Below are 57,671 nucleotides of genomic sequence, written 5' to 3'. Positions count from 1 at the left end.
CCACCGTGCCATGAAGCGGTAACGGGGTCGACTCGCCTTGCCAGGCGGCGCCGCTGCTGGGAAGTTCGTCGTGGCTGAAAAGCGCTGGCGTCTCTGACCCGGCCAGACCGTCCAAGCGGTTCACTTCGGCCTTGGCAACGCCAAGTTCGGACGATCCGGAGGCCTCTAGAAGCGGGCTTGTCAGAACGCCGCGCGCGGCGGGCTCCAAGCTGCCTTCAACCACCTCGCAGGTGAACGAGACATCGGGCAGGAACCAAGGTGTTTCGATACGGAAGGTTGCGCGGAAGACGAAGAAGTCGGGCGTATGTGCAAGCCATTCGGCCAGAAGCGCCATGGAAATCCCAAAGCGCAGGAAGCCAAACAGCGTCAGGGCAAAGCCCGCCTCCAAAAGGATCCGCGCGACGAAATCCCCGGTACCCGAGGTCATCCAGCGCAGGATCGCCAGGAGCGACCCCCAACCTTCCAGCCGCACAACGCGAATGTCGCCCAGGATCTTCAGAGAGAAGATGAAGCCGACGCTGGTGTGTTCGCCATCAACCCACTCAAAACAGAAGGCAGCCCGGATCTTCAGCTCGAAGAGATCGGACAGTTTGATCTCGATCGTCGCGCCGAGCCAGGTGTCCTGCTTCTCGATCCGCCCGAACGCAACGATGCCGGGTTTGTTGCCGAAGGTGAGTTCACCGCCAAGCTTGATTTTCAATTCTTCCGGAAAGTTGTCGATCAGTTCCTTCAGGTCGATATCGACCTTGATCTGCAACACAAAGGCGTCGCGTTTGAAATCATACTCGAAGATTCCGAGCGCCAGAGGTTTCTTCGCCTTGAACAGGAAGAATTCGACCACGATAACAAGGCCCGCAGCCTCTTCGCTGTCAAAACCCAGCCCGAAGGCAACCAACTTGCAGTTGTCACCCACGCCCGGGAAGCCGATGCCAAAGCCCGCCCCAAAAGCCCAGGCGCCGCCTTCGGGTTTCCATTGGGTCAGGCCGCGGTTTTCGGCGACTTCTGTAGGCCGGGATTTCTTCAGCCAGGAATAATACTTCAACTCCCCGGCTTCGGTGTCCTCGGATTTCAGCTTGGGCGTCAGCGCGTCGGCATAAAGCGCCTCAATCTGTTGCAACTCCATCGGGCCCATGGGGATTGCGCCAAACAGCACCACCTGGAACAAAAGGAAGCTGATCGCGGGGTCATCGGGCGGAATCTGGTCGCCCCAATAGACGTCGCACGACAGTCCCCATTTGTTGCCGCCCGCATAGATGACGATCTTGCCGCCAAGCCCGTGCTCCTTGATCCGCGTACCGTCGGACAAAAGTTCGTTGCGGAACATGCCGTGGACCGAGACCTCAACCACGTCTTCGACCTTCAACTCCGCCCCAAAGCCGTCCAACTTGAAGTCAGGCGCGTCCGGATTACCCGCAAGCGGTCCGCGTAGCCGTGTAAACCAGACCTTGCCCTCAAAGGGCGAGGTGTCCTGGCGGATCCCGCCCGAGATGCTGAAATAGGTCGCGCCGTGTTCTGCGACGAGTCCCATCTCATAGATCTCTAGCGCGAAGGGGCCGACGGTCAGCGAGGCATTGTTCTGGCTGACGATATCACCGGAGAATTCACCGCGATCCCAACCAATGTCGGTCAGAGCCAGTTCAAAGGGCAGCCCGTCCTCGGTTTCAACTTCGACGGGGCTGTCCTCGCTTTCCTCATCGGGCTTTTCGCGTATCAGGATATCACCCAGGACCTGAACGGCCTTGCCCGCGTCGGGTTCGTCTTTGGCCAGTTCCTGCAACGAAACCCCGGCACGCAAGCGCATCACATCCAACACGACTTTCCAAAGATCGAGGTGAATCAATGGGATATCCTCGGACCCTGCAGGCGGCAGCGGGCGCGCGACGCTCACGCGCAAAACATCCCCGTCTATCAGGCCGATTTCGAACTCCCACCTGCTGTCTTCGTCGCTGCCGAATGCCACTGACAGCCCCGCTTCAAGGCTAAGGCCCTCGATCATATCTTTGCCAAGCTCCGGTGTCTTGAAATAGAGCTGGTTGAAGAACAGGCTTGCGCTGTCGCCAAGCGGGATGTTGATCGGCGCGCCTTCGAACGTCAGGTGATCTTCAAGCGGTTCGTCATCGTTGACCACCCGGCGCAGACCAATCGTCCCGTGCCGTGGGATTGGCGGGACGAAGAGCGCGGGCAGAACCACGTCTTCCAGCACCAGTTCCGCGTCGGAATCAAATTTCAGCGCTTCCGCAAGGCTTGCCATCGGGCTGTCTTCGGCGTCCCAGTCGACTTCGATACCACCCAAGCCAAGCGCCCCTCCGGCAACGGGCGGGAAGTCGCCCGCGTCCAAGGGACGGACGAGCCAGTCGTGAATGTTGTAGGCCCGGCCCGGCGAGGCGATCAGCGTAAGGTCGTGGACCGCCTTCATCTGGATCCCCATCAATCGGCAGGGCCCGATCGATATTGGTAAATGCGCTTCTAGGCGCAACGCGCCTTCGGGTTCTATGATAAGTCGGAAGGTGCGTTTGATGACCGTCCGATCGGCGCTTTCAGAGAGCTCAATTTCATCGTCCGTCTCGCGTAAGTCCTCATCGGGGTGCGCACCCAAAAGGTCGGCGGGCACCAGCACCTCTAGCGGTAATTCGTCAATATGAAGCGAAAATTCTCCCGTCGAGCGCAGCGCGAAATGGAACGTCGAAGACCAATCAATGTCACCGGCAAACGCAAAGCGGAAGGTGGGGAAGATGCCGCTTACGAACTCGGTCGGTGCGGGCATGGTTTCCAGTTTCATCTCGCCGGTCAGCGTGATGGTCCCATCCGGGCCGATATCCGTCGCGGCATCGTGGATGCGCACCGCGTTGTCGATCTGGGCCAATGTGACCCCGATGTCCCCGCCTCCGTCCGGAGGCCATTCGGTGTTTATGAACTCGCGCGGCCATGCGCTGCCAAAGCTAAGGAACAGATCCGAAAACCTCATGGCGCCACCTCACTTGAGGGGTCGATGAAGCTGTCGAAGATCGCGTCGGATTGCGTGCCCGCAACCATCAGGCCCATCCCGGCAGCGAGCTTGCCGATGAACAGGAGCCCCGAAAGCGCCGAGGTAGAGGCGGTGAAATCGGCCTGCACGGCGAATTCATTGGCGTAGGGTTGCGCCGCGAAGGGGGCGAAGCGGTTGCCGGTCACAAACTTGCGGTCGAAGATCCCGAGGTTGCGCGAAGGTTCGGCGAAGGCGGCAGCGCCATAGTCTTCTGAGACGCCTGCCAACTCGCTCCAGAGGCGTGTCCGAAGGTCACGGATCCAGTTGTCGCCATGGGTAAGGTCTTCGCGCAGCGCAAAAATGTTGCACTCACCATCCGAATAGAACCCGCGTCGGTTCAGATTGGCCGAGCCAATCGAGGCGAAGCAATCGTCGATCAACATGATCTTGGAATGTACATAGATGCCGGGGAAAATGCCGGCAGTGGCGGGTGTGTGTTTCTTGTGCTCGGCCGCCTTCGACCCCTTCCCGTCGTCAAACAGGTTCGTCATACTGCCCCGGTCAACGCGCAGCCGCACGCTTTCGTCCGTGGCCGTTGCAGCCGCCTTGCCGGTCACCCGCATCGCTTCGTCGTTGATTACCAGCCAAAATGGCGCACCCGGCACCCGGTCTGGTGGGCCAACGGAGATTTCGGTGTCGGTGTCGCCGATATCCTCCATCACCCAAAGCCGCCCTTTGGCCGTCGAGCGGTTCGTTTGCGTGCGCGAAAACTGCCCACGCATCGTGCCGACCTTCAGCCGGTCGCCCCAGGCAGCCTCTAGGTCTGCGATGAAGTCCTGGCGCGGGGCGAAACCGAAGGGCTGGTCAGGCGTCTCGGGCACAATGATGATCAGAGGGCCCGAGACCCAGGCCGCGGCCTCGATCAACGCCGAGCGGTATTCAAGCGGCGGGGTCAGGTACTGGTCTTCGATGTAGATATAGCGCCGTGCCCGCCTGATGGCGGCCAGCGAGGTGTCAATGATCGTCCGCTCACCGGAGGTGGCATAGGGCAGCGCGCGCGAAGCATCCGTGGTCGAGGGGCCGAAATAGGTGCGCGCGACCTGCACGATGTCAGGCCCATCCGTCGGCAAGCCCGAAAGCGCGCCTGCTGCGTCGACCGCAAGGGTTGTTGCCGCCCGGGCTGCCCATCTTTCCGAGAATGTCGTCGCAAGTTCACCCGCCGCCAGCCCGTCCACACGCGCATGCACGTCGTGGTAGGGTGCCCGTTTGCCGTGATCCCGGTCATCCAGCCTGTTCGGATTGAGGTCGATCCCGCCGCAATAGGCATGCAGCCCCGCGTCATTGCGCAAAACGGCGATCTTCTGATGGAAGGCGTTGAAGCGTTTCTGCGCGCCATGGGTCAGGGACACGAACTCATTGGAGGACACGCAGGCCGGGTTATCGGGGCATTCTGCCGGATACGGGTCCAGATGCGCCTCACTATTTGCAAGCGCGGCGAGGGCATCGATCGCGCCGCGGTTGATCTCAAGTTTCTCAAGGAAATCGCTGACGCTGCCAGCACCGAAGAACAGGGCAACGGCCAGCGCCTGGGTGTGCCCCCAGAAGCTGACCTGATCCCAGGAATTTGAATCCTGTGCGAATGTCGCGATGCTGCCTCCGACGGCCAGAAGCAATGCAGCGATCCGCGCGCCAAGTTCGACGTCGTCAACAAATCCGGGTTCAAGCTGCAGGAATTGGAGCGCCAGAAACCGCGCCTCGGCCCCGCCATCGCCCAGCATCGTCGCGGCATCGATCAGCGAGCGATTGGGAACACCGAGGTCGGCCGAGACCAGATTGGCGGAATGATCGATGGCGTATCCGGCAAGGTAGAAGAATGGGTTCGGACTGCCTGCAGGCGTCGGAAAAGTCGTCGCGTGAAGCTCGGTGAAGAGGTGGTCGAAAAACTCCGGCCCGTTGATGAATGGCGTGATCCGGCAGCCGCGGTTGTAGCGCTGGAGCGCCGTAGACCCTTGCGGCGCGAACCAGTCGTGAAGCGCAGCGACATCGACATGGGCTTCGTCTGCCGCGACCGGTACTGCCGCTGACACGGCCGTGCCGCCGCGCGTGCGTGCGGTGATATCTTCGCTCGTCCCGGCAACGGTCAGGGTCGCCGCAGTGCCAAGGGACGATCGCGCAACCCCGGTGGCGGCCAACACGTCGCCGCGATGTGATAACTCAAGCGTGGCCGTCGCCGTTCCACCGGAATGGGTCAGCGTGACCTCTCGCCCGGTTGCAGGCATTCCGCCCGGCTCCAATAGGCGCAAAGGCGCCTCCAGCCCGTCCATCATCGTCACGAGGTTGGCGAAGCTCGTGTCACCGATTCCGGCGGCAATCTGCTTGGCGCGCAGGTCCCGCAGGACCGCAAGCGTGTCCATCCCCGGCGCCAGCGGGTAACTCGCCACGATCGAGACCCAGTTGACCATGTGCTGGGTCCCCGCAACCAGTTCGAAGTTCTGGGTGGCCCTGCGTCCCTCGGACGGGATATCCTCGGCAAGCGGTGCAGCGGGGCCGTTGAACTGCAGTGCGATCAAGGCATTACCATGGGTCAGAAGCGGCAGTAGCGTCGGGTGGCGCACCGGATCAGCAGCGCGTCCCCAGACTGTATGAAGCGGCCCATCCTGATGATGGTGCAAGGGCCCGGTGAAGGGATAGTCAAGTCCCGTCATCGCAGTGGCGGCTCCGTTGACAGCAAGGGGCTGCACCACCGGCTCGGTCGCGCCCGCTGCCCCACGTGACAGCGGCGGGAAAGCCATCTTGAGTTCATCAGGCAAGGACGCCATCACGCCCAGATCCCAGGTCCAACCCGCAGTTGACGTAAGGGGACTTACCAGCATCAGCTTGCCTCCACCGGGTAACCGCGGAAAGCATGAAGCGGTCCTACAAGGCGTGAGGGTACGCCATCGGCGCTAACCGCATAGGCCCAGACGTGGAAATGCGCCCGTTCTGGCACGGCGAAGCTCTGGCTGACGGTACCGTCTGATGCGGGCGTGACCTCGGTCGTGTCCAAAAGGACGCCCTGATCGTCGCGCACGAAGAACCGGTCGCTGACGTCAATGTCTGGGCGATTGCGGATCACCGACATCTCGGCCTTTGCGACAGTTGAACGCGTGTCGTTGCTGGTCACCAGGAAGGTCCGCGCGCGCCTATCGCGGACCAGAAGATCGACAGTGGCGGTGCCCCCGGTCAATCCCAGGCCCGTCAGCTCTGGCAGTAACGCGCGCGCGGCCTGCGGGATTCGCGTCACCAGTTCCAGCACTTGACCTTCTTGTGAGGCACGCCCGCCCGCATCCAGCGCGCGAAGCCGATAGACCCAGCGCCCGGTAGAGTTCGGCAGCTTGTCGCGCAGCTGGGTTGCGGGGTTCGCGTCCGCAACGATCTGGAAGGCATCGCCAATGTCTGTGAGCCGCGCCGCAGCGTGCGCGAGGAAGCGATCCGAGATCGCGCGTGCGTCCGCCTCAGCCCGAAGCGCCGCTTCATCGGCCGGTGACAGCGCCCAGGGGGTGGCCGTACCGCCCGCATCGAGAAGCGAAATGCCGCCGCCTGTCTCGATCGCGATCCGCGGCAACACTGCGCTTGCCTTGGCGCGCTCGATCCGCATAGAGGGTTCCGCCGCGGGGGCCGAGGCTGGCAAAAAGGCCGCGGGGGTGAAATCTAGATGAACCTGGTTGGCCCCTGCCCGATCCAGGGTCAGCGTCGTCACAGGCCCCAAATCCGCAATCGCAAACATTGGGCGCCCGCGATAGCGCGCAACGACCTCGCCCCCGGAGACCGGGCTTTCGTTTCCCGTCCGCGGGGCAGACTCGACTGCGGCCCGCCGGTCGGCCACGTAGAATTCACGGTCCGCAGCGGTGACCCCAAAACTGCGTATCTGACGGCGGATTCCGGGTGTGACTCTGATCCAGGCGGCAGGTAGCGCGACCTCGTAGCTTTCAGTGGCTTCGGCATCCGTCAGAGGAGCGCGGGGCACGACCTGAAGACGCGTGTCCCAGGCCTCTGGATCTTCGGTATCTCCGTCGGTGCGGATCAGGGTCATCAGGCTACCGACGGGGCTTCGGCCCGGATCCGCCACCGCGGCGTCCAGATCGAAGATCGCAGAGCTGCCGCCCCCATGCGCCGAGATCCTGTAGGCAATCCCCAGAATCACCGTGGTCCCGACAAAGGCGTTCGGCTCTATGGGCCGCGACAGATCGCAGACCAACCGCCATCCTCCGGTTGCCGAGGGGGTTGGTGCGGCCGTGATTGTTGCCGTAATCTCGGCCAGACGCCCCTCTGCCTCATAAATGCGAAATTCCTCGACCTGCGGGTCAAGCTCGCGCTGATCCGGGCCCCACCCCCATTTCAGCACCACAAGATCGCCCTCTGCATCGACCCGCGCGCGCTCGGCGGGTGTCAAGTCCGGGTCGGTGGTCTGCAACATCCGCACCTGCACACCGGAGGGTGTCACCAAGGCGTCCGGCCCGGTATCCGCCGCCGCGGCCGACGATGTCGGCGGGGCGATCGGGATCGGCGGTCGACTCCGCTTTTCCAGCCGCGCAGGCGCCGACACTGCCCGCGTTGAAGGCCGTCCGATCGCGTCGATGCTCGAAATCCCGTAAGTGACCTCGGTCCCAAGGGGAGGCGGAACGTCATCGAAGGCATCGATTGCCCGCACGTCGGCCCCCTCGGCCAGCCCGGTCGCGTTTGCGGGCGGATAGACATCCAAGACGTCTGTGCCGGGCAGAAGGACATCCGTGCGCGGATCGCCGTTGCGCGACGGCATATGCAAGCCACCTGTCGAGTTTGATGGCGCGAAGGGCTGACCGTCCCATTCACGCTCCAACTGATAGCCCGCGACCTCGCTTGGGGGCGCGGTCTCGGCGTCCTCGGGCCACCAAGGCATCGCAGAGGAATCCACGCGCAGGGGCGGCAACCAAGAGACCTCGAACCCGATGGTGTCATCGCGCTGCTGACGGCGCGCGTTGCGAAGCGCGCTGCCTAGGTTCAACGCCGCAACATCGCTCGGCGGGTCGGGCGGGGCAGTCGGTTGGAACCGGATGCCTCTGATAACTTCGGACACCTCGACGGGTTCCTTGGGGTCCAGACCTGGTGCAAGGGGTCGGGGCATGAATGCTGTAAAGAACCCGGACCCGCGTACACGGATTTGTTGCACTGGCGTCCCAAAATCAAAGACCGTGCGTCCGTTTAGCGGCTCCACCACCGTCGAGACCGTCGCAAGCGCCAGCATCCCCATCAGCTCCAGCGACCCGTCAGAGCGTCCATCCATCACGATCCGCTCGGTCGGCTCGGGCAGAAACAGCCAGAAACCATCCGACCGGATGCCCTTCCAAAGCGGGTTCGGCGGGCCCGCGGCTTCCTCAACCTCAACGATCGCGTTGGACTGGTTCCAAATCCAAAGATCGCCTAGCCGAAAGCTGCGCGGCAGAACCTGCCCGCGCGGGACTGTGTGAAAATCAAGCCGCACTTCATCGCGGTCCGCGCGCGGTACGTGACCTGAAAGGCGATAGTCGTAAGCGACACCGTCGATCAGACCAAGGGTGTCCAGAAACCCGAACCCTAAGGCCCGCCGCCAGGCTGGATCGATCGCTGTTGCCGCAAGCACAAACCCAAGCGGTGTCGTGTCCCAACCCGACTGATTTGCGTCCGGATCATGGGTCGTCATATGGAAAGACGGTACATCGAACGCCCGTCCATAGGCCGCATTGCCATAGCGCGAGACCTCGTTGTAATCGCCATCCAATCCATCCGGTGCCGCCCGGGCATGGGCCAGCGCCTTCTCAGCGTCCACATCGGGCGTGGCGGGGTTCACCATATGGAAGGGCACTTGAACGTCGCGGGCGATAACTTCAGCACCTTCCCAGCCAACGTGGCCGGTTTCAGCCCCGCAGATCTGGATCGGCGCGCCTGGATTCGGCGTCACGATCCAAAGGATCGCTATATTCGGCCCCTGCAGGCGGCAGCCGGAAGAAACAAAAGACCGTCCCTCAACCACCGTTCCATCAGCGCGCGCGGCGAATGCCGCGATGGCATCTGTGCTGCTTAGCAACAGATCGTGATGGCTCTGGCGAAGCTCGATGCGATAGCTCCACGGCGCGCTGCCTGGCGCATCTGGGTCGGTTGGCGTCGCCCAGATGCGTGCTTCGACTATATCGGTGAAACCCTGATTGCGCGCCCGATCGAAATCCCCGGGCGAGATCACAAAGCACTTGAAGCGTTCCTGGTCCTCAAAGACGCGGCGTTCGATCGTGAAACCGTTTAGCGCATAGCCCGTCGGATGGGGCGGCGTCCAAATCAGATGGATTCCGTCTTGGTGTCCGCCGTCCTGGCGGGATATCGCATAAAACCCCAACACCTGGTCCAATGACCCTTGCAATAACTTGGTCGTCTAAATGGGCCGCACCGAGCTCTCTCGTGTCAAACTGGGATAAAATGCCCCACACCACCAAAATCAGAGTACCACATGATTGCGTATTGCGCCACTGATACAACCCTTGCGCGCTGAATCCGGCCGGATCGCGCAAGCCGAATGCGAGAAAATCATTGCAAATAATCGATGATCTCCGCCGATGGTTCCGGGATCGATTAAGAAAACACTTTTTTGTTCTGACGAACTTTGGCGCGCATGAATTGGATGCGCTGAGCGGCCCTATCCGGCGGGGCCAAATTTGATTGTTAGTGCATTGTCTGCCCTGTTCCCATTGGGAAAATGGTTTTGTGGGGCTGGCGGGCGGTAGCCCAATCCACTGTGTGGTCTCTTGGTATTGTAGCGTTTCCTCCATTCTTCGATGATGATTTGGGCTTCTTGGCGAGTATGCGTCCAAAACGAACCTCTGTTCCACCCTTCTCCCATACGCTTTCGAAAATGGCTTGAAATCAAGACGTCCTGGCGGTCCTTGGACTCTACCCGCGCACCGTCTGTTTCTGCCGAAGGGGCAATGATCTCTACGATGAATTACTGCGCAGCATCACGCACCTTTGCGGCGACTGAAGATCAAATCCGATTGCGCCGGGTGAACCAGCAGGGCGCATCAGCACATTCAGCATGCCGGTCTTTGACAAAGGCAGCTACGACGGTGGCGCATTGATCAAAATCGATCAAAATTGAAAGTGGCGCCTTTGCAAAGCGTCGTAGATTAGGGTGCGCGATCTATTCAATCGCAGTCAGTGTTGTGAGAGTAGCGCTCGAGATCGCAATGTCCTGCGCCACCGCCCTGACCTGCAACTCCTGGCGTCCCCAGATCAAAAAAGACAAGTGGCGGTCCGGAACCAGCTGCTGTAGACACTGCGCCTGATGGCGAGCCTGCAGGCCGGTTCCCACAATCAGGGCCTGATCGTACCCTGCAATTGCAAGCGCCTGCGTCGCCAGCGCCCCGCCAATCCCGGTTCGGATATCCGTCAGCCACCCCTCGTCCCGCAGAATCGACAGCGGCGCGCGGTCCGCATGATGTCCTGAAGCGAGACGTAGCTGCTGGGCAAAGTCATGCCAAAGCCCCCGCGTCCGAAAAACTGCGCTTCTCGGCCGCATATCCGGTTGTTTCAGGGCAATCCAAGCTCACACCTTCCACTTCAGCGCCTCCGGGACATATTTTTCGAAAGAATGGCAGGTGTGAGGTCTAAAAAAATAGGCTATTTTTGAAGTGAACTTCGGTGCCGCAAAATTAAGAAGTCCAAGCTTGGAATTCCGCCAGTGTTTTAAGGAAAAGATCCACGCGCTTGTCACCGTGCCCCTTACTGTTGACCAGCTTGATTTCTGTGTCATATGCGTAAGTTTCCGGAAAAAAGAGACTTCAGTTCCCCGCGTTCGATCCAGGGTTTGCAGGCGTGCTGGGGCAGATACCCCAGGTACAACCCACTCAGCACCATTCCCAGAATGGCCTCCATCGTGGCGGCCTTTGCGGCGCTGGAAAACAGCCCCTGCGCCTGATGCATGTCCCGGTCGTCAAAACTTCGTTCCGAGTATTTCGCCTTGGCCACCGCTTGTTCGACTTCGCGTCCTTCCTGAAGATCAAAGGCAGGGTGCGCAGGGCCGCAGCAAAGAAGCTGTCTTTCAACATAGACAGTTTCGGCCTTGGGCGCAGCAGACAGTTGCCGAAAGGTACCGATGGCAATATTCAACTCGTTGTTGAGCAGTGGCCGCTCCAACTGGGGGGGCTCATGATGGTGACATTCAGCGAAATCTCGTGGGCCTGTTCCGCGAATTTCTGAATGACCCTTTAGATCGGGCAACGCAGGTTGGTAAGGATTGCATCATCCATTGCGACGCTGAATTGCCCGTGCATGTCACCGCTAAAAGCCTCGATCGACCTCGTGAAGGTTCCAATCGCGTGGCTAAGCGGACGGAGCTCTTCGTAAACAAGTTTACCGCCTTCCGTCAGCTGTAATCCTCCGCGGCCCCGTTCGCACAGACGAAAGCCCATCCGTGTTTCCAGGTTCGAAATTGCGGCACTGATCGCCGAAAGGCTCATATTCTGACCGTATTGCGCCGGGGAAAGCCCGCCTGCTTCCGCTACGTGGGCAAAGACCTGCAACAGCTTGAGATCTGCATCGTGGAGGCGCAACTGGACTGATGCCTGTCTTTCCGAATTATCCGGCTGCAAAGTTGGCTGATCTTTCTGCAACAGACATGTCCCTCAATTTGACCATGCAGGAATTGTACCGGCATGCGCCACCCGTTGAAACAACGCAAAGAACGCTCCAAACCGAATAGAAATGAATAGCGGAACAATGAGTACTTTTGCGTTACCGGCCGTGGGCGGCGGCTTCAAGGTGAACGACCTGAGCCAGGAACAACGAAGTTTTGAAGGTTTCAATGTGGGGTATACATCCAAGACGGACCTCCGCGACCAATAGAGATATCTACAGCGTTGATTTAAAATCATATTCCAAACCAAACTCATCAATACCCAACATTTTAGCCAACAATATGGAATTGATGCTGGAACCAAAGTAGGTATCTGCGCTCTGTTGCAGGAATCGGCGCAACTGCCACCTGTTCTGAGCCACTGCGCCAATGAGTGACTTTCAGTTTGCTCGGTGTTTCTTGTGCAGCGCTGTATGCCTCGCGCGCGCCCAACAAAGAACGGGCACGCCCTGATGCGTGCCCGACTCCTTTGGGGAAACAATTGAACCGACGTCTTACTGACGTAACCACTTAACAATTCCAACATAATGCAAAACACTGCTGGCCATCAGTGAAGTAGTTCACGGTCGGGCAATAAAACTGTGCCCCTACTCCCCGAGCCACCCCCAAGGTTCTGGGCCCATTAACTTAGGTTCCGCCATCTCGGTTGCGTGATTCAAGCCCCAGGGTTTCAGGGGTGTATCCCGAACAAACTATTCTGGCTGAGCGAAGCACCCGGGCATCAACACGTCCCGTCGAGTAATCTTGTGATCAGCAATTCGATCGATCACGTCGGTGAGCCATGCCTGAGAATTGACTGAGTTTGGCTTGGCGGTTTCGATCAACGTATGGCGCCGACTCCGGCTCGGGCGGTCAAGCGTGAGTTTCGAGACCAAATTGATGTATAGTGGTACGATGCGATCAACGTCCAAGCAGACGTTGGATTGTATTGGTGTTGCACAACAGAAGTCATCGCCTTGACCTGACGAAGTTAGCGTGGCGGTGGCTACATTTCAGGAGGGGTGATGCAGGTTTCACGGCGACAGATGTTGGCAATGGCAGGTGCAGGATTGGTCTGCCCGTCGGCATCATCTGCGCAGTTGTTGCCTTCGTTTATTCCGATAACGGTGATTGATGCCGCGTTTGATATGACCCGCCGTAAGGGCATGATGGATATGCTGGTTGAGCGGAACGTACGGACTGTGTTCCGGTACTATGCTTACAAAGATCAACCCGAGCGGAACCTGCCACACAAAGTGCTGCGCAAACACGAGGCGCAAGCGTTGTGGGAGGCCGGAATAAACATCGGCGCGGTTTTTCAGTACAACAATGACAAGTTGGAAAGCATCACAGCTGAGCGTGGGAAAGCAGATGCCGAACATGCGTTGGAGTATGCGGAAAGTGTGATTGGGCAACCTAGAGGATCAGCCATTTATTTCGGGGTTGACGGCAGTTGGAATGGGGCAGCGCAAATAGCAGGGGTCATGGCCTATTTCACGTCTGTGCGTTCGGCGTTTCAACAGGGTGGCAGCCGCTACCGTGTTGGGGCTTACGGGTCCGGGCTGGTTTTGGGACGGTTGTTGGACGCAGGACTGGTTGATTTGAGTTGGCTGGCCTTGTCGCGCGGGTGGCCGGGCACGCGGGAATTTTATAATTCCGAGCGGTGGAACCTGTTCCAGTTTTCACATCATCTGTGGTTTGGAAAAAATCAGGTCGATGGGAATGTTGTCAATCCGATGGCCGCTGATATTGGCGACTTTGGGCGCAAAACTACGGCAGAGCCACAGGGTTTTGCGACGTCTTTTCTACTGAAGGATCAGTTCTATTTTTCGAATGTGCGTAAGGCGGAAGTTTTTGAGAAACCGAGCGACAAATCCAAAGTCGTGAAGACCCTGACACTGGCTTATAACCCAATCGTATTGCAATCGGCGGACGGGTGGCACGCGGTGTCGCTGGATGGCACTGATCGGATTGCCGGATATGTGAAATCGGAGGTTTTGGCACCGTCCGATCAGATGCCAACATATAAGTGATTTGCAATCGGTATCAGGGGCTTTTGTTGGCCAGAAAGACCAGAAGTTGCAAATTCGGACAGCGCGCCTCGAACGGCAGGAATGTCACATTCACACGATCCTGACTGACAATGGAATCCAGTTCGCCGAGCAGCTACGAAACAACAACATCACATTCAGGAAGATGCGGTTCGACTTGATCTATGAAGCAAAAGGCATTGTGCACCGGCTGACCAAGCCGAACCACCCATGGCCCAATGGCCTGGCCGAGCGCATGAACCGCGCCATCATGGGCGCAAAGCTCAAATTCCGCAAATATGACGGCCAAGATCAGCCCCGAGACCATCTCTCCACTATCTGCAGGTGCTCGACGGGCACACGCCCCAAACACATATCTGAAGAATCTGGACAGCGGAGCTAGATCTATTCATCCCAAATCCGATCCAGCAGAAACCGGAACTGAACAGCTAGAAGATGAAATCGCTTGCCTCCAATTCGGCAGATCCTACACCAAGAAGCGTCATAGAGTTCCCGGCGCCGTCGCTGATCAAAGCATCTATGGGGCCCGTCAGATGACTGGCTTGCAGATCGCTGAAGTCGGTGATGGACGAAACACCCGAAAGGTCGATCCGGTCACCCGGGCCAAAGTCAATCACCTGATCGACGCCGCCCGAGAAGATCACAACATCCGCACCTGCGCCGCCTTGTAGCGTGTCATTCCCAATGCCTCCGTTAAGCCAGTCTTCACCTGCGCCTCCCCAAAGCGAATCATCACCAGAGAATCCAAACAGCGTATCGTTGCCGACACCTCCAGAGACTGCATCATCGCCCCCGCCGGCCCATAACTGATCATTGCCATCGCCACCGCCGACAGTGTCGTTGCCATTGCCAGCATAGATCGTATCGTTACCGCCGCCTGCGTAAACTAAGTCGGCACCGTTGCCGCCAGTCAGTTCGTCACTTCCGACGTTGCCGTATACCGTGTCATTGCCATCGCCAGCCGAAACCGTGTCATCACCATCACCAGCGCGGATCTCGTCATTCTGCGACCCCGAGCCGACTTTGTCGTTACCGTTGCCACCGTAGACGGTGTCGTCACCCGAACCGCCCCAAAGTTCATCATCTCCATCACCGCCTCCGATTTCGTCAGAACCGAACCCGCCTCCAACCGTATCGTTGCCAACGCCTGCATAGAGTGTGTCGCTTCCCTCTCCACCGAGGATTACGTCATTTCCGTCAAGCCCGCTCACGTAGTCGTTGCCAGCACCGGCGTCGATGAAGTCGTCACTCGCGTCACCTTGCAGAACATCGTCGCCGTCGGTTCCTGATGCCTCCCCTGGGTTCGACCTGGCAGCAAGCAATTCCGAACTCTCCAGCTTTCGATCGAATATGGCAAAGTCGCTGATCGTGCCGTTGAAATGGCTGTAGACACGGTCGTTTTGTCCCGGAGTAGCACCCCAGCCATTTGCACCGACTACCAGATATTCCTGGTTGCCCGTAAGATTTAGGACGACGTCCGGATCGAAAGCCACCCTTTGCCCATCCATCAGGATTTCCACACCGGCTCCGTCGAAACTCAGCGCGAAATCGTAAGTCACGCCCGCCTCAACAGCTCCGCCAGCTTTGACATAATATGACCTTTCTGTGTCCTGGACTCGGACATGGATGCTGCCATTCTCATCGAGATACGCGGTCACATGGCCGCCGCCCGCATTTCCTGATGCATCCTTTGAAAACAGCACCTGATGCTCGATCAGCTTGTCTGCTGCGAAACGGAAGAGGATCGTTCCTTGGGATAACTCCATCGCTTGAGAATGTTCAAAAGACAGTGCCGCACGCGCCTCTTCACTGAACTGATGGCTATCCGTGATTCCGAAGACTGGTTTTGGGAGACCGTTGATATTGAGGTCGTCTCGGGAAGGGAGGTCGCCGGGCCGTGCGATGCGGCCGGTGTTAGTGCCGCTGGTGACCGGCTTCAGCGCCTCGTTCAGGTCGTCGATCGTGTGCACGATGCCGTAGGCGGGTTTCGCCGTGTGCTCGATATCGGATTCCTTGACAAGATCGCCATAGACTTTGATCTTGCCCAGCCAGTCATCGTTATGCGCGCCGCCATTCTTGCCCTGATCGGAGTAGAGCGCGATCACCGAGTGATCCATCACACCGTCGCCATTGGCGTCTCCATAGGTGATTGAGGCGATCTCGGTCGTGTGTCCTTCGATGACAATCCGGTCGCCCTCGTCGCGGTCGTAATCCAACACCACGTCATTGCCGATCGCATCGACCCAATGGTCATGCAGTTTGTCGTTCTCGCCCGCGACCCCATGCCAGTTGATCGAGCCATCGTCGCGCGTGTGCTTCTCGATATAGCGCTCCTTTGCGTTGATCAGGGTCTGGAAATAGAAGATATCGCTGCCCTCGCCGCCGTGCAGCACATCGTCGGCCGGAATCGGCTGATCGGGATAGAGCTTGCCATTGGTCAACTCGCCCAGCGGGTCGCCCTCGTCGCGGTTCGGATCATACCGGATCTTGGGCTCGCGCGCGTCCGCCCGGCTGATCAAAAGGTCGTTGCCATGACCGCCATACAGCGTGTCCTCGCCATGGCCCCCATCGAGGATGTCGTTCCCGGAGCCGCCGTTCAGCGTGTCGTTGCCGTAAGCGCCCTGCAGGATATCGTCACCCTTCCAACCCGCAACAGAATCATTGCCGAAACGACCGTTGATCCCGTCATTCGCGGCACCACCATTCAGGGTTTCACCGGCGTTCGTGCCCGTAAACAGCGCCGGCATCGTGGCGAAATGTCCGTGATGGTCAACACCATGATCACCTAATATCTCCTGGAGCGTCTCGGACCCGTGATGCAGGTCGCCCAGCACCGGCAGCAGATCCTCCATGGCGGCGGCCATAGCGGCCGCATCTTCCAGCGCCGGATCGGCTGCCGCGGCCAACGACAGCAGTTGGTTTTGCGCAAGCTGCTTGTTGAAGACCATCACATTGCCGATCTCGCCTTCGAAGAGCGAATGCGCGTCGTCCTGGTCGCTGTCGCGCCATGCCCGGCTGCCGCCGATGACCAGAGACCGGTTATTCCCGGCGATCCCGCCTGTCCATTCCGGATCCGCCGCAACAAGCTCCCCGTCGAGCCAGATCATCAGCCCGTCCGCGCCAAAGCTGAGCGCCAGGTGATAGGTCTGGTCCTGAGCCAGAACCAGATCGGGAACCCGGAGCCATCGCGTGTCGCCGCCGTTTTCCAGCGTCACGATCAGGCTGCCGTAGTCAATCCAGACCGAGAAATGACCATCTTGCGTTCCATCCCCATCCTTCGAGATCAGCGCCGACTTGCCTGCCAGATGCGACGAGGAAAAACTCAGCCCGATCGTCCCGGACGACAACGCAAGTGACCCATGATGCCCGGCATCCATGTAATCGCCGTCCAGACCGCTGAAAGTCCTAGTACCATTGATGGAAAAAATGGGCGCTCCGTATTGGTTGCCCGCGCTGTTGCCCGATGTCATGTTCACCATCTCCCGTCCGCTAGCCAGTTTGATATGCACAAAATGAGAGGATTGTTTGACCTAGGGGCATCGTCAAAGAGACGAAACCGGAAGTCGGCGACTTCTTGCCATGGTTGCATTATGCCGTTGGCGAAAAACAGCTTTCTGACATCACACGCATCAAGGCCAGTCGGGCATGTGGCAAAAAAAGGTCAGAAGTTAGACTTTTGGTTGTGGTTTCGACCCCTTCAACCTGGCGTTCTCCTCATCCAGCGTCTTCAGGCACTTCATCTCAGACTGTAATCCGTCACGGTTTTTGAGACAGGCAGCATAGTTTTGCTGAGCGATTGTCTTTCGCTCATCGTAATCCTTGAAACGATAGAAAATGAGAACGAGGACTGGGCCGAATGGATCGGTCGACAACCTTGTTAAAGAGACCAAGCGTAAGACGCGTCGGAAGTTTTTTGCAAAAGAGGGGATCCGGATTGTTCTGGATGGTCTGGCGTGGGAGTGTTCGGTTTCTGAGCCTTGCCGTCGCGACGGGGTCGCGGTGACCCCTTATTACAATTGGTCCAAGGAGTTCCTTAAAGCTGGGAGGAAGCGTCTGGCTGGTGACACGGAACGAGCCAGACGTCGAACCACCCGTGGACCAAAGGTCCGCATGAACCGAACCATCATGGACGCAACCGTCAAGCGCTACCACTGAGCGCCACGAGCAGGTGCAGCGCCACCTCGCCGACTTCCTGGACGCGTGCATCTACGCTCGCCGTCTCAAGATGCTCAACGGCCTAACTCCGTAGGAATACACCTGCAAAATCTGGACTTCAGAGCCAGAAAGACCCGTCGTTGACCCAATCAACCAAATGCCGGGATTGGACACCTAGATAATCGCGCCGCGTACTTTTGCGGACACCCATTCTGAAATGACAACGGCGGCGAGGATCACCAACAAGATCAGCGATACTTGCGGCCACGCCAAAACATTAAGTGACGATGACAGCTGCAACCCTATGCCTCCTGCTCCGACTAGGCCAAGCACGGTGCTCTCGCGGATGTTGATGTCCCAACGAAACACGGCGATGCCAGCGAAAGCAGGCAAGATTTGCGGCACAATTCCGTAGGCCATGACCTGCCAGCGCGATGCGCCTGTGGCGGTGATCGCTTCGACCTGGGTCGCGTCGATTTCCTCGATGGCTTCGTAGAGAAGCTTGGCACAGAACCCGATCGAGCGGATTGCAATGGCGATCACACCAGCAAAAACACCCGGGCCAATTATCGCGATCAACAGAAGCGCCCAAATCAACGAGTTGATCGAACGAGTCGAGACGATAATCAATAGCGCAATGGGCCGAATAAAAAGGGCTGAAGGTGTGGTATTGCGGGCTGCAAGAAAGGCGACAGGGACCGCCAGGATAAGCGCAATGATCGTCCCTAGTGTCGCGATGTTAAGCGTATCCCAGATGGGCCTGCCAAGCTGGGTAATATACTCCCATTTCGGCGGGGTGGCACGGGTCCAGATGTCATTTGCGATCCGGGGCGCATCCCAGACGAAGAACCATGTGGTGGACTCCGAAATCTGCTGCCAGCAGTAAGCAAATATCGCGACTCCGGCCAGCCACATCAACCAATGCGTCAGGCTTTCGCGCTGCGTGCGGCGCTGCCAAACCTTGAGGCTTCCCTGCTTGTGCACCGGCATTACTGCACCCTTGCCCGGATTATCCCGGAGAGGTACTCCAGAGCCATGACAATCACGATTATCAGTATCAGGATCGCTGCCGCCGTATCGTATTCATAACGGTCAAAGGCGGTGTTTAGCGTCGCCCCAATACCACCTGCGCCGACGAGTCCCAGAATGGCACTTTCGCGAAAGTTAATGTCAATGCGGTACATGGAAAGTCCAATTAGGCGCGGCATGACCTGCGGCTGAACTCCATAGTTAATCCATTGCAACCATTTGGCACCGGAGGCCTTGATAGCTTCGGCCTGAACTTTATCCATACTTTCAATATCTTCCGCCAAAAGCTTTGACAGGAAACCGATGGTAGCGAAACTAAGTGTCAGGAAACCGGCCAAGGGGCCGAAGCCAAAGATGGCGACCAACAGGATCGCAACGATGATCTCCTGCAGCGCGCGCGAGATCGCGATTATGCTGCGGCAAACCAAATAGACCGGCAATGGCGCAACGTTGCGAGCCGCACCAAGCGCAATTGGGATCGATATCGCGATACCAATAACCGAAGCAGCGACGGTCATGATGATGCTTTCCAGCATCCCCTCATAGATGTCGCCCGATCGGGTGGTGAAATCCGGGCTGGTGAAGGCCAGGACGAAGGCCTTGCCACGTGACAGTCCCTCATAGACACGCGCCCAGTTGACGTCGATGGTCAGGAAGGCAGCGATCAAATAGACAACGAAACCCAAAGCCAGAGTCCAGCGAAGCCAGGGGCGCTTGATAAACGGTGGTTTCTTCCACGGTTTCCCGATCAGGGTTTCAAGCTCGGTCGCTGATCCACTCATTCCGCAGCCTCGATTTCATCTTCGTCGTCGACCTTTTCGATAGTCGCTTCCCAGTCTTCCTCGCCGTAGATGGTGGTCAGTACCTCTGGCGTCAGAGCCCCGGGCGAACCGTCGAATTCGATGGCACCAAAACGCAAACCAATGACGCGCTGGACGAACATCTGCGCAAGAGCGACGTCGTGGATGTTGATGATGGCGGCCAGACCGCGTTCCTTGCAGAGTTCGCAAATCAGTCGCATGATCTGGCGTGACGTCTTGGGATCGAGCGAAGCGGTTGGTTCATCAACCAGCAGAAGCGCAGGGTCTTGGATGAGCGCACGACAGATACCGACCCTCTGTCGCTGACCGCCGGACAATTCATCTGCCCGTTTGTCGGCCATGTGGGCAAGGCCCACGCGGTCCAGCAGGCGGAACGCTTCGTCAATATCGGATTGCGGGTACTTACGCAGAAAGCTGCGCCAGAATCCCACGTAACCAAGTCGACCTGACAGCACGTTCTCCATAACCGTCAGACGTTCGACCAAGGCATATTCCTGAAAGATCATGCCCATTCGGCGACGTTCCTTTCGCAACGCGGCTGACGACAGGCTGGTCAATTCGGTATCGCCCAAATAGACGTTGCCCGAGCTTGGCTCGACCAGCCGATTGATGCATCGGATCAGCGTGGACTTGCCCGCACCCGAGGGACCGATCAAGGCCAGCACTTGACCCTCCGGGATCTCCATATCAACCGCCTTCAGGGCCTGGTCGCCAGTCTTGTACGTCTTCACAAGCTTCTCAAGCCGCAGCATGAAGCCACCCCTCAAATTCATACAGGAAGGGGCGGACCGGATGGTCCGCCCGACCGGGATCTAGTTGCAGGAGTAGCTGACACCGTTGGCCGAGTCGATTTTCCGGATGACTTCCCAGAAATCTTTGTAGTTCATGTCGATGAACTGGCCTTCATTCGATTTCTCGAACTCTTCCTTGAGCTTGGTGCCGTCCCATTCGAAGCTGAAGAACGCGTCTTTGATTTTCTCTTGCAGGTCCGGGGTCAGATTGTGGGCGGTGCCAAATCCGGTGGTTGGGAAAGTTTGCGATTTGTAAATCGTTATGACGTCGTCTTCCTTGATAACGTCGCGACGGATCATGCGAGACTTCACCGAGTTAGCAATCGATGCCGCCAAGTAATCCTTGTTCGCAACACCCAGAATTGAGTTGTCGTGCTTGCCCGAAAAGACCGGTTCGAAATCACGCTCCGGCAGCATGTCGAAATCACCCTTCAGAATTGCCGAGGGTGCCTTGAACCCCGAATTCGACGTGGGCGAGGTAAAGGCCAGAGACTTGCCCTTGATGTCTTCAACGCTTTCGATGCCCGAGCCGGGATAGGTGATGATCTCCATCTCGTATCCGAAATGGCCATCAAGAGAGGCCATGATGGTGAACGGGCGGAAGCCAGCACAGTTTACAGCCAGTGGGTTGGATCCGGTGTTAAAGCCGGCAATATGCAAACGTCCAGAACGCATCGCCTCAATCTGTGCGGCATTGTTCTGAACAGCGAAAAATACGACGTCCTTACCAGTTTTCTCAGACAAGTGGTCCATGAAACCTGCCCAGACCTCTTTGTAAACTGCGGGATCTTCGACCGGCGTGTAGGTAAAAATCAGAGTGTCTGGATCGACCAGATTGCTTGGATCACTGGGGATGTCGGCAACAAGGTCGCCATCCACATCACAGTAGCGCTCGTCAAGATCACCCCGCGGGCAGTCTTGTGCCACGGCGGGACCTGCAAGAGACAGCGCAAAAGCAAAGGCTACGCCGGACAAAAGTTTATTCATTATTTTCATTTATGTTTCCTCCCAGGCCAGCAGGCTATCTGCGTTAGGGAGATATTCAAGGTGTTTCTGCGGGGCTTTCAACCAACGTAGATATAACGGCTCGTCTATTCTCCTATCGATCCCACTCTGCTGTTTCGGTGTTGTCTTGTTGGGGGCTCAGGATTTGGCTACGGCGAGGTCAAAGTCGCTGAGATGGAATTGGCCAAGTGTGGAATCGACACTGTGATTGAAAAGACGTTTGGCAAGAGGCCTGATTGGGCAACGTAGCGATAGGCCTGACCATTCCAATTGTTAGCGCAACCTTGCCCCTACTCGGGGGTAGAGGGTAGCTGAAGTATTCGAAAATATGGGCTGAGGCTGCGTGTCCCCGTTAGTGGGTGACCGACCGCTCCCCCGGCTGTCCTTTTGTGATTCCGCGCGGCCTTGAAGGGATCAAGAGCTTTCGTCTGACAACCGAGCAATACTACATGCTGGTTGATCCCTCTAACGAAGTATTGCCCATTGCAACCTTTGGCTCGCGAAAGGTTGTAGTGGGTCTTTTTGCGTAGCAGTCCAAAAAATAGAGCCAACCGCGACGAAGCTCTGGCGGGAACAGTGGACCAAGAATTCCCAGCGGTTTACTAGGACTGCGGCACCTTGGCATTGTGCGTATTTAGCTGCTGAGCGAACAAAGACAGGCCCGCGAGCGCAGATGCGTCTGCTTCTATGATCGCAATATCGCGTCCGGCGATCATGAGCGCAGAACAATACGCTTCGGCAAGGGGACCACTGGCGACCAGTGATACTAGAGCGGATGTATCCCAGTTGATTCCGGCGATCTCCTGTCCAATCAACAACCCCGAAAGCCTCGATGAAAAATCTCTTTGGTCTGCTTCTGGGTCTAACAATGCTCTGGCTCGTATCGAGAACAGTTTGTGAATTGCGGAAGTCGGTTCGTGCAGCACTTCGAGGACTGCGCTTTCAAAAGCTGGTGTTTCGTAGAGTTTCGTTCTGATGCCACCGCAAAATTCAGACAAAGTGGACTCGGTGGACAGGAGTGCAAACAATTCTCCGGTCATTACGGTCTGCCAGGTGAACAGATTGCCATTCTCGATCCTGCACCATTTTGAGTGCGTCCCCGGAACGCAGAAAACACCGTCCTTTGCCCCATTCGATATGGCTCCGAACAAAAGAGTTTCTTCGCCGCGCATCACGTCAAAACGCCCTTCGTTCGCTATGCAGACGCCTGGCAGAATAGTGCAAGCATAGGGTCCGGCAGCGACACGTGCAGAATTGCGAACAATATCCTTCTGGGTGGCTGGCACCGAGACATAAGGCACCTCTTGCCAACCATCGCGCGCGCCCGCCATGCCGCAGATTATTACCGGAATCGAACTGGGAATGTCTTTTTTGCGCAAGGTTTCTTCAAGGTAGGGAGCAAACTCGTCGCGCTTGAGCTTGGACATTCCCTTGTCACTCTTGTGGATTTGGAGCGGTTCTACGTCGGGTCTGCAGTGCCAAGCTCGAAACGAGCTTGTACCCCAATCGACGCCGACAAATTCGAACGCAGTCATGTCAGCTATACCCTCCGCTTGAATAATGTTTGATGAAGTCACGGTTCGGCTCCACACCTAAGCCGGGACTGTTTGGAATTGCGGCAAATCCACCTGTCTCCGCTACCTGAGACTGAATGTTCAGCGGTTCCGCGAGCAATTCGTCCCGGAACTTGTTGTCGGTGGTGTCGAATTCAAGCATTGGCTCCCACGGAAAGAGCCCGCCTGGCAGGGGCGGCATGGCAGCAAGCAGGTGCATATTGGTCGCCACAGCGACGGCTGAACCCCAGACGTGGTTCACGACGGGAGTAAAATGTGCGTGGCACAAGGCCAGAACGCGCAGATATTCTGTGATCCCTCCAAGAGCGCAAACTTCAGGCTGGGCGATATCCAATCCCCGGCTTTCCAACAGCGCGCGCCATCCCCATCTGTTGAACTCGGCTTCTCCGCCCGAGATGTTGACGTTCAAACCGGCACGCAGTTCCCGGTATCCATCAAGATCTTCCGGGGCAACAGGTTCCTCAAACCAATAGGGGGCGAATTCCTCCATCGCGCGACCCACATAAAATGCATCATGTGTCGTATAGCCGTGGTTCGCATCGATCATGAAACGGTAGTCATCGCCGACGCCCTTTCGCACAGCCTCAATCAGGCGCACGTCCTCTTTCGGGCCAAGCCCCACTTTCATCTTGGTCGCGCAGAATCCCATCTCCCTGATCTCGGCAGCTTCGTCGGCGAAGCGGGAAACCAGACTGTCAGTGCTCTCAGGTCGGAGCATCATGCCATAACCGTAGACCTGAATACGGTCGCGATGAGTGCCCCCGATGAGCTTGTGCAGGGGCAAGCCCGCGACTTTACCAGCGATGTCCCACAGCGCGATGTCGACACCCGATAGTGACTGTAGCGGCATCCCCTTTTGTCCGTGGTCGCGCATCAGATTGTAAACCTTGTGCCAGATCACATCGCGATCCAGCGGATCCATTCCAAGAACCATTGGCTGGATCACCAGTTCCACGATCCCCTTGTTGGCCAGGGCGATGTTGCCCGCGCCAAAGCATTCACCCCACCCCGTGACGCCTTCGTCGGTCTCTACTTCAACCAGGTGCGCTGTGCGCTTGTGATAGTATTGCTGAGAATAACCCAGTGGCTCTGGCAGGTCGTAGCTTAGAACATGGCTGGTGACGCGGGTAATCTTCATGAGTTCAACCCTCTAAATCCGGTCGCATTGAGGGCGCGCGTGATCCGCTTTTGCACGAGGTATTCGTGTAACGCGAGGTTTGAGCAATCATGCCCAATACCCGACTGGCCGATACCACCATGCGGTAGATCGATATCGTACTTCACCCCATTGATTTGAATTTCGCCGTAGTGCAGATGCGCGGCATAGTGTTCAGCCCGGCTTAGATTTCGGGTGAACAGGTAGGCCGTCAGCCCGCCTTGCTCGCAATCATTGGCCATTTCGATCAACCGGGTTTCATCCGCGAAGGGGATCAGGCTAACGATGGGGCCGAATGTTTCCTGCCGGTAGACCCCCATCGTTTCGGTCACGTTATCCAAAACTGTTGGTGTGATGTAATGGCCCTTGTTCAGGTGCGGCGGTCTGTCCCCGCCGGCGAGTAGGTTCGCGCCATCTGCAATTGCATCGTCAATCAATCCCTTGATGCGCGTCCATGCGCGATCGTCAATCAATGGGCCGGTTGTTATGTCGGCTGTCTTGTCAAAACCCACCTTCGCCGATTTGGCGCGCGCAACCACCTTTTGCGTGAACTCGTCTCGCACTGTCTCGGCCACAAAGACCCGGTTAGGTGAGACGCAAATCTGCCCAGCATTGGAGAATTTCACGCCGGTCACGATGTCAGCGGCCAGATCCAGATCTGCATCCTCAAACACGAGCACCGGCGCGTTGCCGCCAAGTTCCATCGAATAGCGTTTGATGGATGTGGCACCGGTACGTATGATGTGTTGCCCGGTCTTGGTCGACCCGATCAAAGTCACTACTTGCGGAATGGTCGAGGCCGTCAGAGTGTCCGCGACGTCGTAACCATCGGTGCAAAGAATTTGCACCACACCTTTGGGCAAACCGATTTTTGCGCACAGCCACCCCACCGCATAAGCAGAGATCGGAGTGGCCTCGGACGGGCGGAGAATGATCGGGCACCCCGCTGCCATGGCCGGGCCAATCTTGAAAGCCAGATTCAGCAGAGGGAAGTTCCACGCGAGATATGCCACAGCCACACCTGCGGGTTCATATACCATGCGATGGGCATGGGTGCCTGCCCGGTCGGCGAGACCATAGTCCTGAATGCGGGCAATTTCCTCGGCATAGAAGTCCAGGGATGCGACCAGCCTGTCCCAGTCCTCATGCGTTTGTGCCCATGGCTTTCCCATTTCCTGATGCACGCAATCTCGCAGAAATTCTTCATGGGCAATCACTGCATCCCGCAGCCGTCGCATCCACATCTGCCGATCCGCGATCGACGTTGCAGCCCAGGTAGGGAAAGCGGCCTTGGCGGCCTGCAACGCGCGCTCGGCATCCTCGAAACCTGCTGTGGTTACAGTAGCGACACGCTCTTCGGTTGCGGGGTTGAAAACCTCTTTTTGACCACTGCCGATGACCAATTCGCCATCGATGTAGATTTGTGTTGGAAAGCCCATCGTTCCCTCAATCAAACAGCGTTTCGATGTTGGTTTTAATCTGGTCGCCGATATAGAGCGCCAGCGCCTGGATCGTGGAGGTCGGGTTCACCGCTCCAGCGGTGACAAAAATCGACCCATCGACGATAAAGAGGTTCTTCACATCATGGCAGCGCCCCCATCCGTTCACCACGGAAGTGTCGGGATCATTGCCCATCCTGCAGGTACCCATCTGATGCCAGCCTGCCCGCCACCAAACCTTATCGTCACCTTTTTGAAGGATGCGCTTGGCTCCGGCTGCGATCAGAACCTCCTTGGCGCGTTCTTCCCCATGTCTGAGCATGGCGCGCGTGTTGTCTCCTAACCGATAAGTGATTTTTGGCGCTGGAATGCCGTCGCTGTCAGTGAGTTCGGGATCAAGCGTGACGCTATTTTGCTCTTCGGGTAAGTCTTCCGTAACTACGGTGAGACCGGCGAGATAAGGATAGACGTCATCCATAATCTCGCGGTGCTCCGCCCCCCAGGGGATGGGGTTGTCGATCCCATACCCGCCAAGCGCGTAGGTCATCGGCGTGGTAGAACGCCCCGAATGCAGACCGTAGCCTCGTACAAAGCCACGGGTGGCGTCGCTCTCGTAGAATTCCTGAGAGAGGATCGAACAGGCCATCGGCCCTTCGTGCCCTTTCATCGGTTCGTCAAAAACGCCCGCAACCCCCGTGAGAGGATGAAACATCAGGTTCTTCCCGACCTTGCCGGACCGATTGGCCAACCCTTCTGGAAACATTTTGGATTTGGAGTTTAGCAGCAAACGAGGAGTGCCAACGCCGTTACACGCCATGAAGACCAGTTCGGCCTTTTGCTCATACACCTGTCCGTCGACCCCATGATAGAGCACACCGGTTGCGAATCCTGTGGACTCGTCCACAAGAATCTCACGGACGCGCGCATTGGTGCGCAACTCGACTCCCGCGTTTTCGAGCATCGGCCAATAGGTGAAATTTGTCCCACCCTTGGCGCCTGCCGCACAACCCAGATCGCAGGTGCCGGCGTTCACGCATTTCTGACGGCCGTCATCATCTTGACTAAGGATGGCCACATCAGACGGCCACCAATGCCAGCCCTTTTCGTTGAAGCCGCGCGCCAGCGTCCGCCCCAGCTTGCCTATCGGGATTGGCGGATGTGGCGGTGTATAGTCTGGATAGGCTGGGTTTCCTCCAAGCCCGGACACACCCGTGTTGCGATCATTCATGTCATAGAACGGTGCAAGCGTGTGGTAATCGACCGGCCAGTCCTCGCCCACGCCATCCAGTGATTTGGTTCGGAAATCTGACGGGCGCATGCGTGGCCAGTGGCCAAGGAAATTGATCGTGGACCCGCCCACGCCATTCCAGTTCACCGGAGTGATGCAGCTGTCATCCGAGTTGATCGGATAGTCCTGCTGCAGTTCGCGCACATTAGGGTCACAAGAAAACGCACCGTAGCGTGCAAGTTCATAATCCTCGCGTCGCGAAGGGAAATCCGTGTCTGGAAGATGATCGCCCTGTTCAAGGCATAAGATGCGCATTCGCGTTTCCAGCAGCGACCAGGCGATTGCAGCGCCCGACGCCCCTGCGCCAATGATCAAAACATCCACTGGTTCGTGACTCATGTCTGACCTCCTGCCGGATCGCGAAACACCGGACCGCGGGCACGAACTGGTGCAGTCAGTTCGTTCAAGAGTTCAGGGGTTTCGCGCGCAACCTCATACCCCGCAGGGTGTACGGGATGTGCACCAACCCCAACCTTGGCGCGCATGTCCGGACGGCTGTAGTACCCTTTATAGGTCTCAACCAACAGCAGCTTGAACGCCTCGGGCAATTCGGATTCCAGCTGTTGAACGGTATCGGGAGTAACATCATCCGACAGTTCCCCGGCGCGGGAAAGCAAGGCGACGAGTGCGCTCTTGAAAAAGGGAGCATGCGCAGCCGCCTCCGTGACAAATGTTGCCACACCAAGTTCACCTGCCGCCGGGATGTTTCGACCAGGATTTGCGGGGATAAGTACATCAAGGATTGCATCAAGTGCCGGCTGTGGATCGATATTCGTATGCTCAGACATCAATCGCTCCTATCTTCCATTTCCTGTGCCCGGACGGGAAAGCGCATCGATTGCAACGGCCAAAAGCAAGATGGCGCCAGACACCATCAGCTTGTCAGCCGCACTCGCCCCTGTCAGGTCCAGCCCGTTGCCGAGCGACCCGATAACCAGCGCGCCCAGGATTGCATTCCAGACCGATCCACGCCCGCCAAACAGCGACGTGCCGCCAATCACGGCGGCGCCAATCGCTTCAAGCAGAAGTGAACCGCCGGCGAAGGCTGTGTAAGAAACGGATCCGTAACGGGAAGCCCCAAATATCCCTCCGATTGCCGCCATGAGCCCAACTATTGCAAAGGCGGAAACTCTTAGGCGTTTGACTTTCATACCGACGCGTCGCGCGCTTTCTGCATTACCGCCAACAGCAAACAGGGATCGACCATAAGGTGTGCTGGTCGTGATCCAACCCAGAAGAGCTGTGATTGCGACAAGCAGCACAAGTAGCAACGGCAAGGAGCGATAGGCGTTGAGCGTCAAAACGACCGCCACAACGATAATGGAAAAAGCGATCACCTGACCCCACAACGCCAACGGGCTGTCCTGCTCCAGGCCAAGTGTCTTGCGTCGGGATTGCTTGCGCAGGTTGGCGTAGGCAAACATCCCTACAACAGCCAACCCAAGCACAATTCCCCACAGATCCGGGATAAGAACCCGGGCGATGCCACGCACGAAGGGATCACCGACGTTCAGGTTTCCAGTCGGCAGGATCTTTTGCATCAGGCCCTGATACCCAAGCAGCCCTGCGAGCGTAACGACGAAAGAAGGAATGCCGACGTAAGCAACCAGCAGGCCCTGTGCGGCCCCCATAACGATGCCCACGAAAATCACGATGATGCACGCCAACCAGCCCGGCACGCCGCTCAGCACGAGAACCCCTAACAATGCTGCGCAGACCCCCGCCGTCGCGGCTGCAGAGAGGTCAATTTCGCCAAGCAACAATACGATAGTGATCCCTACCGCCAGCGTGGCAATCACCGCAGATTGCATGAACAGGTTGTAGATATTGCGGGGACTTAGAAAGATCGCACGAAAGCTGTCTGCTTCCCCGTTCATTAGATCAAATAGCGGCAGAACAAGTCCGAAATACCCCCAGATTGCTGCCAACGCGAGGAGAACAGGAACAAAGGCCCCAAACTGGGTCTCGCGCATAGCGCTGAACCGATCGAGAAACGTCATTTTGGCCTCAGGCTGCATTGCCGTTCTCCGTGTCCAAACCGCGTGTCATGGCGACGACAATTTCATCCGGGTTCGTTTCTGAGGTTGTGTAAGTAGCGACGTTGCCGCCGTGGCGCAGGACCGTGATCCGGTCTGAAACTTCGAAAATATCACGCATGTTGTGCGAGATGTAGACGACTGCGTGGTCCGTTTCGCGCAACCGCTTTACCACCTCCAGCACCTGGCGGGTCTGCGCAACTCCAAGCGCGGCTGTGGGTTCGTCGAGCATCACGACGGTGCTTTCGGTCCCAACAGCCCGTGCAATCGCAATTGCCTGGCGCTGACCACCTGAAAGACCGCCGACCTTGGCTCGAACCGATTGCAAAGTGCGCACCTCAAGCCTGTCGATTGCTTTTTTTGCCTTCACTTCCATTTCCAGATCGTCAAGTGGGCGCAGAAGGCGCGGCAGGAACCGCCAGCCGGGTTTAACGGTTTCAGCCCCCAGGGACAGGTTGGCTGAAACATCCAGATTTTCGCACAGAGCAAGGTCCTGATAGACGATCTGAATGCCAAGCTCGGTTGCATCATTGGGCGAGGTTACTTCGACGGGCTTGCCATCGAGCAAAAACTCTCCATCGTCGGCAAGATGCGCTCCGGCGAGCACTTTCATCAGCGTAGATTTACCCGCTCCGTTGTCTCCGACAAGGGCCATCACCTCACCGCGCGCGACCTCGAAATCAACACCGCGCAGGGCGTGTACTCCGCCAAACCGTTTTTGAATCCCACGCACAGCAAGGTGGGCTGGTGGGGCAGCTTGCCCCACCATTTTGTTTTCAGACGTCATAACTTGACCTTGTTACTTGCAGAAGTCGGTTGCGGCTGCTTCGCCTTGGCAAACCATATCTTTGGTGATCGACGCATCGTTCTCGATCACGTAGGCGACACCTTCTGCGGCAATGGCCGAGTACGAGCCAACAGGCACATAAGCCACTTCTGCACCGACACCATTGGTTACGGTTTGTGGCGCAAGATCAGAAAAGTCTTCACCGTTCACCAGACGTACCGTGACCTGTGCTGCAGCGGCGGCCATGTCTTCAAGCGGGCGCCAGCCGCATTGGGTCTGCTTGCCCAACAACATTAATTGTTGCGCCTGAACCGTACAGTCCAGACCAGAGACCGGCACAGTGCCAGCCATACCCTGTTCTTCCATAGCAGCTATGGCAGCACCGGCGTTACCATCATTGGAAGAGACGACACCCTGAACATTGTTGTCGAGTTGTGTCAGCGCCTGATCCATCGAACGACGCGCGATTGCGGGGTCCCAGCCTTGCGTCCAGTTCTCGTAGCCCATGACCCTTGCGCCACTCTCAAACAGCGGTGTGAGTGCGCGTAGCTGACCGTTGTGGATTACCGCCGCGTTCGGATCGGTCGGCGACCCTTTGAGCAAAACGAGAGTATCACCATCTTTGGTGTTCTCGATCACGTGGGTTGCCTGATCGAACCCCATACCTTCCAGATCGGCCTGCACCCAGAACGTTGTGTTGGGTGAATTGATCATCCGGTCATAGGCGATCGTCGGGATACCTTCTTCGGCAGCCGTATCCGCAATGATGGCCGAGCTTTCCCCGTCGATGGGGATGACAACAAGAACCTTTGCGCCTTGAGTCAGCGCTTGTTCAGCCTGGCGTTGCTGTGTGGCGGTATCATTGTTGGCATTGAACACCTCAACTTTCACGTCGGGTGCAATCTCACCCATGGTGCGCACAAACGCCGCCGCATCCTGCTGTTCCCAGCGCGGATTCACGTTCTCTGGAAGCAGCAGAGCAACCATATCCTCCGCTGATGCTGTTCCGGCCGGCAGCAACGCAGACGTCGCGACAGTTCCAGCCAGCAGGCCTTTCGAAAGCTTTGAAAACATCATATCCTCCTCGTCGATGTTTCTGGCGCATTGCGCCGGATTATCTGGTGGAGTTCTCCCGTTTATTCGGGCCAACCTGACGACACGAGGCTGGGTAGAAGCATGTCTCGTGTCGTCTCCACTATCCCGACCACCTTTCCGGGCAGTGGACATCTCATCCCTCTTGTTCGCTTGCGCCACGGTTTGCGTTGAAATCCGGCAAAACACCTGAAAGGCGCTCATAGGTATCGGCCAGATGCTCTCGCATCGCCGAAGTGGCTGCCTGACTGTCGCGAGCCTCAATGGCCTTCAATACTTGCCGATGCAGCGGCAGCGATCGTTTGTTTTCGCGTGGATCGCTGTTTGTCACTTTGATTGAGCTCAGGAGAGCCGAAAAGATCACACCCTCCAACGCGATAAGCACTTCGTTGTTTGCGGCACGCAGGACAGAACGGTGAAACAACGCGTCTGCGACCACAAAATCTTGGATCGAGGTCGCCTGCTCCATGTCGTGCTGTGCATTGCGAATGTCTTCGATTTGTTCGGATGTTGCCGTTTGCGCTGCCCAACCTGCAGCATTGGGCTCCACCATTTGCCTTACATCCATCAGTTGGCGCAGGAACTCGGGTTTTGGTTCAATGCCCTGATGCCAAGCAAGCACATCGTCATCCAGAAGATTCCAGCTTGCACGCCGCCGCACGCGTGTCCCACTGCCACGACGCACCTCCAGTAGCCCCTTGCCCACCAGCAGTTTGATCGCTTCCCGGACAACCGATTTGCTGACCCCAAAACGCGTACACAGCTTGTTTTCGTCATCGATCAAACCGCCTTCAGAGAAATGCCCGGCGACAATGCGCCGCCCAAGTTCACGGCAAACCTGCGTCGCAAGGCCAGGCGCTACACCCGCTGTATCTTTTAGGTCATAATATAGAAGTTCACTCATAGGATGATTTTAAACATCTGATGTTTCGATTGTCCAGATGTTTTATCGCCACGTCACCGCTCCCTGCAAGATGAGAAAGTACGAGTGATGCTTAAGTGTTTAAAAAAATGTTGTTATGTAGCCTCGCCAAGGTTGCCCATGGCATCCAGTCCTTGGACAGCGACGGGGTTGCTGCAGGGCAAATGGGCTTTGAAAAGGAAGCAGGAATCATGAACCAGTTCTTCAGACTAGCTGTGCTAATTTGTAGCGCAACATTTCTGGCAGCCTGTGATACCGGACCGAATGGATTTGGCACCGCGCCTCCGGGTGTGTCACAGGCCGATTGGGACGCACAACAGCAGGCCAAGCGCGAAGCCTTTCATAAGTGCATGAGTGGTTCCAGACCCGGCGGAGGTTCCGGGGGGTGCTACGCGCTCAGGTGAGACGATCCAGACCAGCACTACGTCCTTGTCATATTCAGTGCCCTGGATCGGATCGCAGCAGGCCTCTTGGCAAGCCCGACCGGCCTGTGACGGCGCGCGCTGAATGATACTTAAGTCAACACCTGTCGACGTTGCGGTATACGGTACGACTTTAGTTGACCGCCCACATTGTGGGTTCGCTACAACTTACCGCGACGCTTTCCTCACTTCTGGTTTTCCCAACGTCTTGAAAGATGCCCGGATTCCTGTGTCAGCATCAGTTTCGACCACAACAAGCTTTCGTCAGTGCGACCTAAGGAGCAGTTTTTGAGGAGAGCCGTCAAATATAGTATCATGACTTCATGCTATCCAAGGAGTGCAGAATGCCCCAATACAACGATATGTTCGAGCTTTCGGTAGACGACATGGACCTGATCGAAAGGTCGTTGCGGAGCCTTACCGAGGCTTTGCCGTCACAAGGGGCAGAGGAAACAGAACGCCAAGTTCACGATTTATTGGGACGGTTGCACAACCAGAAGATCTTCTATCGGCCCAGAGACGGCGTTTATGTCGGTGGATAATCGAAGTACATTGCGCGTTGATGGAAATTTAGAATGAGCGGCCGATCAGGTCAGTGTGTGGCATGCGTCTGGGCTACGCATCGCGACTGCAAAGCCGTCAACAACAAGTCATGACCGATGTGCGGTGATCCTGTGTACATTCAGGGCGAAGACCGTCTGGCTGTCGTTTGGTTTGTGTTGGCCGTCGTTGCGTTCATGGTCGTTTTTGGGACAGTCACCATCACCTTGTAGTTGGACCGCATCCTGACCGCCAACCATACATACCGTTTGCGCGACCTTGCCCTGACTCGGGAGTAGAAGCCGCCAGCAGCGGTCGAGGCCTGAAGCGAGGATGCACGTCCCGTTGCTGAATTACATCCCGTGCCCGGTGGCCAGCTTCTGATCGAAGCGCTGCCTCACAAGCGAAACAGGGCGCATCTGCGTTCCATGAAAGTTTGGCTTATGTGATATTGTTCACTGCATCCGCCCCGATGTTCCTGCTAACTCGTTAACCATTGTTGAACTGCTCAGTGAGATCACCATGAAACTCAGTGCTTTGGAAGTTATCTGCATGTTTTTGGCGAGCGGCGTAGCCGCCTCGGGCTTCGTTGGGGCCGCAAACGCTCTGATTGCCGCAATATGACCTTGGCTCGGTTGCCGCCGACGGTCACGCCTCGACCTTTCGCTGCAACAATGAGCGCTATTTGGCGCGATTGATCGTCGAAGTGGCAAGAATTGGTAGAAACTTGCCAAAATACGGGAACGACATTGACGAAGCAAAAAACATGTGTCCAACAAGTACCCAAGAGAGAGAACCCGGATATTCATGCAGACACCATTTCCACAAATCTTAACAAAATCCCTGAACGCGCTGGACGACCAGGCCAGATGTGCCGACGCGGTGCATCTACTGTCAGAATCCCCTATTCCGCGGGACGTGGCCGAATGGCTGTCTGAGACGGTGGAGAGACTCGTGCGCGACGACGAACTGGCGCTGGACCTGCATGTTTGCCTGTCTATGGCCTCGAATGGCAATGCCCACGGATAGCGCTTGCGGGTCTTGGCGCCGACGCTGATCCAGTCTCGCCCAAGCACCCTCCCATGCCATCCTTGGCTGCGCTAACCGCGAATTTAGGCAAGGCCAGCGATCCCCTTGGCAGATGGCCCTTGACGATTTTTCTGAAGCTGGCACTGATTGAACCCGCAGGGCTGCAGGTCAATCCCGCAGCACCAATGCCCCTGATTTCATGATCGGCAACACAGGCAGTGGCTAAAAAGACGGATACCGAAAGCGAGGTCGGCCAGACGCTGCAGCGATTGCGGCTTGAGCGTGACCTGACGCTGGCCGATCTGGCCGGGCGAGCGCAGATATCGACCGCGATGATCAGCCGGATCGAAAACGGTCACGTTTCACCCTCGCTTGGCACGCTGCAATCGCTGGCGGACGCATTGGATGTTTCGCTGATGGCGCTATTCGCGCATTCGGATCTTGCGGCGGATGTGCATCACGTCCGGGCCGGGGATGGGCTTCGGGCCAGACGCATCACACCGGGTCACGCCCATGACTACCTGCTCTTGGGCAGGCATGGCGGGCCCGGCGGTACGTTCCAGTCCGCGCGGGTCAGCATTTCTCGTGAGGATTCGGGCGTTCTACCCACCTACCAGCACGAAGGGCATGTGTTTATTTTCATGATCGAGGGGCGCGCAACCTATCGCTGCGGCGCCGAGGATTTTGCCATGTCGGCGGGCGACACGCTGAGCTTTGACGCCAAGCTACAGCACGGGTTCCAAGAAATCCTGACCGACCGGATCGAATTCATCACTGTCTCGACGCGCCCGCAATAACCGCGCCCTTCTATAGTGATGTGGCAAATTCTGTGACCTATCCATAATCTGATGCTATGAGTGGGCAGACCCGAGCCCGATCCGGCCAGAGCAACAGGACAATCATGAAAATCACCTTCCGACAGGTTGATGCGTTCCGCACCGTGGTTTCGACCGGGACCGTGACCGAAGCCGCGGCGATGCTGGGCATCTCGCAACCTGCGGTCAGCCGCCTGATTTCCGATTTCGAGACCGAGGTCGGCTTCAAGCTGTTTCAGCGCGCGGGCCGGGTTCTCGTGCCGACGGAGGAGGCCCGCCTGCTGGTCGAAGAGGTGCGCCAGGCCGTCAGCGGCATGGAACATATCAAGGAAACCGCAGCGGCAATCAGCACCTTCGGCCATGCCCGGCTGAGCCTGGTGGTCACTCCGGCCGGGGCGTCACAGCTGGCACCCGACCTGATCGGCAGGTTCGCCACCGCCTGCCCCTGCGCCATGACCCGGATGGAGATCGCCTCGAGCGATGACGCGGTTGAATGGATGGTGTCGCAGAACTACGATTTCGGGATCACCACGGCCGAGCCTGCGAACCCGTCCTTCGACAGCATCGTCATTCAGGACAGCGACGTTTACTGCGTTGTGCCAACCGGTCATGCCCTGTCGCAAAAACCCATTGTCCAGGCCCGCGATCTGGCGGGCGAGAATTTCATATCCTACATGCCGTCCTCGCGGTTCCGCTTCGAGATCGATCAGTTCTTCGAGGCCAAGGGGATCGCGCGGCAGATGCAGTATGAAACCCGCACCACGGATGCGATCTGCCGCCTTGTCTCGCGAGGATTGGGGGTTTCCGTCGTGGGCTCCAGCCGAGACTTTCTTGAGACCATCCCCGATTGTGTGACGTTGCCCTTCGCCGCACCGCTGAGTTTCCGGGCGGTTCTGTTTTGGTCCAGGAACAAGCCGGTATCGGCGGTGGGGCAGACCTTTCTCGATCTCGCCCGTTCCAATCTTAGCGACGGTTGAGCGCTTGCCGGAAACGCGTGCGCGCCTCTGCGCTGTGGATATAGGCATAGTCGCGGGGATAGGGCTTGCCGGGCTGAACCTCCATCGCGATGAATTGTGGTCCTGCTGCTGCCAACAGCTGCGGCAACGCCGAGGTGAAAGGGTCAAGCTCGCTAAACCCATGCACCCCGGCAAAGCCGCTGGCGCGCGCAAGACCCGGGAAATCGACCTTGTCCGCACCGGGCAGTGGATGTGCGCCGTTCACTTCGTAAACCCGGTTGACCGACAGAAAATGATAGAGGTTCACCACACCCGCATGTGCAATCGTGACCAGCGAGCCAAGGTTCATGAGCAGGCTGCCATCACCATCCAGCACGATCACCCGCCGATCCGGATTGGCCAGCGCCAGACCCAACCCGTGCGACGAGGCCTGCCCCATCGCCCCAACCGCGACGTAGTTCAGCGGGCGCGGATTCAGTGCCAGCCAGTCGAAACAGCTCTGGTAGACGGCGACCACGATATCGTCGTCACGTATATGAGGGATCAGGGCCTTGAGCGCCGCATCACGATACAGGGTCATGGTGCCTCCGGGGAGCGGCCGATCAGAAAGACATGCGGCCGGGATGCGGCATAGGCTGACGCGACTGCCTGCGGGATATGGGCTTCATCCCCCGGCGCTTCGATCAGGGAATGCGACAGGCTCATCGCGTCCAGCACAGGCCGGATGATCTGCACACCGTAAGAGGCCGACTGATCCGGGTGAAGGTGTGGCTCCTTGCCCTGCAAACCCACCATCATCACCACCGGCAGTTCATATTCCACGCCAATGGCCCGGATTGCGTTCAGTGAATCCATCAGACCAGTCTGCTGCATCAACAGGATCGCGCGCGTGCCGTTGTAAGACATCGCCCCGCAGATGCTGACACCTTCGTCTTCCTTGCAGATCCGGGTCAGACGAAACTCCGTGTCGCGCGAAATCGGCCAGAGCAATCCGTCACTGGTGACAATATCCGGCACGGCCACAACCTCGCGCAAGCCCGCCGCCTTGAGCGCCGCGATGATCGCCGCACCCGAGGGATGTCTGACCTTGGTCACTTGCCCGACGCTGTGCGATATGCCTGCCATCAAGCGTCCCCGTTCAGAAATTCGGCAATCCCGTCGCGGGCTGCCTTCAGGTCCCGCGGATGGCCGATGGTGATGCGGATATGGTCGCGATAGGCGTCCGAGGTAAAGCGGCGCACGGCGATCCCGGCCTGACGCAACCAGCGATCCGCTGCTTCTGCGGATTTCTCCGGGTCGGGGAAATGAACCAGCACGAAATTGCCCTGGCTGGGGACCACGCCCAGACCCAGGGCCCGCATCTGACTGCTGATCCAGTCGCGACCGTTGCGGTTCGCTTCCTGAACAAGGCGCGTATGGGCGGTGTCCTCCAGCGCCGCCAAAGCGGCAGCGACCGAGGGAGAGGCCACCGGAAAGGTCACCCCGATCCGACGCAGGGTATCAACGACTTCTTCTGCCCCATAGACCCAACCCATCCGGGCGCCGGCCAGCCCGTAGGCCTTCGAGAATGTTCGGCACATGACCACGTTGTCGGCCTCTTCGACCAGCATATGAGCCGGTTCATAATCTTCGGCATCGACATATTCCTCATAGGCCGCATCGACCACAAGCAGCACGTTGTCAGGCAGGGCCGCGTGCAGGCGCCGGATCTCGTCGCCACTCAGATAGGTGCCTGCCGGGTTCTCAGGATTGGCCAGATAGACCATACGCGTACGCGCGCTAAGTGCCGCGATCATCCGATCGACCGAGGGCTTGAAATGGTCATCGGGCACAGACACCACCTCGGCATCATTGGCATAGGCATAGTTGGGAACCTTGAGATAACCATTCGCGCTGCGGATCAACTCGGCGCCCGGCCCCAGATAGGCCCGCGCCAGTCGCGCCAGCAGATCGTCCGAGCCCTGCCCGGTGGTGACGCGTGCGGCGTCCAAACCGTGATGGGCGGCAATCGCCGGGGCAAGAAGACGGTCAGGACTCTCAAGATACCGCTCAATCGAGCTGACTGCTGCCCGCGCCGCCTCCCGCGCGGCGGGGCTTGGCCCAAAGACGCTTTCGTTTGAGTTAAGCAGGATCGCTGGCGGAGGGGCGGACATGTCGGCCCCGACCATCATATGCGGCTTGATCCGTCCTATTCCGATTTTTGCCCGGGCAATGGTCATTCAATTCCTCCGGCACCACCAGCGGCGCATCCCGTAGTTATCCTTCATATCACATGATGCTCAATTATTTTCAATTCACTTTCAAAAAAATTATGCTATGAAACCTCATGTCCGATACAGTTCCAACCCGCCCCAGCAGGATACAGTTGACCCTCGATCTGGACGCGCCCGGCCGGAACATTGGCGATCTGATGCTCAGGTGGTCCGACAACACGGTTCCCCTGGGCTATCATCCGATCCCCGTGATTAGCCTGCGCGGGCAGCCGGGGCCCTGTGTTGTGATTCTCGGCGGCACCCATGGCGACGAATTCGAAGGGCCTGCCGCTATCCTGCGGCTGGCGGCGCGGCTGGAGCCTTCGGCGCTGACCGGTCACGTGATCCTGATCCCCGCCCTGAACGCCCCTGCGTTGCACGCGTCGGCGCGGGTGTCGCCACTGGATGGCCAGAACCTGAACCGGGCCTTTCCTGGCGATGCGGATGGCGGCCCCACTGCGATGCTGGCGCATTTTGTCGAGGCCCGGCTTCTGCCCCGCGCGGACGCGGCCATCGATCTGCATTCGGGCGGAAAGGCGTCGGTATTCGATCCCTGCGCCCTGGCCGCACGGGTCGAGGATCCGGGGCTGGCGGCCGCCAATATGAGCCTGGCGCACGCCTTTGGCTTGCCGTTGATCTGGGCGCTGGGACCCCATAACGACAATCGCTCGATCAATGCCGCAGCGGCGCGGGTCGGGGTGCCGATGATCGCTGCCGAACTGGGTGGCGGCGGCGGCGTTGACCCTGAGATCACTGATCTGGCCGAAACCGGCTTGATGCGCTGCCTGCGCCATCTGGGTGTCCTGCCCGGCGGCCCTCCGGCCCCGGTCACGGCGCGCCGTGTCGAAATCGCCGATCCGCTGCATTCGGTCTACGCCCCTGCCGATGGTCTCTTTGACCGGCGCTGCGCCGCCGGTCAGCACGTTGACGCCGGCGGCTGCGCGGGGATGCTGTACTTTCCCGAAGAACCCGAACGAGCACCGATCGAGCTGGGCTTTCCCGCCTCCGGCCATATCCTCGCCCATGGCAATCGCGGCATGGTGCGACGGGGCGACCTGCTGGCGCAGGTCGCGCAATCTCTGCCCGAGGAGCGCTGAGTGCGAACCTACGCCCCCTTCATCGCGGGATCGGTTCTGCCCTGGACCGGAGAGACCCTGCCCGGTATCGACCCTGCGACCGGGGCGGAGTGGAGCCGGATCGCGCGCTGTGACGCGCAGACTGCCGACCGCGCCATCCGGGAGGCCGACCGCGCCTTTCGCACCGGTCCCTGGGCCATTGCCAGCCCCGAAGAGAGGGCCGACTATCTGGACCGGATCGCCGATACTCTGGAAACCAGCTGGCCCGAACTGGTCGAATCCGAAATCCGCGACAACGGCAAACGGATCACCGAAGTGCGCGCTCAATTCGCTGGGCTGCATGTCTGGTTCCGGCATTTTGCAACTGAGGCGCGCAAACTGCGGCCCGAGCCACAAGCCAATTCGATCCCCGGCGTCCACAGCACCGGCCACCTGATGCCCTTTGGCGCGGTGGTGGCGATCACACCGTGGAATTCGCCGTTGATGATCCTTGCCTGGAAACTGGCGCCGGTACTGGCGGCAGGCAATACCGTGGTGGTCAAACCCTCGGAGCTGGCGTCGGCCTCGACATTGGAATTCGCCCGGCTGGCGTCGCAGGCCGGGCTGCCACCCGGAGTCCTCAACGTGGTCACCGGCCTGGGCCATGAGGTGGGCGAGGCGTTGGTCCGTCACCCGCTGACCCGCAAGGTCAGTTTTACCGGGTCCGACGCAGGCGGGCGCAAGGTAGCGGAAGCCGCGTCTAGTGGCGTGATCCCCGCAGTACTGGAACTGGGCGGCAAATCTCCGCAGGTGGTATTTGCCGATTGTGACATTGAAAATGCCGTCAACGGCGTGATGTCGGGCATCTTCCTGTCCAACGGCCAGACTTGCGTGGCGGGATCGCGGCTGATCGTCGAGGACGGCCTGAAAGAGACCTTCGTGTCCCACCTGATCGCCCGGGCGCGCAATTTGCGCTTTGGCGACCCGATGCTGCCGGACACCCAGATAGGCCCACTGGCCAACGAGCCGCATCTGCGCAAGGTGACCGCGATGATCGAACAGGCCGAGGCCGACGGAGCGATCTGCCTGCTGGACGGGAGAGAGACCGCGGCGGGGCGCAACGGGTTCTACCTCGGCCCGACGGTTTTCGACGGCGTCGCCCCCGACATGCGGCTCTGGCGGGAAGAGGTGTTTGGCCCGGTACTGGCCGTCGCCACCTTCAGAACAGAAAATGAGGCCATCGCGCGGGCCAATGACAGCGATTACGGGCTGGCCGCAGCGGTCTGGACCAGCGATCCCGACAAAGGCGCGCGGGTGGCAGGCGCCATCGACGCGGGCACGGTCTACGTCAATCACTACCGCAGCGTCGATCCCACCAGCCCGATCGGCGGCGTCAAGCTCTCGGGCTATGGGCGAGAGCTTGGCCCCGACGCCATCAAGGAATTCTGTCAGGTCAAATCGATCTGGACCGGCACCGCTCCGGTGCCGGACCCATTCGCATGACCAACACCGGCCCAGACATACGGAGGATGCCATGATCGACCGTTTCACAGCGCCCGAGGGCAATTTTCGGGGCCACGACCAGCAGAGTGTCTGGCAGAAGCAGCCCGATCCGGAACTGACCGAGGTCGGTCCTGGCACACCCTGTGGCGAATACCTGCGCCGGTTCTGGATGCCGGTGGCGATGACAGACCAGATCGGAGATCTGCCCTATCGCCTCCGCATCCTGGGCGAGGATCTGGTTCTGTTTCGCGAGAAGAAAGAGGGCAAGCTGGGCCTCACCCACCTGCATTGCTGCCACCGCAACATGAGCCTTGAGTTTGGTATCGTCGAAGAGGGCGGCATCCGATGTTCGTATCACGGCTGGAAGTACGGCCTCGATGGTTCCATTCTGGAAACCCCTTGCGAACCGCCCGCCTCTCAGGTCCGGACCAGAGCCTGTCTGGGAGCCTATCCGGTGATCGAATACAAAGGCCTGGCCTTTGCCTATATGGGTCCGGCGGGCGACCAACCCCCGTTTCCGGTGATGGACACATTTGACGAGGACGGTGATGAGTTGGTGCCCTATCTCATCACATCGCCCTGCAACTGGCTGCAGGTGATGGAAAACGCCTGGGACCCATTTCATGTGGTCTATCTGCACACGCTGGCCGTGCGCAGCCAGTTCATCGACGCCTTTGCCGAGATGCCGATGATCGAGTTTCACGAAAGCCGGACAGGCGATTTCTATACCAATGTACGGCGTGTGGATGACATTGTCTGGGTGCGCATCCATGATCACATGCTGCCCTCTTTCACCCAGAATGGCGGACATTTCCCGGTGCCGGACGGGCCGCGTTATTTCGGGCGCTGCGGATTGTCGCGTTGGATCACGCCGGTTGACGACACAAACACGATGGTCATCGCCTGGCGACACTTCCGCGACGCAGCCGCCAACGATGATCCGAAAGGGCTGACCGACAGGACCAAAGTGGGCTATGGCATGACCGATTTTTACGGCCAGGACCCCGACCGCTCGTATGAGAGGCGCCAGCGCGATCCCGGCGATTATGACGCCTGGGTCAGCCAGGGGCCCAGAAACATCCATGCGCGGGAAAACCTCGGGTTTACCGACCGGGGAGTGGCCAAGGCGCGGCGTCTCTTGCGCAATGCCATCCGCGCCCTGCAGAACGGCGCGCGCCCGGCCCAACCCACCGACAATGTCCCCGGCAACGTGATCCCGACCTATGCGGGCGATACCATGCTGCGCATCCCTGCGCAGGACGGGCGCGATGACGGCGCGGTGCTCAAGGAAATCTCGCATCAGGTGGCTGATATCTACCGCTCGGCAGATCACCTGCAGGGCGCTGCCCGCAAGGAATTCATCACCGATGCGCTGAAGGCTTACGAGGCAAGCTGGTCATGACCACACGTATTCCCCACAATCCGGGCCGGGTCGAGTGGTCGGGAGAAAACCCTGGCATCTATCTGAAACAAGACCCCGCGCAGGACCACTATGACACGCTGGCTCTGTTCTTTCGCGTGGTTCTGTCACCTTACGGGCGGGGCCATGCGGCGCTGATCCTTGGCGCGCCGGAGCGGGCGCAGGGCTGGCCGGAGGTACCGAACCTGCTGATGACCGACAACCAGCGCATGATGCGCTGGATCGTCGATGGCTGGGTGAGCAAGATGCCCACTTTCATTGGCAAACAGGGGCTAGAGGCGATGAGCTGGCTGGATTGCGACAGTGTCGAAAAGCGGCCCGGCGACCTGAAGGCGCGCTATTCCGAGACTTTGCGCGGCTCGGGCATTACGGTCGAGATGATCTGGCGGGACATGGGTCCGCCCCTGCCGGTCGAGGTGACCAAGGAAAACTCGGCCACCAAGGCGCATGAGATGTATTCGGTGTTTCTGGAGGCCGGAACGGCGCAGGTCGTCATAAACGGCACGCCCCTGCCCGGTCAGGTCGCCAGCCGCGAATTCTTTGGTCGCACCATGTCCACCGCCTTTCTGGCCTTCTCCGAGACCTGGGTGACCCCGCAGGAGGATCCGTGATGCCATTGAACGAACCTATCACCCCCGGCACTGTCGACTGGACCGGTGAAAATCCGGGCATCCTGCTGAAGGATGACGCGGGCAATTTCAACGCCATGGCACTGTTCTTTCGCGTCGCCTGGTCGCCGGTTGGTCAGGGTCAGATGCTGCTGCTTTACGGCAGCCCGGATCAGGTCGCGGGACCACCCGAGGCCCCCAACGTGATCCTCAGCGACAATCCCGATCTGACAGCGTTTCTGAAGACCAACTTCATCAGCAAGCTGGCCGCCTTTGCGGGCGCGCCGGGTTTTGCCACCCTGCCCGAGGTCGGCGCGCAGGCGGTGCGAACCAGCGGCGACCCGATGAGCCACCGGTATACCGAGACCATCGCCGGACCGGGTCTGACCGTAGAACTGGTCTGGGAGGGGTTCGAGGTCCCCCGCGCGCTGGAGCTGTCCCCGCATGAGGTGGCCTCGGGAGAACAGAACATGTTCTCGCTGCTGGTGCCCGCGCGTTCGGCGCAGATCATCGTCAATGGACGGGCGCTGCCGGGCGCGCTGGGCACGCGGGTTCAAGCAGGCTACGAGACGACCACTGCGTTCCTCTATTTCTCGGAAACATGGATCATCCCGCCGGAGCCCGCGTGATGTTGCATCCTGCCGACCAGCTTGCCTTTGACCGGGCGATGGTGACGCAGCCGGTCTGGAACCGGTTCGACACCGCTGCCGAGGCGCTGGGTCTGGCCGCAAATGTGCTGCTGCACGCGGGCCCTGCCTTTGACAGCCCCGACCAGATCACCGCGCCGATCCTCAATTCCGCCTGTGTCGCTGCCGTCTGGCAGGGTCTGGCGCGGGATTTCGATCAGGCCGAGGCTATGATTGTCACCGGTGAGATCGTGCTGAAACCGGCGCAGGATCATGACGTGGTCACGCCGCTGGCGGCCGTGGTGTCGGCAGACATGCCGCTGCACGCAGTCTATGATGCCTGGCGCGGGCAGCAGCGGGTCTATGCGCCGATCAATGCGGGCAACCGCCCGGCCATGCGGTTGGGGCTGCGCACCGAGGCGGTGCTGGACCATATACGCTGGCTCAACACGCGATTTCTGGATGTCCTGGACAAGGGGCTGGCCGAAGGGATCGCGCTGGTGCCGCTGGCGGTTACCGGGCTGATGGCAGGCGATGATTGCCACGGGCGGACGCCAGCGGCGACCGAAGCTCTGGTCGCGGAGCTCAAGGATCGGACGCCCGGCGGCATTACCGACGATACGGCGCTGGCGTTCATGGCGGACTCCCCCTCACTGTTTCTCAACCTCTGGATGGCGGCCACCAAATGCATGATGAAACGGGCCGAAGGGATCGAAGGATCCAGCTTTGTTACTGCGGCGGGCGGCAATGGGTGCGTGGTGGGCATTCAGGTCTCGGGCCTGCCGGGGCAGTGGTTCACGATCCCCGCTGGCCCACCGATTGGAGCGTTCGATGTCGATCTGCCCTGGGACCGTGCGCTGGGTGCCATTGGCGACAGCGCGGTGATCGATACTTTCGGATTGGGCGCCATGGCCATCGATCTGAGCCCGGCGCAAAAAACAACGCTGGGTGGCTTTCTGCCCAAGGATGCGACCGCACGCATGTCCGGCCTGTCGGTCGGTGCGCATCCCTATTTTCGAGCACTGAACATTCGGCTGGGCAGCACCGCACGCCGTGCGGTGGCGCAAGGCGCAGGGCCAGTGATCGGGTTGGGCATCCTCGACCGGCTAGGTCAGGCCGGACGGTTGGGTGCGGGCATCTATGACATGCCGGTCACACCCTTTGCGGCAGCACTGAACGTGCTGGAGACCTGACCGGGCGCAAGTGTCTCTGCCTCGGTGAACCGGCACGGCGGATTTCGGTGTGGAGCCTCGGTCTCTTGGTGGTGATGGCCCCATATCCGGGCCGCAACCCGTTGAAGGCTCACATCTCGGCGTCTGCCTCGTCGCTTATGACGCCCATTGCATCGATTTCGACCAGCAGGGCCGGGTCGGCCAGCCCCTGCACGACCACCCCCGTCGAACAATGATGCACCCCCTCGAACCAGCGGTTGATCGCCTCATAGACCGCCGGGCGGTACGAGATATCGGTGACATAGACCGTCAGCTTGCACACATCCGCCAGGCTGCCACCCGCCTCCTCCATCCAGCGCTTGATGTTCCGGCAGGCCTGATCCGCCTGTGCCCCCGGATCATCTTCGCCCACCACTGTCCCATCCAGCAACGTGCCGACCTGCCCCTGCATGAACACAAAATCGCCCCGCGCCCGGATCGCCTTGGAATAGGTCGCCTGCGCGTGATAGCGGGTCTGGTACTTGTGGATATGGGTGCGGGTCATGATCTCTCTCTTCTCAGGCGGTGGCGCGGGTCAGGTAATCCTCGACCATATCACCAAAGCTCTGCTCAACGGCAAATTCGAACCCGCCCGCACAGCGCAGCACAAGGGCCTTGAGGCCAAATACTTCGGTATAGGCGACAGCATCCACACCAAACGCGGCCTCATGCAGGTCCAGCGGGCAGGCGATGGCCATCACCTCGGGCGCGTCCGGCCCGGTGACGCGAAAGAAGCTCAGCGTGTCCGAAACGCGCACGATGCTGATCTCTGCCGGGCAGGTGGCGGGCTGGAACTGCGCTTCCAGCATCTCTTCCTGCTCCAGCGGGGCGCGGGCGAGCCAGTGATCGCGCCCGATATGACAAAGTTCCAACGCGCCTCCAGAGGTGCGGGTATTGGGGCGGTCCGGCCAGTGCGGCAGGGTGTCCCCAGCCCAGTCCCGAATGGCACCGGCCTTACCCTTGAGATCGAAGAGCGCGTCGAGGCCGCAGCGCTGGAGGGTGACGTCATAGCTCATATCAGGACCTCAACCGCGGGCCATCAGGATCGTGAAAGACCGGTTCTGTGACCGTGACCGGGATCACCGCGTCCCGCAGCCGGACATGGGCGGTTTCGCCATGCCGCGCCTGTCCGTTTTCCAGCAATGCCAGCCCGACCCAGCGCCTGTTCACCACGCTCCAGACGCAGGCGGTGACCAGCCCTTCGGTGGCTTGCCTGTGCCCGCCGGGGGTGAGTGGCGCGCCTTCGGGGATCTGCTGGTTGGGGTCTTCGGGCAGGATGCCCACCAGCTCGCGCCGGGTCGCGCTGCCCGCACGGCGCAGCATCACCGAGCGTTTGCCCAGATAGTCGGGCTTTTTCTTCGACATGACCCAACCCATCCCCAGATCATAGGCGTCGATGGTGCCGTCCACCTCGTGGCCCAGCGACAGAAACCCCTTCTCGACCCGCAGAACGTGGTTGGATTCCGAGCCAACCGGAAGGATACTGAACGGCGCGCCGGCGTCCATCACCTTGTCCCAGAGGGCGGCCATATGGCGGGGGGCGACGTTGACCTCATAAGAAAGCTCTCCGGTAAAGCTGACCCGCACGACCCGCGCTGGAAACCCGGCGACGGTGCCGTCGCGCAAGGACATGAACGGGAAGGCCTGCGGCGAAAGATCGATATCGGTGCCCAGCGCCTGCATTACTTCGCGCGCACGGGGGCCACAGATGGTGGCGTTGTTCCATTGGCTGGTAACGGTGGTGATCATCACCTGCCAGTCGGGATACTCGGTCTGCAGCAGTTTTTCCATATGTTGATTTACCGTATCCGCATGCCCGGTAGAGGTTGAGATCATCCAGCGGTGTTCGTCCAGCCGAAACGCCACACCGTCATCCAGGATCAACCCGTCATCCGACAGCATCAGCCCATAGCGCCCGTCGCCGGGTTTCAGGCTGGACATCACGTTGGAGTAGATGAAATCGAGGAATTCTGAAACATCACGCCCCTTCAGCTCGAACGTGCCAAGGGGCGATCCGTCATAGACGCCAACACCCTCGCGCACGGCCCGGCATTCGCGGTTCACCGCCTCTTGCAGGCTCTCGCCGGGCTTGGGGAAGTACCCCGGCCGCCGCCAGCGGGCTCCCGCCTCGTACATCACCGCGCCGTTGCTCTTGTTCCATCGGGTTACCGGCGTGTGTCGATAGGGAAACAGCACGCTGTCCTCGCGCAACCCGCCGATCGCCCCAAAAGAGACCGGCGTATAGGGCGAGCGGAAAGTGGTCGTGCCGACCTGCGGCAATGCCAAACCCTGCTGCATCGCGACAGTGCCGATAATGTTGATATTGCCGGTCTTTCCCTGATCTATCCCCATGCCGCCGGTGGTGTAGCGTTTGACGTGCTCGACATTGCAATAGCCCTCGCGCAGGGCCAGATGCACGTCGCTGACCGAGACGTCGTTCTGTATGTCCAGAAACGCCCTGCCACGCTGCACCGGCACGTCGACGCGCCAGAGCGGTTCGATCGCATAGGGCAGGTCCGCGCCGCCTTCGACGATCTGGTCCAGCGTCAGATCGCCCGCCGCAGCCCCCACGGCGCGGCAGGTTTGTGCTGCCTCGTCGGGCAGGAAGGCAGCCATCCCTTCGTCATAACGCAGCGAGCTGCGCGACTGCGACCACAGATGCACGGTTGGATTCCAGCCGCCGGAATGGGCCAGCACGTCGCATCTGATCCATTTGGGCGTGCCGCCCGACACCGGGGCGGCCAGAACAGCACGCACCCGCTTGTGACCGAATATGCCCGCTGCGACGGTTGCGGCATGCACCGGCAAATCGGGCACCAGTTCCAGCGCCTCTGGCGGTACATTTTCGCGGCTGTCGAGGATGGCGGTCACGATGATCCCCGCCGCCGCCAGATCAGCCGCCACCGCATAGGCGCTGTTGTTGTTGGTAAACAGCGCCACCCGTTTGCCGGGCGCGACCCCCCAGCGGTTGACATAGGCCTGCACCGACGAGGCCAGCATCACGCCGGGCCGGTCATTGCCGCCAAACACCATGGCGCGTTCGGTGGCCCCAGTGGCGATCACTACCTCACCCGCGCGCACCCGCCAGCTGCGCTCCAGAATGCTGTCCTGTTCAGGGGCGCGTTCATTCACGATCAGCAGGTTATGCTCTCGATAAGCCCAGACGGTTGCATTTTGCAAATGAGTGACGTTCTTCATCCCATGCAGTTCCGCAACCGCATCGGCCACCCAGCCCATCGCGGGGCGCGCGCCGATTGTCAGGGTCCGGTTCAACAGACTGCCGCCTGCCTCGGTTCCTTCATCGGCCAGAAACACGCGTTTGCCCGCCCGACCGGACTCAAGCGCACCCTTCAGACCAGCAGGTCCGGCTCCAACCACCAGGACATCTGCATGGGCATGACGCGCTTCGAAATGCCCCGATGCTGGAGGGCTGGCGGGAGCTGCAGCCAATCCAGCCGCCTTACGGATCGAGGGTTCGAACAGATGCCAGTTTGGCCATTTGAATGTCTTGTAATAGAATCCGGCTGGCAGGAAACGGGCCAGCACCTGATTGACACCGCCCAGATCGAAGCCCGGCGAGGGCCAGCAATTGACCGAGCGCGCGCTGAGCCCCTCTCGCAGCACGACCGTTGTCGCCGGGCGGTTGCCCGAGGCATCCTCGCCCTCCAGCTCCACCAGCGTTGCCGGTTCCTCGGGGCCATGCCCGACGATGCCGCGCGGGCGATGATACTTGAAACTGCGGGCGGTCACGCGCACTCCGTTGGCCAGCAGCGCCGAGGCCAGCGTGTCGCCCTCAAAGCCCTGATACACCCTGCCGTTGAAGCGGAAATGGAGCGGGCGGTTTCGGTCGATACGTCCGCCCGAGAAAAGACGACTACTCGATCCCATCGGGCGCCTCCACGATATCATGGGTGCGCGTGTCGCGCCAGATCGTCAGCCATTCACCACAGCCGCGCGCGTGCCACCACCGTTCCTGCACCGGACCCAGCGGGTTCGGCGCAACGGTCAGGTAGTCCACCCATTCCGCATCACTGACTGCATTTGGGTCGGGTCGGTCCGCCCCCACCGGGCCGCCATGAATGAACTCGCTTTCATTGCGTTTACCGCAATACGGACAAGGAATGAGCAACATGATCCGGTCCTTTCCTATCGCGCCGTGGTGGTGCCGGCTTCCATCACGAAATCCAGATGCCGGAACCGGTCCAGCGTGAAAGAAGCCATCAGCGGGTGCGGTTCGCCCTTGGCCACCAGATGCGCCAGCGTCAAGCCACCCGCCGGGATCGCCTTATAACCGCCCCACCACCCGGCGGTTATAAAGAGGCCGGGCACCTCGGTCTGATCCATGATCGGCGAAGCGTCATGGGCAATATCCAGATGCCCTCCCCATTGCCGCATCAGCTTGAGTTTCTTGAAGCTCGGGAACAGTGACAGCATTGCGGTGACCGTATCTTCGAATACGTGCTGCTTGATGTCGCGGCGAAAGCTCTGCCCCATGTCTGGCGCGCCGCCGATCACCATTTCGCCCTTGTCGGACTGGCTGAAATAGAAGCCGCTATCAGGGCAGTTCACGATCACATCGACCAGCGGCTGCACCGGCTCGGACACGAACGCCGTCAGGTTCATGGTGCACAGCGGCAGTCGCAAACCCGCGGTCTCGGTCAGCGTCGTGGTATGGCCCGAAACCGCCACCACAACCTTATTGGCCCGCACCGTCCCGCGGCTGGTTTCGACCCCTTCGATGGCGCCGCCCGCACCGCGCAGTAGCGATTGCACGGCGGTCTGCTGGTGAATCTCGACACCCATCGAATCCGCCGCACGGGCATAGCCCCAGGCCACCGCATCATGCCGGTTCACGCCCGCATCGGTATGCACCATGCCGCAAATCACCGGCAGGCGTGCATCCGGCCCGCCCTCGGTCAGCACCGGAATGCGTCGGCGCAGTTCTTCGGTCGTGATCTGTTCATAGGTGGAGCCGTAAATATCCATCACCAATTGCCGCCGCCGCAGCTCGCGCAGCTTGGGCCAGGTCTGGACCACATCCACCATTGTACGCTTGGAATGCATCATGTTGAAGTTCAGCTCACGGGTCAGCCCTTCGTACATGGCGACGGATTTCACATAGAACGGGATCGACTCGTCGCGCATGTAATTCGACCGGATCGTCACCGTATTGCGCGCGATATTGCCGCCGCCCAGCCAGCCACGCTCCAGCACGGCGACATCAGTGATGCCAAACTCCTTCGCCAGGTAATAGGCCGTCGCCAGCCCGTGCCCCCCTGCCCCGATGACCACCACGTCATAGCGGTCCTTCAGGGGCGGGCTGCGCCAGGCCAAAGGCCAGTTCCGATGTCCCGATAGGGCGTTCCGGGCAAGCGAGAAGATAGAATATTTTTGCATGACAGTTATAATATTTACCATGAATTACACCACGTCAATGATTTTGAGTACTCTGGGATGCCACGACGGTCCCCGAACTCTCTAGGCCAATCAGGCAAAAGCGGCTATGCTGTCAGGGTGAAAGGCGCCATGATGGATTCCCGCATCCGACAGTTTCACCGAAACCTCGCTGGCACTTGGTCGGCGCGATCGGCATGGCCCTGCTTCATCATCAACTGCCGCAGTTCTCCGTCCTCCTGACAGCCGCGATTGACCGGGCGCAGCGCGCCCCTCTCGAAACCCGCATCGCCAGAATGGCGGATCAAGCGGAGGGAAGACACATGACTAAAACACCCGATCTCAAAAAGGTTCAGGACACTTATGCGCGCGACGGGGTCGTGCTGCTGAGGAATATCCTGTCCCAAGAATGGCTGGACAAGCTGCGCCACGCGGTGGACGCCAAAGTCGCAGAGGGCGACCGGTATTTCGCCTACAAGAACATGCGCGAAAAACCGGGCGTGTTTCAGGATTATTGCCTGACATCCGATATCGGTCAGCGCGTGTCCGAGGTCGCGGGCAGCCCCTGGACCTCGCTGATCTATGATCAGATATTCGCGAAGGAACCGGGAACCGCGACCCAGACCGGCTGGCACACGGATCAGCCCTATTGGCCGGTCTCGGGGCCGATCATGACCATGTGGATCGCGCTGGACCCCGTGGACCCCGACAATGGCGCGCTGGAATTCGTGCGCGGCTCACATGCTTGGGGCGCAAAGTACCGCCCCTTCAAAACCGATCAGTTGGGCGGGTTCCTGCACTATCTAGAAGAAGACAATCCCAACTATATCGACATGCCAGATTTTGAGGCGAACCGCAGCGATTACGACATCTTCCACCATGACGACATGGCACCCGGCGACGCACTGGCCTTCGACGGGATGACGGTGCATTCGGCGATGGGAAACCGGACATCGACCCGGCGCAGGCGCGGATACGCAATTCGGTTCGCGGTGGAAGGCGCCACTTATGAGCCGCGCGACGCAGTCACAGAATGGCTGCATGATGCAAGCCTGCAGCCCGGCGCGCCCTTTGCCGGGGGGCGGTTTCCAGTGATCTACCAGAGCACCTGATACCAGAGGGCCGGGCTATCCGGCCCTCTGCATCAGGCCTGTTTCAGGACATCTTCAGCTACGGCAGTCTCGGCTTCCATGGCGCGGTCCAGCACCCGACGGAACAGCTTGGCCCCGGCATCCAGCCCCAGGTCGATATGGGGTGTTTTGGCTTGTTTCATGCCCAGATGCACCTCTTCCAGCACCTCTTTGTCCTCCAGAAACGCCATCCGCGCACCGTCATTCATGAAGGTGGACACCTCAGCATTTTCGGGGTCGGAATTGCGATGCTGGAACCAAAAATACCGGGTCCGGTCTTCATCGATCGGGGTCATGAAATTATACGAAATGTTGATGAACGTGTCCGCAACCGGCGGTTTGTCATAACCGCCAGTGCCGACGGGTGTATAGATCGACTTGTTCAGCCCGATCGCAGGCAAGCACATCTCATAATGCTGCAAGCGGTCGCAATCGCCCTCGAACACCACCAGCTTGGCGTAATAGGGCGATGGCGGCTTGTTCTCGATCCAGCGCGAGACGATGACACCGCGATCGGTCTTTTCGACTTTCAGCGGTTCCTCGTCGGTCCCGGCCCCGGCAAATGACGAGACATGAACCCAGGCCACATGGCTTGGATCAAGCAAATTGTCGCAAACCCACAGGTAGTGGCAATCGATATCCATCACCCCGCCATCGGTCAGACCCCAACTGGGATCATCGAAATTCTCGACCGGGAATATCTTGTCGGGGTCGGCAAGCGCCGGGTCGCCCATCCAGATCCACAAAAGGCGATAACGATCCACCACCGGATACGACCTGACCACCGCCCGTCGCGGGGTCATGCCGCGCTGAGTGGGACTGTCGATGCATGCACCGGAACAATCGAAGGTCAGCCCATGATATCCGCATTCCACCAGATCGTCTTTCAGGTTGCCCTTTGACAGCGGCAGTTTGCGATGCGGGCAGGCGTCCTCAAGCGCGACCGGTGTGCCATCGAGCTGGCGATAGAACACGATGTTTTCACCCAGATAGGTCGCGGCCGTCAGTGAGCGGTCAATGTCCTTGCTCCAGGCGGCGACATACCAGCAGTTTCTCAGGAACATGGGATCGCTCTCCGTTTCGTCAGGTGGCTTAAGTTAGTATGGCTCAGCAATGGCCCCCTGAGCCATGCCGGAATGGTAATGGAATATATAAGGTAAACTAATTCAAATGTTCGCAGCTGACGGAATATCGGGCTGCGCGCTTGCCTGGGAACGGATCCAATTGAGAAACTCGTTCACCTTCTGGCTGTCCTTGCTCTCGTGCCGCCGCACCAACCAGTAGGACAGCGGCGATTGGGTCAGCTGCGCAAAGGGTCGGACCAGCCGCCCGTCGCAGAGCGCATCAATGACCAGAGGTTCGCGCCCCAGCGCAACGCCCAGCCCCTCGATGGCGGCCTGCACGACCATGTTCGACTGCCCAAAACGCCGCGTGCGCAGCGGGGATGGCAGGGTCAGGCCGCATTGGCGCGCCCAGAACTCCCAGGTCGGGCTGGCGGCACCGTGATGCAGGTTCTCGTCCACCAACAGGCTGTGACGAGTCAGGTCGTCAATCCCGCGCAGCTCTGGCAGCAGGGATGGGGCGCAGACGGGAAACAGCCGCTCGGCCATCAGCAAATCGACCTGATAGCCGGGAAACTCGCCCAATCCATAGCGAATACCGATATCCGCATCAGCCCCAGAAAACGGATGCAGCCCGGTATCGGTCGCGATCGAGATCGACAAGTCGGGATGCGCCAAATCGAAGTGAATAAGCCGCGGAAACAACCAGTTGAAGGCAAAACCGGGCAGGCAGGAAATTACGATCGTGCGGTCGGTACGGGTCTTGTCGCGCAGCTGCGCGCAGACATCCGAAATCCGCCCCAGCCCCTCGGATATGGCAAGCGCCAGCTGCTCGCCCTCACGGGTCGGGCGCGACTGCCGTGCGCCGCGCACCAGCAGATCGCGGCCAAGCCACTCTTCCAGCGAGCGCACATGCTGGCTGACAGCACTCTGGCTGACCCCCAACTCCACTGCAGCCGAGGAAAACCCCGAATGGCGGACCACGGCCTCAAACGCGCGCAGGGCAGAATAGGGCAGGTTCACAATCATATTAGTCACCCTAATGCTTGCCATTATCACTTTCAAATGGATCGGACCCCGGATGGGGCGGTATTTTGGGGCCGGTTAAAGGACGGAGAGGTTGATGTCCGACATGACGCCCGAACGGGGCGCGCGCAATCTGCTGCTGAACTGCGCCCGCGCCAGTGCCGGTGACCGATTGCTGATCGCCTATGAACCGCCCGAGTTCGGCTATTTCGACGCCGACAGCGTCGGTATCGTCACCCGCACCGCCCGGTCGATGGGCCTGTCGGTCGATGCCGTAGACGTGGGCTTTAACCCCGACAATCCGCACCTGTCCCCGGGCCTTCTGGCGCGGTTTGAGGCTGCTGACATCATTCTATTCCTGGCCCGGCTTGGCGACCAGCTGCGGTTCTCGGACATGCCGCAGGGCAAGAAGGTCATCGTCAGCTTTGCCCTGACGCGCGAGCTATTCGGGTCGGGGTTCTCCAACGGGCATCATGACGCCTTCATGGAGATCAAATCTGGGATCAACGCGGTGCTGAACGCTGCGGACGAGGTGCGGATCACCTGCCCGCTTGGCACCGATGTGCGCGGGCGGCCGGTGATGAACCTCGCGCCAACGGGCGACACCTCGATCCTGCGGTTTCCGATGTCGGTCTTCACCCCGGTTCCGGCGCACAGCTTTTCGGGGCGCGTGGCAGTTGGGTTCCTGACCGGCACCGGCTCAAGGTATTATGACAATTACACCATCGAATTCGACCGCCCGGTCTTTGCCCAGATGGAGCATGGCCGTCTGACGCAGTTTGCGGGCGATCCGGAAAACGCGGCGCGGGCCGAGGCCCAGTATGACCGTGTGGCGCGACAGTTCGGCATCGATCGCGATTTCGTGCATTCCTGGCACGCGGGCATCCATCCGGGATGCGGGTACCCCTGGGACATGCGCGAGAATTTCGAGCGCTGGGGCGGCGCCGCTTTCGGCAATCCGCGCCTGCTGCATTTCCATACCTGTGGCGCATATGCGCCCGGTGAGATCAGCTGGAACGTGATCGACGCCACTATCGTGATCGACGGCGTAACCTATTGGGACAATGGCGTGTTCCATGCCGAGCGCCTGCCCGGGGGGCAGTCGATTCTGGCCCGGCATTCCTGCGCCGCGGCGCTCTTTGCCAATCCCGATCCCGATATCGGCCTGCGCGCGGCGATCTGAACGCGCCGGGCTTGATCGAATCGCCTTACGTCGGGATAATCCTTTGTTAATAGGGCCGGTTCGAGTTGGCCCTATGGTGCGGAGCACTCCCGTCTCCGGTGCCGGTACACGCGTTGAGGGCCATGCCCCCACACCGGTAAAAAAAATGTGGAACTCACATGTCAAAAGCAATTGTCACGCCGCTGACCCAGGCCTTGGCCGAGGGAAAACTGACACGCGAAGAACTCAAGGGCTTCATGCAGCGCTCGAACGGTCCGGGGCTGCGTCATCTGGCGCTCTGGGTGCTGCTGCTGGCGATCACCAGCACGCTTATCACGCTGGCCTGGAACAGCTGGCTGATCTGGCCAGCCATGTTCGCGCAGGGTGTCGTTCTGGTGCACCACTTCTCGCTGCAGCATGAATGCGTGCATTATACCGTGTTCCGGACCCGATGGCTCAATGACCTGATGGGTCAGATCTGCGGGTTGATCATCATCCTGCCGCACCGGTTTTTCCGGTATGAGCATTGCGATCACCACACTTATACCCAGCTTACCGGCGAAGATCCCGAACTGATCCCTCTGCCCCGGACCATCGGTCAATATCTGCTCTACCTGTCGGCGCTGCCCTATTGGCGCGGCAAGTTCACCGAGTTGTTTCGCCATGCTGCTGGTCGCCTCAGCGAGGCGGAGCTGCGCTTCATCCCTAAGGTCGAACACAAGGCGGTCTATCGCGATGCGCGGCGGATGCTGGCGATCTATGCGGCGCTTTTTCTGGCCATGGTGCTGACTGGTTGGTGGGGCTTGATCTGGTACTGGGTCATCCCGTTGTTTCTGGGCGAGCCGGTGATGCGGTTCGTGCGGATGACTGAACATGTGGGCCGGCCCACTGTCGCCCGGATGTCGGAAAACACCCGCACCAATCTGGTCTCGGCCCCGATGCGGTTTCTGTGCTGGAACATGAACTATCACGCCGAGCACCACTATGTCGCCTCGGTCCCGTTCCACGCCCTGCCGCGCCTGCATGAAAAGCTCAAGGATCACATCTTTATCGAACCCGGCGGCTATCTTGCGGCGCATCGCGACATCCTGCGGCAGATCCTGAACGACACCCGCCAGCAAGATGCCGGGGTCTGAGCCATGGCACAGGACAAACCCTGGCGGGACGTGATCGCGGCCTCGCGGCTTGAAAAGAACTGGGTCACGCGGGTCGAGATCGGGCCGCGACTGATTGCGCTTTATGATACGCCCAGCGGGATCTATGCCTCGCTGGCGCTGTGCAATCACGGCGGCGCGGATCTGTGCGACGGCTATTTCGACGGGCATGTGATCGAATGCCCGCTGCATCAGGGGGCGTTCGATGTGCGCGACGGCACACCGGTTTCGGCCCCCGCCACGCGTCCTATGCGGGTCTTCGAGGCAAGGGTGGAAAACGGCATGGTTCAGGTCAGGATGTGACGATCAGCGCTTATCCGACTTCTTCTCGAGCCGCGCAAAGATACGGCTGAGGCCAAAGCAAACGATGAAATAAAACGCCGCCGTAGTGATCCACGCCTCGAAGATCATCCGGGACGAGGCCACAAGCTCGACCGTCTTATAGGTCAGTTCCTGCACCGAGATCAGCGACAGGATCGAACTGTCCTTGATCAGCGAGATGAACTGGTTGGCCAGCGGCGGCACCACTTTCTTCATCGCCTGCGGCAGCACCACATAGCGTAGCTCCTGCAGGCGGCTCATCCCGATTGAGCGCGCCGCCTCGTGCTGGCCCTTGGGGATCGACTGGATACCGGCCCGGACGATCTCGCCTACAAAGGCGCTTTCGAACAGGGCCAGAACGATCACGCCGGACACCAGCGAGGGGAACCGCCGCATCTCGCCAAAGAAGAAGGTCCAGATCTGGTTATCTTCCTGCCGCGCAATTCCGCGCGCCCAGCGCTCCAGGTTCAGCGCGTCGATCAGTTGTTGCGACAGAAAGAAAAAGAAGATGAAGACCACAACCACCGGCGGCACATTGCGCAGAAATTCAAGATAGGTGCGCGCCAGCATCCGGATGGTCAGGTTGGCCGAGCAGCGCGCGACCCCCAGAATGGTGCCCAGAATCAAGGCCAGTATGCCGGAATAGATGCTGATGCGGACCGTGGCGGCCAAACCCTGCAACAGCAGGTTGGCAAAGTATTCCTCGCGGCTGGAATGCCAGCCGACGATATAACCGGGGATCAGCTCCCACCGCCATTTGTAGTTGAGCGTGCCTTCGATCGAGAGCCAGATATACCCGAAAAACGCAACCACCACTGCCGCGATCAGGTAGTCGGGCCATCTGAGTTTTTTCAGAAAGGATTGCACCGGGCAGGCTCCGTTTCGGGTTCCGGGGGCGATGCAGGCGCCCCCGGGTCGTTTCAGTTACTGCGCGACCTGATCAGCCCACTCTTCAGTGGCGAACCAATAATTGTGGCGCTCTTTCAGCCAGCCGGACCGCCAATTCTGTGCGATCCAGTTATTGAAAAAGTTCATAGCGTCCGCATCACCTTTGCGCAGGCCGAAAGCCTCACCGCGTGGATCAAAGAGTTCACCTTCCATCACACTCAGTGTCTCGGGGTTGCGGCCGGCCTCGCGGTTCGGGGTCGGTTGCGACGCCATGGTTGCGTGGGCGTTGCCGTTCAGGACTTCCTGTGTTGACGCGCCGTCCTCATCAAAAAGCAACAGATTGGCATCCGGGAATGCCTTGGCGATCACGGTCGCCGGGGTTGCCCCACGTCGCGCTGTGAAGGTTACGTCCGGCGAGTTCAGATCGTCGCGCGACATCCCGTCTGTCATCTCTTTGTTCACCAGGATCGCCAGCCCGGAATAGGCGTAGGGATCGGTGAAGTTGATGGTCAGGTTGCGCTGCGCAGTCACCGACATGCCCGAGATGATCACGTCGAAATTGCTCGACACCAGCGCCGGAATAATACCGTCCCAGGCGGTTGGCACGAATTCAACCTCGACCCCCATGTCCTCGGCCAGTTTGCGCCCGACATCCAGTTCGAACCCGATCAGATCGCCGTTCTTGTCGCGCATAGACCAAGGCACGAACAGTGAAAGGCCGATCCTGATCACGCCGTCCTGTTTGATGGTTTCGATCACACTTTCGCTGGATAGTTCCTGGGTCGCGCTCTGCGCCCAGCTTGAGGTCGTCATACCAGTCGCCACGACCGCGCCCAGTGCAACCCCGAGCATTCTGCGGGAAAGCTTCATCTTGGTTCTCCTTGTTGTCCGGTAAATTTTTCAGATTTATTGGTCGACGGCATATTTCTTCTCCAGATGCGATACGCCGATCGACAGGATCAGGGTCACCACCAGATAGACCAGCGCGATGGTGAACCAGATTTCGAAACTCATGTAGGTATCGGAAATGATGTTGCGCCCGAACGTGGTCAGTTCGGCAACTGCGATCACGCTGACAATCGCCGAGGATTTGATCAGATGCACGACCTCGCCGGTCATCGGTGGCAGCATGAACCGGACAGATTGCGGCAGAATGATATAGCGATAGGTCTGATAAGGGCTCATCCCGATCGACTTGGCGGCCTCCCACTGGCCCGCGGGAACGGCGTTGATCCCGGCGCGCAGGATTTCCGAGATCAGCGCTGAATGGAACACGGCAAGGGTCAGAATACTGGCCGTATAGCGATCGAAGCCAAAGATCGGCCCCAGCA

The 57,671-nt window shown here is 59.3% G+C and carries 48 protein-coding genes and 4 pseudogenes (2 of these 52 cut by a window edge); 17 read left to right on the top strand and 35 right to left on the bottom strand.

The genetic code is table 11. The features are described from left to right. The 8 genes and pseudogenes from AB1E33_RS16005 to AB1E33_RS15970 form a co-directional block, all read right to left on the bottom strand. Positions 1–2,965 carry the 5' portion of a hypothetical protein gene (locus AB1E33_RS16005; RefSeq protein WP_372578277.1) on the bottom strand. 3,065 nt of this gene lie to the left of the window's left edge, so the window shows 2,965 of its 6,030 coding nt (coding positions 1–2,965); its start codon is at positions 2,963–2,965; the stop codon falls past the left edge of the window. Beyond that, complete coding sequence (locus AB1E33_RS16000; RefSeq protein ID WP_372578276.1) at positions 2,962–5,838, bottom strand: phospholipase D-like domain-containing protein; 2,877 nt, start codon at positions 5,836–5,838, stop codon at positions 2,962–2,964. The genes AB1E33_RS16005 and AB1E33_RS16000 overlap by 4 nt, the downstream gene beginning before the upstream one ends. Further along, the gene (locus AB1E33_RS15995) at positions 5,838–9,362 is read right to left on the bottom strand and encodes a hypothetical protein (protein ID WP_372578275.1); all 3,525 of its coding nucleotides are present in this window, start codon (positions 9,360–9,362) and stop codon (positions 5,838–5,840) included. The genes AB1E33_RS16000 and AB1E33_RS15995 overlap by 1 nt, the downstream gene beginning before the upstream one ends. Before the next feature lie 311 nt (positions 9,363–9,673). Next, positions 9,674–9,803, bottom strand: a pseudogene (locus AB1E33_RS15990) (integrase core domain-containing protein); the annotation flags it as partial. Positions 9,804–10,148: 345 nt separating this feature from the next. Continuing rightward, positions 10,149–10,526: a hypothetical protein gene (locus AB1E33_RS15985; protein WP_372578274.1), complete on the bottom strand. Its 378-nt coding sequence runs from the start codon at positions 10,524–10,526 to the stop codon at positions 10,149–10,151. A gap of 230 nt (positions 10,527–10,756) precedes the next feature. Further along, positions 10,757–11,227, bottom strand: coding sequence for a substrate-binding domain-containing protein (locus tag AB1E33_RS15980; RefSeq protein ID WP_372578273.1), 471 nt, complete (start codon positions 11,225–11,227; stop codon positions 10,757–10,759). Beyond that, complete coding sequence (locus AB1E33_RS15975; RefSeq protein WP_372578272.1) at positions 11,215–11,619, bottom strand: LysR family transcriptional regulator; 405 nt, start codon at positions 11,617–11,619, stop codon at positions 11,215–11,217. Before AB1E33_RS15975 ends, AB1E33_RS15980 begins: the two co-directional genes overlap by 13 nt. A gap of 715 nt (positions 11,620–12,334) precedes the next feature. Next, positions 12,335–12,472 (bottom strand): annotated as a pseudogene (locus AB1E33_RS15970) (transposase domain-containing protein); the annotation flags it as partial. Positions 12,473–12,646: 174 nt separating this feature from the next. Here AB1E33_RS15970 and AB1E33_RS15965 point away from each other — a divergent pair. Further along, positions 12,647–13,654, top strand: coding sequence for a glycoside hydrolase domain-containing protein (locus tag AB1E33_RS15965; protein WP_372578271.1), 1,008 nt, complete (start codon positions 12,647–12,649; stop codon positions 13,652–13,654). A 446-nt stretch (positions 13,655–14,100) separates the two neighbouring features. Here the strand turns inward: AB1E33_RS15965 and AB1E33_RS15960 are convergent, their stop codons facing one another. Further along, the gene (locus AB1E33_RS15960; RefSeq protein ID WP_372578270.1) at positions 14,101–17,142 is read right to left on the bottom strand and encodes a LamG-like jellyroll fold domain-containing protein; all 3,042 of its coding nucleotides are present in this window, start codon (positions 17,140–17,142) and stop codon (positions 14,101–14,103) included. A 448-nt stretch (positions 17,143–17,590) separates the two neighbouring features. Between AB1E33_RS15960 and AB1E33_RS29595 the strand changes: the two are divergent. Both AB1E33_RS29595 and AB1E33_RS15955 read left to right on the top strand, forming a co-directional pair. Continuing rightward, positions 17,591–17,749 (top strand): annotated as a pseudogene (locus AB1E33_RS29595) (IS3 family transposase); the annotation flags it as partial. A gap of 12 nt (positions 17,750–17,761) precedes the next feature. Then, positions 17,762–18,005 (top strand): annotated as a pseudogene (locus AB1E33_RS15955) (IS481 family transposase); the annotation flags it as partial. On the opposite strand, the gene phnE (AB1E33_RS15950) reads toward AB1E33_RS15955, so the two are convergent. The 13 genes from phnE (AB1E33_RS15950) to AB1E33_RS15890 all read right to left on the bottom strand — a co-directional run bounded on the left by phnE (AB1E33_RS15950) (position 18,002) and on the right by AB1E33_RS15890 (position 31,749). Next, positions 18,002–18,817: a phosphonate ABC transporter, permease protein PhnE gene (gene phnE, locus AB1E33_RS15950; protein ID WP_372578269.1), complete on the bottom strand. Its 816-nt coding sequence runs from the start codon at positions 18,815–18,817 to the stop codon at positions 18,002–18,004. The pseudogene AB1E33_RS15955 and the gene phnE (AB1E33_RS15950) overlap by 4 nt on opposite strands. Then, positions 18,817–19,638: a phosphonate ABC transporter, permease protein PhnE gene (gene phnE / locus AB1E33_RS15945; protein WP_372578268.1), complete on the bottom strand. Its 822-nt coding sequence runs from the start codon at positions 19,636–19,638 to the stop codon at positions 18,817–18,819. Before phnE (AB1E33_RS15945) ends, phnE (AB1E33_RS15950) begins: the two co-directional genes overlap by 1 nt. Further along, positions 19,635–20,429, bottom strand: coding sequence for a phosphonate ABC transporter ATP-binding protein (gene phnC, locus AB1E33_RS15940; protein WP_372578267.1), 795 nt, complete (start codon positions 20,427–20,429; stop codon positions 19,635–19,637). Before phnC ends, phnE (AB1E33_RS15945) begins: the two co-directional genes overlap by 4 nt. Before the next feature lie 60 nt (positions 20,430–20,489). Further along, on the bottom strand, positions 20,490–21,464 hold the full coding sequence (phnD, locus tag AB1E33_RS15935; RefSeq protein ID WP_372578266.1) for a phosphate/phosphite/phosphonate ABC transporter substrate-binding protein: 975 nt from the start codon (positions 21,462–21,464) through the stop codon (positions 20,490–20,492). Between the two features lie 611 nt (positions 21,465–22,075). Further along, positions 22,076–23,008, bottom strand: a complete 933-nt coding sequence (locus AB1E33_RS15930) for a 2-dehydro-3-deoxygalactonokinase (protein ID WP_372578265.1) — start codon at positions 23,006–23,008, stop codon at positions 22,076–22,078. A 1-nt stretch (position 23,009) separates the two neighbouring features. Beyond that, positions 23,010–24,185, bottom strand: coding sequence for a mandelate racemase/muconate lactonizing enzyme family protein (locus tag AB1E33_RS15925; protein WP_372578264.1), 1,176 nt, complete (start codon positions 24,183–24,185; stop codon positions 23,010–23,012). Beyond that, positions 24,182–25,642 (bottom strand): NAD-dependent succinate-semialdehyde dehydrogenase, encoded by a 1,461-nt coding sequence (locus AB1E33_RS15920; RefSeq protein WP_372578263.1) that lies wholly within the window; start codon positions 25,640–25,642, stop codon positions 24,182–24,184. Before AB1E33_RS15920 ends, AB1E33_RS15925 begins: the two co-directional genes overlap by 4 nt. 7 nt (positions 25,643–25,649) lie before the next feature. Then, complete coding sequence (locus tag AB1E33_RS15915) at positions 25,650–27,269, bottom strand: GMC family oxidoreductase (RefSeq protein WP_372578262.1); 1,620 nt, start codon at positions 27,267–27,269, stop codon at positions 25,650–25,652. Next, positions 27,266–27,718 (bottom strand): hypothetical protein, encoded by a 453-nt coding sequence (locus AB1E33_RS15910; RefSeq protein WP_372578261.1) that lies wholly within the window; start codon positions 27,716–27,718, stop codon positions 27,266–27,268. The genes AB1E33_RS15915 and AB1E33_RS15910 overlap by 4 nt, the downstream gene beginning before the upstream one ends. A gap of 9 nt (positions 27,719–27,727) precedes the next feature. Next, on the bottom strand, positions 27,728–28,948 hold the full coding sequence (locus AB1E33_RS15905) for a sugar ABC transporter permease (protein WP_372578260.1): 1,221 nt from the start codon (positions 28,946–28,948) through the stop codon (positions 27,728–27,730). Then, the gene (locus AB1E33_RS15900; protein ID WP_372578259.1) at positions 28,938–29,753 is read right to left on the bottom strand and encodes an ATP-binding cassette domain-containing protein; all 816 of its coding nucleotides are present in this window, start codon (positions 29,751–29,753) and stop codon (positions 28,938–28,940) included. The genes AB1E33_RS15905 and AB1E33_RS15900 overlap by 11 nt, the downstream gene beginning before the upstream one ends. Before the next feature lie 12 nt (positions 29,754–29,765). Then, positions 29,766–30,980 (bottom strand): ABC transporter substrate-binding protein, encoded by a 1,215-nt coding sequence (locus AB1E33_RS15895; RefSeq protein WP_372578258.1) that lies wholly within the window; start codon positions 30,978–30,980, stop codon positions 29,766–29,768. Position 30,981: 1 nt separating this feature from the next. Next, the gene (locus tag AB1E33_RS15890; RefSeq protein ID WP_372578257.1) at positions 30,982–31,749 is read right to left on the bottom strand and encodes a FadR/GntR family transcriptional regulator; all 768 of its coding nucleotides are present in this window, start codon (positions 31,747–31,749) and stop codon (positions 30,982–30,984) included. Between the two features lie 784 nt (positions 31,750–32,533). Between AB1E33_RS15890 and AB1E33_RS15885 the strand changes: the two genes are divergently transcribed. The 4 genes from AB1E33_RS15885 (at position 32,534) to AB1E33_RS15870 (ending at position 35,550) form a co-directional block, all read left to right on the top strand. Beyond that, complete coding sequence (locus AB1E33_RS15885; protein ID WP_372578256.1) at positions 32,534–32,731, top strand: hypothetical protein; 198 nt, start codon at positions 32,534–32,536, stop codon at positions 32,729–32,731. An 805-nt stretch (positions 32,732–33,536) separates the two neighbouring features. Beyond that, positions 33,537–33,758, top strand: coding sequence for a hypothetical protein (locus tag AB1E33_RS15880; protein ID WP_372578255.1), 222 nt, complete (start codon positions 33,537–33,539; stop codon positions 33,756–33,758). A gap of 218 nt (positions 33,759–33,976) precedes the next feature. Continuing rightward, on the top strand, positions 33,977–34,555 hold the full coding sequence (locus AB1E33_RS15875) for a helix-turn-helix domain-containing protein (protein ID WP_372578254.1): 579 nt from the start codon (positions 33,977–33,979) through the stop codon (positions 34,553–34,555). A gap of 104 nt (positions 34,556–34,659) precedes the next feature. Next, positions 34,660–35,550: a LysR substrate-binding domain-containing protein gene (locus AB1E33_RS15870; protein WP_372578253.1), complete on the top strand. Its 891-nt coding sequence runs from the start codon at positions 34,660–34,662 to the stop codon at positions 35,548–35,550. Here AB1E33_RS15870 and AB1E33_RS15865 read toward each other — a convergent pair. Genes AB1E33_RS15865 through AB1E33_RS15855 form a run of 3 tightly spaced genes read right to left on the bottom strand, consistent with a single transcriptional unit; the run spans position 35,537 to position 37,748 of the window. Next, on the bottom strand, positions 35,537–36,109 hold the full coding sequence (locus tag AB1E33_RS15865) for a thiamine pyrophosphate-dependent enzyme (RefSeq protein WP_372578252.1): 573 nt from the start codon (positions 36,107–36,109) through the stop codon (positions 35,537–35,539). The genes AB1E33_RS15870 and AB1E33_RS15865 overlap by 14 nt on opposite strands. Next, on the bottom strand, positions 36,106–36,654 hold the full coding sequence (locus AB1E33_RS15860; RefSeq protein ID WP_372578251.1) for a decarboxylase: 549 nt from the start codon (positions 36,652–36,654) through the stop codon (positions 36,106–36,108). The genes AB1E33_RS15865 and AB1E33_RS15860 overlap by 4 nt, the downstream gene beginning before the upstream one ends. Continuing rightward, positions 36,654–37,748, bottom strand: a complete 1,095-nt coding sequence (locus AB1E33_RS15855; RefSeq protein ID WP_372578250.1) for a pyridoxal phosphate-dependent aminotransferase — start codon at positions 37,746–37,748, stop codon at positions 36,654–36,656. The genes AB1E33_RS15860 and AB1E33_RS15855 overlap by 1 nt, the downstream gene beginning before the upstream one ends. A gap of 107 nt (positions 37,749–37,855) precedes the next feature. Between AB1E33_RS15855 and AB1E33_RS15850 the strand changes: the two genes are divergently transcribed. Genes AB1E33_RS15850 through AB1E33_RS15825 form a run of 6 tightly spaced genes read left to right on the top strand, consistent with a single transcriptional unit; the run spans position 37,856 to position 44,186 of the window. After that, positions 37,856–38,878, top strand: a complete 1,023-nt coding sequence (locus tag AB1E33_RS15850) for a succinylglutamate desuccinylase/aspartoacylase family protein (RefSeq protein ID WP_372578249.1) — start codon at positions 37,856–37,858, stop codon at positions 38,876–38,878. Continuing rightward, a complete protein-coding gene (locus tag AB1E33_RS15845) occupies positions 38,879–40,339 on the top strand; it encodes an aldehyde dehydrogenase (protein WP_372578248.1) in 1,461 nt (486 codons plus the stop codon). It begins immediately after the preceding gene. Between the two features lie 31 nt (positions 40,340–40,370). After that, positions 40,371–41,741 carry a Rieske 2Fe-2S domain-containing protein gene (locus AB1E33_RS15840; RefSeq protein WP_372578247.1) on the top strand — a complete coding sequence of 457 codons (1,371 nt, stop codon included), beginning with the start codon at positions 40,371–40,373 and terminating at the stop codon, positions 41,739–41,741. Further along, positions 41,738–42,370, top strand: coding sequence for a hypothetical protein (locus tag AB1E33_RS15835; RefSeq protein ID WP_372578246.1), 633 nt, complete (start codon positions 41,738–41,740; stop codon positions 42,368–42,370). The genes AB1E33_RS15840 and AB1E33_RS15835 overlap by 4 nt, the downstream gene beginning before the upstream one ends. After that, on the top strand, positions 42,370–42,996 hold the full coding sequence (locus tag AB1E33_RS15830; protein ID WP_372578245.1) for a hypothetical protein: 627 nt from the start codon (positions 42,370–42,372) through the stop codon (positions 42,994–42,996). Before AB1E33_RS15835 ends, AB1E33_RS15830 begins: the two co-directional genes overlap by 1 nt. Beyond that, a complete protein-coding gene (locus AB1E33_RS15825) occupies positions 42,996–44,186 on the top strand; it encodes a YlbE family protein (protein WP_372578244.1) in 1,191 nt (396 codons plus the stop codon). Before AB1E33_RS15830 ends, AB1E33_RS15825 begins: the two co-directional genes overlap by 1 nt. Positions 44,187–44,295: 109 nt before the next feature. Here AB1E33_RS15825 and AB1E33_RS15820 read toward each other — a convergent pair whose 3' ends face one another. Genes AB1E33_RS15820 through AB1E33_RS15800 form a run of 5 tightly spaced genes read right to left on the bottom strand, consistent with a single transcriptional unit; the run spans position 44,296 to position 49,622 of the window. Further along, positions 44,296–44,709 carry a RidA family protein gene (locus AB1E33_RS15820; protein WP_372578243.1) on the bottom strand — a complete coding sequence of 138 codons (414 nt, stop codon included), beginning with the start codon at positions 44,707–44,709 and terminating at the stop codon, positions 44,296–44,298. Positions 44,710–44,722: 13 nt separating this feature from the next. After that, entirely contained in the window at positions 44,723–45,220 is a 498-nt protein-coding gene (locus AB1E33_RS15815; protein WP_372578242.1) for a sarcosine oxidase subunit gamma, read from the bottom strand. A 1-nt stretch (position 45,221) separates the two neighbouring features. Beyond that, entirely contained in the window at positions 45,222–48,092 is a 2,871-nt protein-coding gene (locus AB1E33_RS15810; protein ID WP_372578241.1) for a 2Fe-2S iron-sulfur cluster-binding protein, read from the bottom strand. Beyond that, positions 48,079–48,336: a sarcosine oxidase subunit delta gene (locus AB1E33_RS15805; RefSeq protein WP_372578240.1), complete on the bottom strand. Its 258-nt coding sequence runs from the start codon at positions 48,334–48,336 to the stop codon at positions 48,079–48,081. The genes AB1E33_RS15810 and AB1E33_RS15805 overlap by 14 nt, the downstream gene beginning before the upstream one ends. Before the next feature lie 14 nt (positions 48,337–48,350). Next, entirely contained in the window at positions 48,351–49,622 is a 1,272-nt protein-coding gene (locus AB1E33_RS15800) for an FAD-dependent oxidoreductase (protein ID WP_372578239.1), read from the bottom strand. A gap of 299 nt (positions 49,623–49,921) precedes the next feature. Between AB1E33_RS15800 and AB1E33_RS15795 the strand changes: the two genes are divergently transcribed. Further along, positions 49,922–50,710, top strand: a complete 789-nt coding sequence (locus tag AB1E33_RS15795) for a phytanoyl-CoA dioxygenase family protein (protein WP_372578238.1) — start codon at positions 49,922–49,924, stop codon at positions 50,708–50,710. 32 nt (positions 50,711–50,742) lie between these two features. On the opposite strand, the gene AB1E33_RS15790 is transcribed toward AB1E33_RS15795, so the two are convergent. Then, the gene (locus AB1E33_RS15790; RefSeq protein ID WP_372578237.1) at positions 50,743–51,792 is read right to left on the bottom strand and encodes an aromatic ring-hydroxylating dioxygenase subunit alpha; all 1,050 of its coding nucleotides are present in this window, start codon (positions 51,790–51,792) and stop codon (positions 50,743–50,745) included. 102 nt (positions 51,793–51,894) lie between these two features. Continuing rightward, positions 51,895–52,818, bottom strand: coding sequence for a LysR substrate-binding domain-containing protein (locus tag AB1E33_RS15785; RefSeq protein ID WP_372578436.1), 924 nt, complete (start codon positions 52,816–52,818; stop codon positions 51,895–51,897). A gap of 94 nt (positions 52,819–52,912) precedes the next feature. Here AB1E33_RS15785 and AB1E33_RS15780 point away from each other — a divergent pair, with 94 nt between their 5' ends. The 3 genes from AB1E33_RS15780 (at position 52,913) to AB1E33_RS15770 (ending at position 55,434) form a co-directional block, all read left to right on the top strand. Beyond that, the gene (locus AB1E33_RS15780; protein WP_372578236.1) at positions 52,913–53,998 is read left to right on the top strand and encodes a hypothetical protein; all 1,086 of its coding nucleotides are present in this window, start codon (positions 52,913–52,915) and stop codon (positions 53,996–53,998) included. A gap of 158 nt (positions 53,999–54,156) precedes the next feature. Next, a complete protein-coding gene (locus tag AB1E33_RS15775; RefSeq protein ID WP_372578235.1) occupies positions 54,157–55,113 on the top strand; it encodes a fatty acid desaturase family protein in 957 nt (318 codons plus the stop codon). Between the two features lie 3 nt (positions 55,114–55,116). Next, positions 55,117–55,434, top strand: a complete 318-nt coding sequence (locus AB1E33_RS15770) for a non-heme iron oxygenase ferredoxin subunit (protein ID WP_372578234.1) — start codon at positions 55,117–55,119, stop codon at positions 55,432–55,434. A 3-nt stretch (positions 55,435–55,437) separates the two neighbouring features. Here the strand turns inward: AB1E33_RS15770 and AB1E33_RS15765 are convergent, their stop codons facing one another. The 3 genes in view from AB1E33_RS15765 to AB1E33_RS15755 are tightly spaced (at most 57 nt apart) and all read right to left on the bottom strand, a layout consistent with a single transcriptional unit that may run on beyond the window. Then, entirely contained in the window at positions 55,438–56,319 is an 882-nt protein-coding gene (locus AB1E33_RS15765; RefSeq protein WP_372578233.1) for an amino acid ABC transporter permease, read from the bottom strand. 57 nt (positions 56,320–56,376) lie between these two features. Next, the gene (locus tag AB1E33_RS15760; RefSeq protein ID WP_372578232.1) at positions 56,377–57,210 is read right to left on the bottom strand and encodes a transporter substrate-binding domain-containing protein; all 834 of its coding nucleotides are present in this window, start codon (positions 57,208–57,210) and stop codon (positions 56,377–56,379) included. Positions 57,211–57,246: 36 nt separating this feature from the next. Then, positions 57,247–57,671, bottom strand: partial view of an amino acid ABC transporter permease gene (locus tag AB1E33_RS15755; protein WP_372578231.1) — the 3' portion only. 418 nt of this gene lie beyond the right edge of the window; 425 of the gene's 843 nt are visible here — the last part of the coding sequence; its start codon lies off the right edge, out of view; it ends in the stop codon at positions 57,247–57,249.

It is taken from the genome of Ruegeria hyattellae (assembly GCF_041537925.1).
GTDB lineage: Bacteria > Pseudomonadota > Alphaproteobacteria > Rhodobacterales > Rhodobacteraceae > Ruegeria_C.
This window is presented reverse-complemented; position numbering and strand designations above follow the sequence as displayed.

Excerpts from the sequence above, each read along its gene's own strand:
- AB1E33_RS16000 (WP_372578276.1), bottom strand. The coding sequence starts at position 5,838 with ATGCTGGTAAGTCCCCTTACGTCAACTGCGGGTTGGACCTGGGATCTG.
- AB1E33_RS15985 (WP_372578274.1), bottom strand. The coding sequence starts at position 10,526 with ATGCGGCCGAGAAGCGCAGTTTTTCGGACGCGGGGGCTTTGGCATGAC.
- AB1E33_RS15965 (WP_372578271.1), top strand. The coding sequence starts at position 12,647 with ATGCAGGTTTCACGGCGACAGATGTTGGCAATGGCAGGTGCAGGATTG.
- AB1E33_RS15960 (WP_372578270.1), bottom strand. The coding sequence starts at position 17,142 with ATGACATCGGGCAACAGCGCGGGCAACCAATACGGAGCGCCCATTTTT.
- phnE (WP_372578269.1), bottom strand. The coding sequence starts at position 18,817 with ATGCCGGTGCACAAGCAGGGAAGCCTCAAGGTTTGGCAGCGCCGCACG.
- phnE (WP_372578268.1), bottom strand. The coding sequence starts at position 19,638 with ATGAGTGGATCAGCGACCGAGCTTGAAACCCTGATCGGGAAACCGTGG.
- phnC (WP_372578267.1), bottom strand. The coding sequence starts at position 20,429 with ATGCTGCGGCTTGAGAAGCTTGTGAAGACGTACAAGACTGGCGACCAG.
- phnD (WP_372578266.1), bottom strand. The coding sequence starts at position 21,464 with ATGAAAATAATGAATAAACTTTTGTCCGGCGTAGCCTTTGCTTTTGCG.
- AB1E33_RS15930 (WP_372578265.1), bottom strand. The coding sequence starts at position 23,008 with ATGACTGCGTTCGAATTTGTCGGCGTCGATTGGGGTACAAGCTCGTTT.
- AB1E33_RS15925 (WP_372578264.1), bottom strand. The coding sequence starts at position 24,185 with ATGAAGATTACCCGCGTCACCAGCCATGTTCTAAGCTACGACCTGCCA.
- AB1E33_RS15920 (WP_372578263.1), bottom strand. The coding sequence starts at position 25,642 with ATGGGCTTTCCAACACAAATCTACATCGATGGCGAATTGGTCATCGGC.
- AB1E33_RS15915 (WP_372578262.1), bottom strand. The coding sequence starts at position 27,269 with ATGAGTCACGAACCAGTGGATGTTTTGATCATTGGCGCAGGGGCGTCG.
- AB1E33_RS15910 (WP_372578261.1), bottom strand. The coding sequence starts at position 27,718 with ATGTCTGAGCATACGAATATCGATCCACAGCCGGCACTTGATGCAATC.
- AB1E33_RS15905 (WP_372578260.1), bottom strand. The coding sequence starts at position 28,948 with ATGCAGCCTGAGGCCAAAATGACGTTTCTCGATCGGTTCAGCGCTATG.
- AB1E33_RS15900 (WP_372578259.1), bottom strand. The coding sequence starts at position 29,753 with ATGACGTCTGAAAACAAAATGGTGGGGCAAGCTGCCCCACCAGCCCAC.
- AB1E33_RS15895 (WP_372578258.1), bottom strand. The coding sequence starts at position 30,980 with ATGTCCACTGCCCGGAAAGGTGGTCGGGATAGTGGAGACGACACGAGA.
- AB1E33_RS15890 (WP_372578257.1), bottom strand. The coding sequence starts at position 31,749 with ATGAGTGAACTTCTATATTATGACCTAAAAGATACAGCGGGTGTAGCG.
- AB1E33_RS15885 (WP_372578256.1), top strand. The coding sequence starts at position 32,534 with ATGCCCCAATACAACGATATGTTCGAGCTTTCGGTAGACGACATGGAC.
- AB1E33_RS15880 (WP_372578255.1), top strand. The coding sequence starts at position 33,537 with ATGCAGACACCATTTCCACAAATCTTAACAAAATCCCTGAACGCGCTG.
- AB1E33_RS15870 (WP_372578253.1), top strand. The coding sequence starts at position 34,660 with ATGAAAATCACCTTCCGACAGGTTGATGCGTTCCGCACCGTGGTTTCG.
- AB1E33_RS15865 (WP_372578252.1), bottom strand. The coding sequence starts at position 36,109 with ATGACCCTGTATCGTGATGCGGCGCTCAAGGCCCTGATCCCTCATATA.
- AB1E33_RS15860 (WP_372578251.1), bottom strand. The coding sequence starts at position 36,654 with ATGGCAGGCATATCGCACAGCGTCGGGCAAGTGACCAAGGTCAGACAT.
- AB1E33_RS15855 (WP_372578250.1), bottom strand. The coding sequence starts at position 37,748 with ATGACCATTGCCCGGGCAAAAATCGGAATAGGACGGATCAAGCCGCAT.
- AB1E33_RS15850 (WP_372578249.1), top strand. The coding sequence starts at position 37,856 with ATGTCCGATACAGTTCCAACCCGCCCCAGCAGGATACAGTTGACCCTC.
- AB1E33_RS15840 (WP_372578247.1), top strand. The coding sequence starts at position 40,371 with ATGATCGACCGTTTCACAGCGCCCGAGGGCAATTTTCGGGGCCACGAC.
- AB1E33_RS15835 (WP_372578246.1), top strand. The coding sequence starts at position 41,738 with ATGACCACACGTATTCCCCACAATCCGGGCCGGGTCGAGTGGTCGGGA.
- AB1E33_RS15830 (WP_372578245.1), top strand. The coding sequence starts at position 42,370 with ATGCCATTGAACGAACCTATCACCCCCGGCACTGTCGACTGGACCGGT.
- AB1E33_RS15825 (WP_372578244.1), top strand. The coding sequence starts at position 42,996 with ATGTTGCATCCTGCCGACCAGCTTGCCTTTGACCGGGCGATGGTGACG.
- AB1E33_RS15820 (WP_372578243.1), bottom strand. The coding sequence starts at position 44,709 with ATGACCCGCACCCATATCCACAAGTACCAGACCCGCTATCACGCGCAG.
- AB1E33_RS15815 (WP_372578242.1), bottom strand. The coding sequence starts at position 45,220 with ATGAGCTATGACGTCACCCTCCAGCGCTGCGGCCTCGACGCGCTCTTC.
- AB1E33_RS15810 (WP_372578241.1), bottom strand. The coding sequence starts at position 48,092 with ATGGGATCGAGTAGTCGTCTTTTCTCGGGCGGACGTATCGACCGAAAC.
- AB1E33_RS15805 (WP_372578240.1), bottom strand. The coding sequence starts at position 48,336 with ATGTTGCTCATTCCTTGTCCGTATTGCGGTAAACGCAATGAAAGCGAG.
- AB1E33_RS15800 (WP_372578239.1), bottom strand. The coding sequence starts at position 49,622 with ATGGTAAATATTATAACTGTCATGCAAAAATATTCTATCTTCTCGCTT.
- AB1E33_RS15795 (WP_372578238.1), top strand. The coding sequence starts at position 49,922 with ATGACTAAAACACCCGATCTCAAAAAGGTTCAGGACACTTATGCGCGC.
- AB1E33_RS15790 (WP_372578237.1), bottom strand. The coding sequence starts at position 51,792 with ATGTTCCTGAGAAACTGCTGGTATGTCGCCGCCTGGAGCAAGGACATT.
- AB1E33_RS15785 (WP_372578436.1), bottom strand. The coding sequence starts at position 52,818 with ATGATTGTGAACCTGCCCTATTCTGCCCTGCGCGCGTTTGAGGCCGTG.
- AB1E33_RS15780 (WP_372578236.1), top strand. The coding sequence starts at position 52,913 with ATGTCCGACATGACGCCCGAACGGGGCGCGCGCAATCTGCTGCTGAAC.
- AB1E33_RS15775 (WP_372578235.1), top strand. The coding sequence starts at position 54,157 with ATGTCAAAAGCAATTGTCACGCCGCTGACCCAGGCCTTGGCCGAGGGA.
- AB1E33_RS15770 (WP_372578234.1), top strand. The coding sequence starts at position 55,117 with ATGGCACAGGACAAACCCTGGCGGGACGTGATCGCGGCCTCGCGGCTT.
- AB1E33_RS15760 (WP_372578232.1), bottom strand. The coding sequence starts at position 57,210 with ATGAAGCTTTCCCGCAGAATGCTCGGGGTTGCACTGGGCGCGGTCGTG.